This window comes from Candidatus Zixiibacteriota bacterium, from assembly GCA_017999435.1.
In the GTDB taxonomy this organism is placed as follows: domain Bacteria; phylum Zixibacteria; class MSB-5A5; order GN15; family FEB-12; genus JAGNLV01.
In genome coordinates, this window is the sequence record JAGNLV010000005.1 from 115344 (window position 1) to 156597 (window position 41254).

Sequence of the window (41254 nt, forward strand, 5' to 3'; positions counted from 1 at the left end):
GTTCGGCGACTTTCTTGCGGTCGAGGTCGAGGTCGACGGTGAGCACGTCGGCCCCGAAGGCTTCGGCCAGCCGGTGCCGCAGTGGGAGGGAGGCCTCCACCACCTCGCGCCCGATCTCATCGGCATCGAGTACCACGGCGCCGAACGATTCGAGAATGCGGGCGGCCGTCGACTTCCCCGCGCCGATCAATCCGGTTAAACCGATCAACATACCGGTAATAAAGGCTTATTCGGGAAAAGGGCAAGCCCCCGGCGGCGTCATTTGGCGTCCAGCCAGTTGGGACCGGACCCGAGCGACACCACGATCGGGACCTTGAGCGACACCGCCTGCTCCATGCCGTCGCGGACAATCTCCCGCACCTCGTCGAGCTCCTCCCGGGGCACATCCAGGACGAGCTCGTCGTGCACCTGGAGGATCATGCGGGAGCGTGTGGCGCGGAGCCGCCCGTGGATCCGGATCATGGCTTTCTTGATCATGTCGGCGGCGGTACCCTGAATGGGCGTGTTGATCGCCGCGCGCTCGGCAAACTGGCGGACGTTAACGTTGCGGTCGTTGATTTCGCGGATGGTGCGCCGCCGGTTGAACATGGTCGTCACGTAGCCGCGCGCACGGGCGAATTCCTTGGTGGCCTCGAGGTAGCGCCGGATGCCGGGGTAGCGCTCGAAGTAGGTGGCGATGAAGGCCTTGGCCTGCCCGACATCGAGGGCGGACTGGGCCGCGAGGCCGTAGGCGGTGACGCCGTAGATGACGGCGAAGTTGGCCGTCTTGGCGGCCCGCCGCTGCTCGGGGGTCACTTGGCCGATCTCCACACCGTAGACCTCCGCGGCCGTGCGGGCGTGGATGTCTTCGCCGCGTCGAAAGGCCTCAATGAGGGTGGAGTCCTCCGACATGTGGGCGAGAATGCGCAGTTCAATCTGGGAGTAATCGGCCACGAGCAGGGTGTGGCCCTCGTCGCGCGGGACAAAGGCTTTGCGGATCTCGCGCCCTTCGTCGGTGCGGACGGGGATATTCTGGAGATTCGGGTCGGTAGAGGAGAGGCGGCCGGTCGCGGCGATCGTCTGGTTGAAGGACGTGTGCACCCGCCCCGTACGCCCGTCGACCAGCTTCGGGAGAGCGTCAACGTAGGTGCTCTTGAGTTTGGTCAGTTGGCGGAAATCAAGGATGCGGGCGGGGAGTTCATGGAGGGCGGCCAGTTCCTCGAGCACCCGGACGTCGGTCGAAAAGCCCGTCTTCTTGGTGGTCTTCCCCTTCGTCGGGAGGCCGAGTTTCTCAAAGAGGATGTGCGCCAACTGCTGGGTGGAGTTGATGTTGAATTCGGTACCGGCGATGCGGTAGATCTCGCGGCGGATTTCCTCCAGCCGGCGCTCCATCTGCACCGACAACTCGCCGAGAAATGAGACGTCGATGCGCACTCCCTCCCGCTCCATGTCGGCGAGCACCTTGATGAGCGGCACCTCGATGTCGTAGTAGAGGCTGTTCATGCCGAGCTGGTCGATCACCGGCGCGAGTTTGCCGCGGAGGCGGTAGGTGTAGTCGGCGTCCTCGCACGAATAGTCGCACGCTTTGTCGACCGGAACCTGGGCGAACGATATCTGCTTCTTCCCCGCACCGATGAGGTCGGTGATGGGCGTCTTGCGGTGGTTGAAATGCTGGAGCGCGAGGGCATCGAGCGAGTGCTGCCGCGACGATGGGTCGATGACGTACGAAGCCAGCATGGTGTCGAAGCGGACCGGCTCGATTTCGATGCCGTACTTGCGCAGGACTGCCAGATCGTACTTGATGTTCTGGCCGAACTTCTGCACGTCCGGGTTTTCGAGGAGTTTCTTCACCTCGGCGAGGGCCTCCGGAAGCGGCAGGTTCACCGCCCCCTCCCCCGTGTGGCCAAGCGGCAGGTAGTAGGCCTCGTTGGCGCGGGCCGACAGGGAGATGCCCACGAGCTCGGCGGCGAGCGGGTTCAGCGAGGTGGTCTCGGTGTCAACGGCGACTTTCCGGCAGGTCGAGAGCTTCTTCAGAAGAGTCTTGAGATCCTTGAGGGCGGCGACGACATGGTAGCCCGGCTTGGTGGCGCCGGGCGCCTCGTCGGTGACGCCCGCGGCGGCCGCCGCCTCGGGGACAAGTTGTTTCAGAAGACGGTTGAACTCGAGACGCTGGAACAATTCGACGAGTTTGGCGTGATCGGGTTCGCGGAAGCGGAGCTGCTCCAGGTCACAGGCGATCGGGACATCAGTGCAGATGGTCACCAGCTCCTTGGAGAGACGGGCGAGGTCGGCGTGGGCCTCGACCCGGGCCCGGACGGCTTTGGCCTTGATCCGGTTGGCGCCGGCGAGGACCGCCTCGAGGCTGCCGAACTGCTCCAGGAGCGCATCGGCGGTCTTGGGACCGACGCCGGGGATGCCGGGAACATTGTCGGAACTGTCGCCCATGAGGGCGAGCTTGTCGATGACCGCTTCCGGATAGACGCCGAATTTCGCCTTTACTTCCTCGCGGCCCATCTTGACGGCCTGGTCGGCGCCCGGCTGGGGCGTGTAGATGCGGATGCGGTCGGTAACGAGCTGGAAGAAATCCTTGTCGCCGGTGACGCACCAGACGTCGAAGCCCGCCTTCGCGCAGCGGCTGGCGAGGGTCCCGATGATGTCGTCGGCCTCGAAACCCTCCATCTCAAAGTGCCGGATGCGAAACGCCTCGACCGCCTCGCGGATCGCCGGGAGCTGGGCCACGAGGTCCTCGGGCATCTTGGCGCGAGTGGATTTGTACTCCTCGTAGCGCTCGTGGCGGACAGTCGGGGCCTTGGAGTCCCAGGCAACGGCGAGGTAGTCGGGCTTCTCATCGCGAATGACCTTCAGCAGCGAATTGACAAAGCCGAAGACGGCCGAGGTGTTCTCCCCTTTCGAGTTGATCAGCGGGTTGCGGAGGAAAGCGAAGTAGGCGCGGTAGAAGATGGCCGAGCCATCGACCAGGTAGACAGTCTTGCGGTCGGGCGTCATCGGTACAACCCCTCTTTTTCTATGTAGTCGAGCACGGGCGCGGGAAGCCAGGCCAGCAGCCGGGGGCGCGGCGCGCCGCGGCCGATCAGGGCGCGCAGGTCGGTCGACGAAACCGCGGGCGTTTCGGCCGGCACAAGCTCGATGCGGTCGGCGGGCAGCCCCGGGCTGACCTTCAATTGGTAGCCGGGCCGGGCGCCGGCCAAAACCGGCGTCTCGCGAAGCAGCTCTTCAGGCGAATGCCATTGGTCAATCTGGTCCAGGAGGTCGGCGCCGACGAGGAAGCGGAAGGCCGCCTGGGGGTACGCCTTCTTCAGCGCCCGCAGGGTGTCGAGGGTGTAGCCGGAAAGCTCCTGCTCGGCTTCGATCTCGCAGACGCGCAAGCGGTCGTCCCCGGCCAGAGCGAGGCGGAGCATGGCGACCCGGTGGGGCCAGGAGGCGCGGGCCCGGTCACCCTTGAACGGGTGCCGGTAGGCGGGGACGAAGAGGACGCCGGCAAGGTTGCGGGCGCGGAGGATCTCGCGGGCCAGGGCGAGGTGCCCGCTGTGCACCGGATCGAAGGCGCCGCCGAGGACGCCCCACACGCCCCCCTGCTCAGGACTCCGCATGTCTGGTGGTGTCGGACCCGGCGGGGTGTTTGTCGAGCGCCTCGAGCATCTCATTGACGTCATCCTCGTACCCGTTGGCCGGGTAGCTCTCCCGGAACTGCCGGAGGCACTGGCGCGCCTCGGCGGTGTCGCCCTTGTCGTAGCTCAGGCGGCACTGGCGGTACGCGGATTCCACGGCCCTCTTGCGCGCTTTGCCCGCCAGGTCGCTTTCGGGGAAGGCAGCCAGGAAGCTTTCAAAACCGGTGCGGGCGGCGGCAAAGTCCTTGAGGCGGAGATCCATATCGGCGCGGTGAAAGGCCGCCCGGGCGGCCAGGTCGGTGTCGGTATACTCGTCGATGACTTTCTGGAAATACACTTTGGCCGCCTTGAAAGCGCCGAGGCGCTCATAGACGATGCCGGCGTTGAAATACTTCTTCGCGAACCGCGTGCGCGCCGCCGCGAGGTACTTCTGCACATCGGGAACGAGCGGGGATTCGGGGAAATCAATCAGGAAGTCCTCGAAGACGGCGATGGCTTTCTCAAGCTCCGTCTGATCGAGACCGGGGTTTTTCGGGGTGGAGTCGAAATAGGCGACGCCGCGCATGAAGATGGCGTTGGCGAAAAAGGCCGAGGCCGGGTAATTGCGCGCGAGGCGGTCGAACTCCAGCGCCGCCAGTTCGAAGTCCTCGTTGCCATAGTACGCGAGGCCGAGGTAGTACTGGGCGGTGTCAACCACCGCGTGCCCCGGGTAGTTAAAGACCACGGTCTGGAAGTACTCGATCGCCTGGCGGTACTTTCCATCCTCATAGAGCCGCTGTCCTTCGTCGAAAAGCTGGCGGGCGTCGAGCTGGGACAGGGAGCGGGAGCCCGCGCCGCACGAGGCCAGCAGCGCGGCGACCAGCAAGAGACCGGCGAGTGCGCCGGCGGCGGTGATCCGGTTCACACCCGGTAGGCCTCCTTCAACATTTTGTAGTTCTCCAGCACCTTGTTCAGGTACGTCTTCGGGACCGGCTGCTTGTCGCGGAGGATCCCCCGGAGGCGGGTCTCGCCCAAATTGTAGGCGACGAGCGCCTGCTTGACGTCGCCGAATTTCAGGATCTGCTCAAACAGGTGGAGGGCGCCGAGGCGGATGTTGATGTCGGGCTGGAAGAGCGTCGAGTCCCCCTGCCAGGCGACGCCGCTGCGGCCGGCGACGTCCCGCCCGACGAACGGCATGACTTGCATGAGCCCCTGGGCGCCGGCCGGCGAGGTCTGCCCTTTCTTGAACGACGACTCGGTGAGAATGATGGCGAGCATGAAGAGCGGGTCGTACTCGTACTTCTTGCTCTCCTCGTAGATGACGTCGGTGAGCCGGTTGATCTCCTCGTCGGAGAAGCCGATCTGGAAGTCGTCGATAGCCTTGAATATCTGGAGTTTCTCCTCAAGCGTGCCGATGCGGGTCTGCTGGAACGAGATCTGCCGTTCCAGGTCGTACTTGTTCTTCACGAGATAGACCAGGAGACCCGACTGGAGGAGGTAGATCACCACGAGCACGAAGGCGACCGGTTTGGAGAGGAATATCCCCAGCTTCTCAAACTGAATCATGCCACGACCCCGACTGTGCATCCGCGGAGATCGTACCCGTCGGCCGCCTCGACCCGGACGCGGCAGAAGGTACCGGCCGCGAGGCGCTCCCCGCAGACGCTGATTTCCTGGTCGATCTCGGGGCAGTCGCCCCGGGTTCGCCCGACCGCCGGACCATCGGCCGGCGCCGAGTCAATGATAACTTCGAGGATCCGCCCTATCAAGGAATTATTCTTGGCGAAGGCGATCTCCTGCTGGACCGTCATGAGGTCGTCGACGCGCCGCTGCCGGATCCGCTCGGGCACCTGTCCGGGATACTCCGCGGCGGGCGTGCCCTCCTCCGGAGAGTAGGCGAAAACGCCGAGGCGGTCGAACTCGAAGCGCTCCACAAACTCGCGCAGCTCGGCGAAGTGCCTTTCCGTCTCGCCGGGGAAACCAACGATGAGAGTGGTGCGGACGGTGCCGCCCGGCGCAATCTCGCGAATGGCGCGCAATTGGCTCTCGATCGCGCGGCGGTCGCCGCGGCGGCGCATGGCGCGAAGAATATCGTCACTGATGTGCTGGAGCGGCAGATCAAAGTAGTCGAGCGCCTTGGTGCCGTCGTCGGCAAGATACTCGATCAACTCTGTCGTCAGGGCCGCCGGGTAGAGGTACATGAGGCGAATCCAGCGAACCCCCGCAAGGCCGTCAAGGGCGCGCAGGAGGCTGAGGATGTCGGGCCGACCGGGAAGGTCGTACCCCCAGAGGGTCGCTTCCTGCGAGACGAGGATCAGTTCGCGTTTGCCGCGGTCGGCCAGAAACCGGGCCTCGCGCAGAATCGACTCGAGCGGCCGGCTGCGAAAGCGGCCGCGCATGCCGGGGATGGCACAAAAGGTGCAGCCCCGGTCGCAGCCGTCGGATATTTTCAGGTACGCCCAGGGGTACGGATCGGAGATGAAGCGGTCCCTCCAGTCCAGGTAGGCCAGGCGGCGCGGTTCGACGCGCACGGCGCGGTCAAACCGGGGGGCGCCGTCCACCGCGGCGGCGAGCGAATCCAAAGCGCCGTGCCCGAACGCGCCGTCCAGCTCCGGTATTTCTTTCAGCAGCTCGTCACCGTAGCGCTGCGACAGACAGCCGCTGGCGAACAGCGCGCGAAGCCGCCCCTCCTTCTTGAGCTGCCCGAGCCGCAGGATTTCCGTGATCGACTCCTCCTTGGCCGGGAGGATGAACCCGCAGGTGTTGACAATGATCGAGTCGGCGGCGAGGGGATCGCAGACCGGCTCGTGGCCGGCGTCGATGAGGCGGGCGGCGATGTAGTCGGCATCGACGTCGTTTTTCGGACAGCCGAGCTTGTGAATGTAGAACTTCATGGCGCGGCTACAACTTGATGCGCTCCGCGGACTCCGGAAAGGCGGGAATGAACGCGCTGTCGGCGCAGGCCTCGGACAGGTTCTGGCGCAACAAAACAACCCGGTTGAGATCGCCGTTGATGTCGCGATAGAGAAACGCTTCGATCGCGGAGGAATCGGGCCGGAGCAGAACCGTCAGCTCATCGGGCAGCTGCGTGCCGGTCGTGTCCGTCCGCGTCAGGCGATACTCCCGTCCGGCAGCGACCGGCGCCGTCCGGTAGTACCGGTCGAGCCGCGTGACGAGCGCGATTTCGTTGCCGACGAAAAGGTCGCCCGAGGGCTTCTCGATGATCACCTGGTCGGTCTGCGCGGAGTAGGTATAGAGGCGCTCGTTGTCATAGAGGTATTCCTCGGAGCCGACCGAGACCGCGAAGCGGCCGTCGGCGGCGATGATGGCCGTGCCGGGGACGGAGTCGACGACGTCGAAAACGTCCGACTCGAGCACGGAGAGGAACTGGACCTGCACGCAGGCAGCTCTCGCGAGGTCCTGCTTGGCGCCCTCGAAAGGATCATCGGAGGCGAACGCGGCCGCGGAGCAGGCGAGCACCGCGACAGAGATAAGCACTTTAGTCATTGCCATTTATACGACCGAGCGGGGGATTAGTTTGTTTCCTGTTCGGCGACCGGCGCCCCCTCGGTGGCGGCCAGAGTCTCCAGGTAACTCTTGTCGACCAGCACCTCGCGGGCCTTGGACCCGTCGAACGGCGAGACGACGCCGGCCTTTTCGAGCTTGTCGATGAGACGGGCGGCCCGCTGGTAACCGATGCCGAGGCGGCGCTGCAGCAGCGAGACCGACCCCTGCTTATGGCGGATGACCACTTCGCAGGCCTCGCGGAAAAGCGGATCGCCGGCATCCACTTCCTCGACATCGGCCGCCTCGCCCGTGGCCTGCGAAATGTTCTCCAGCTTGAGCATGGGAAGTTCCTGGGCCTTGATGAAAGTGACGATCGCCTCGGTCTCGTCGCCGGTGAGGTAGGCGCCGTGGATACGGATCGGTTCGGGCTGGCCGGGATACAGGAAGAGCATGTCGCCGTTGCCGAGGAGCTTCTCCGCCCCGTTGGCGTCGATGATGGTGCGGGAATCGACCTTGGACGATACCTGGAAAGCCAGGCGGGCCGGGAAGTTGGCCTTGATGAGGCCGGTGATGACGTCGACCGAGGGACGCTGAGTGGCCAGAACGAGGTGAATGCCGACTGCCCGCGCCATCTGGGCCAGGCGGGTGATCAGCAGTTCCATGCGCGAGGAAGTCGACGACATCAGGAGGTCGGCCAGTTCATCGACGAGAATCACGATGTACGGCAGGCGCTGGTCATCGGCCTCCTGTTTCCGGTTGAAATCTTCAATGTTGCGGACCGAAGCGGCGGCCAGCCGGCGGTAGCGCTGCTCCATCTCGACCACGGCATCGGAGAGCACTTTCTCGGCCCGCTTGGGGTTGGTTACGACCGGGCGGCCGAGGTGCGGAATGCCCGAGTAGGCGGTCAACTCGAGCATCTTCGGATCGATCATGATGAACCGGATCTGGTGCGGGTGGAGCTTGTAGATCAGCGAGGTGATCAGGACATTCGCGCACACCGACTTGCCCGAACCGGTGGCCCCGGCGATGAGGAGGTGGGGGAGCTTGGCCAGATCAACGGCGTAGGGCTTGCCGGCCGTGGTCTTGCCGAGCGCCAGCGGCAGCCGCATGGTCGTCCGGGCGAAAATGTCGTCTTCAAGAATGTCGCGCAGGTACACCAGTTGCGCTTTGCGATTGGGGATTTCGATCCCCACCGCCGCTTTGCCGGGGATGGGTGCGATGATACGGATGCGCTTGGCTTTCAGGGCAAGCGCCAAGTCATCGGACAGGTTGACGATCTGGTTGACCTTCACCCCGGCGGCCGGTTTGAGCTCGAACCTCGTAATCACCGGACCAGGATAGTATTCTATTTCCCCGGATACACTTACGCCAAATGTCTCAAGTGTTTCTTTCAGCATACGCGAGGTCGCCTTGAGCTCCTCTTCGGTGACCGACGCATTAGCCGGGTTGGGGTCCCGGGCCAAGCACGAAAGCGGCGGAAAACGGTAGTCGATGGAGCCGCGGGTCACCGGCTCATCGCTGGGCGACGCCGCCGGCTTCGCGCGCGGCTTTTTCGGACGCGGTTCACGGTCAGCAGCGGGATCAGCCCCGTCCGGGACGGCATCGGCCTCGATCTGCTCGTCGAGGAGGTCCTCGAACTCCGCGCTGTCAGGGGGACGCTCGCGGGAAGGCGCCGGAGCGGCAGGCTCGCTCTCCCCCGCTGCGGCCTCGTCCTCTTCATCCTCCGACTGGGACACGAGCCAGCGGAACGAGAAGATCGTCACGGCGGCGTTGCGCATGACGGTGTAGATTTTCCGCACCGTCTCCCCCCCCGGCAAGGGCAGAGCCTTGGCCAAAACGGGGGTGATCGAAGTGTACAGCACCAGGAGCAGCAGGATGGAGCCGCCCAAAAGGACATACGAGCCGAGTTCGCCGATGAGCTTGATCGCCAGGAGGGTCAGCTTCTCCCCCACGTAGCCGCCGACCGCATCGGGGTCGGCCTCGAGCGTGTGGGCGGCCAGGCGGTGAATGTTGACGAGCATGGTGCCGAGGACGGAGATGGCGAAGAGCAGCAGGACATTAAACCGCCAGCGCTTGGCCCGCTCGGGAGCGAACAGGCGCAGGGCGGCCACGCCCAGACCGACCGGGAGGAAAAAGGACAGCCACCCGGCCAGCAACATGAGCAAAAACGACAGGTAGGCGCCGATCAGCCCGGCCTGATTGCGGAACTGGATGTCGAAGACGGCCAGGTGGGTGTCGGCGTCGCCCGTCACCCGGAGATCATCGAGGCTGTCGTGCGAGACGAGCGAGATGAGCAGCAAGAGAGCCAGGAGAATGAACACGACTCCGAGCGCCTGCCGGGCGCGTTCGGAGAAGCCGCCGGATTTCCGGCTCCTGCGCGCGGATTTCTTCTTCGCCATAGGATTCCAAGGTGGGGCGCCGGCCCGGAGGTTTCAACTACAAATTCAATAAAAAAAAGGCAGAAGCGCAAACTCCTGCCTCCGAAAGCTCGGTCGCGGACGCTATTTCTTCTTGATCGCCTCTTTGAGATTCTTGCCGGCCTTGAACACGGGCACGCGGGTCGCCGGGATTTTGATCGCCTCGCCCGTCTGCGGGTTGCGGCCGGTGCGCGCCTTCCGCTGGGACACGGCGAACGTGCCGAACCCGGCGAAGCTGATCTTCTCGTTCTTCTTCAATTGCCTGGTCACACCGTCCATGAACGCATCCAGAGCCGAGGTCGCCTGGCGCTTGGTGATGCCCGAGGCCTCCGCGATGTGGGCAATCATCTCGTCCTTGGTCATTGCCTGACCCTCCTTGGGAGTTTGGTAGTTGCGGTATCCGACATTGCGCGCATAAAGATTGGAGGTCGACTCGGTTTGTCAACAAAAAACCCGCCGGCGGAGCGCGCCGCAGTGCTTTTCCGGGCCCCTAGCGGCGCAGCACGTCGGTGGATATGAAACTGTCGTGGTTGGAGTCGAGCTTGATGTCGGGGAGCTCGTTCACCCAGAGTTTGAAGCCGAACCCGGTGTTGGAGCCGACCGGCACCCAGAAGAGCGAGCCGGTCCAGCAGTGCAGGCTGCGGACAATGTTCACCTGGCTGGAGATGGTCCGGCCCTCGACCAGGTCGTAGCGCTGGTTGTAGTTGACCGAGGTCGAGGGGGTCAGGCCAAAACCGAGCGTGATGTTGACAAAGCTCGACTTGCTGTAGGAGCGGTGGCGCCCCGATTCGCTGAACGAGTAGGTGACGGCGAGGTTCCAGCCGGCGCGGGCCGCCGAGGGCATGGGCAGTTCGGGGCCGGCCAGCGCCGAGGCCGAATCGACGCCGAGCGGGACGCCCGGCTCCGCCTCATCGGTGAACAGAAACGTCCGCCCCATCACATCGAAGGACAGGTTGAGGTCGAAGTCGAGCAGCCACGGCGACAGAAGCTTCGGCGTGGTCGCGGAGTCATCGTACGGATTGTAGAAGGTGTGGCGCATGTCGCCGCTGATGTTGAGCCGCGGGATAGTGCTGGTCTGGAAGCTGGTCGTCATCTGCGACAGCGGCCGGAAATCGCGCTCGAGGTCGTAGGCGAACGACGACCGGACCGAGAGCAGGTCGATATTCTTCTCGGTCTCGCCGGTTCTCACCTTGGCCTGGAAGAGATGGCCGAGGCCGAAGCCGATCGACTGGCTCTTCGAACTGGCCGCGCCCCCGCCGGCGAAACTGCGCACCTCCGGGTAGCGCTGTATGTCGGGCGACCAGCGGTAGCCGACCGAGGGCTCCAGGACATGGCGCAGGCCGAGCAGACCGAACAGGCCCGGGTAAACCGTCCCGTAGAGCTTGGTGTTGGCGCTCACGCCCGCCGAGTAGGAGTAGGTGCGGTAGAATTCAGAGGCGTCGATCCCGGCCGCCTGCGACTGGTCGGTCTCGAAGATCTTGAACCAGGTTTCGCTGTACGAGAAGCTCGGGACGATCGGCACGTAGGGGATGATCCGAATGGTCGGAAGGGTGATGCTCGGATTGTGCTGCACTTTCAGGTAGTGCCGCCGCGAACGGGACATGAGGGAGTCGATCTCCACCGCCCGGTAGGTGGTGTCGATCGCCACTATCGTCGTATCGTCGACGAAGGTCGTGTCGATGAGGGTGTCGACGAGCGTGTGGATCGTGTCGGCCAGGATGGTGCTGCGGGTCGAGTAGTTCAGCAGGGTCGGGTTGTAGCGCAGGATGAACTGGTTGTACCACCGGGTGACGGTCTCCCCTTCGTCGTTCGTCGACGAACCGCCGAACGGGTAAATCGGGGGCAGCGACACCGACAGGCTCGGCAACTGGTCGGTGCGCTGTTCGAGGTCGAGGTTCTCAGTGTGCTGCACGCTGCCGGTGACCGAGGTCAGTCGGCCGAACTTCTTGGAGAAATTCACCTGCGAGACAAGGTTCCGGTTGAGCCGTTCGGCGAGCGAATTCGAGTAGTCGGTGTAGTAGCTGGCGGTCGAGACGTAGCTGCCGGAGGAGCGGACGTCGAATGACGGCGAGAGAGTGTGGTTGTAGGCCCCGCTGAAGGAATAGCTCGTCGGCGAGTTCTCCAGTGCGACGCGCCGGTTGTACTGGGTCTGGCGCCGATACTCCCCGCGCAGGTACCCGTCGAGCAAGTACCGTTTCCGGAACTGAACTTCGCTCTTGAAAGTGATCGTGCGCGAGAGGTCGTGGTAGTCGACCGCCCCCCGGTAATCCCAGTACTCGGAAGCGGCCCAGTAGTAGCCGAGGTTGTTGACGTACCGCTCCCCGCGCTCGAAGCGCCCGAACGTGAACGGGAGAAAACCGGAGTGGCGGCCCTTCTTGAGCGGGAAGACGTAGTAGGGAATGGCCATGAGGGGAATGCGGCCGAGGTAGAAAACCACCGGGCGGGCGATGAGCTTGTTGTCCTGCATTAACTTCATGCGCGACGAGTAGAAATGGAAGTGCGGCTCGTCCGCCCCGCACGTCGTGTAGTAGCCGTCCTCAATGTAGTACACATCCCTCTTCTGCCGGAACAGCTTCCCCCCGTAGTAATACCCCTGCTCGAACTCGGACTTGGTCTGCACGATCCGCCCCTTCTCGGTGTCGATGGAGTACTCGAGGTAGTCGCCGTGAAGTTCATCGGCGCCGTCCTTGAGAATCACCGGGATGGCGGCGGGCTGGAGCCGCTCGGCGAGGCTGTAATAGTCGCGGTCGGCCGCATCGGGAGTGATTTCGGCGCTGAAAGCCTCGACCACGCGGCGGCGGGTGTCGAAGTCCACGTCGTAGGCGCGCAGCTCCATCGCCCCCGATTTGACCTCGCTGCGCACATCCAGCGTGATCAGGGAGTCCACCAGGCTGTAAACGATGTGCTCGGCGCGGTAGTCGACGGTATCGAGGCGGGTGGCGGCGGTTGCCGCGGCGGTCGAATCGCGCACGGCGGCCGAGACCGCCGTTTCCGGTGCAGCGGCCGTGTCGGCGCCGGCGGCGGATGAATCGCTCACCGTGCCGGTGATGTAGGTGCCGGCGGCGCCGCCCACCACCGCGACCTTCTCCAGACGCTCCTCGCGCACAAAGAGGCGGATGGTGTCGCCGGAGACCGTGTTTTCGTGAAATTCGCGGGTGCCGCGCGGCGAGGGGTAGTACCAGGAGTAGGCCTGGCCGGAGGCCAACACCTGCCGCAAATCCCCCTCGTCGAAGAACATCTTGATGCGGGAGCCGGCGAGAATGGAGCGGTCGACGTCGGTCTCGGCGCTGTCGATCGGTTCGATGAATTCGCCCCGGGCGGAGTCGATGACGTCGATTTCGCGGAGCTGGTCCTCGCCGAAAGCGATGGACATGAAGCCGCCGGTCATGGTGGAGCGGCCGCGCTTGGCCGTAGGCCCGTCATAGAGATCGAGAGTGTTCCGATCCATAAGCATGACGGCGCACTCGGCGGCGGCCGCAATATCCTGCGAGGTGATGACGACCCGCCCGACCGCCTCGGCGCGGCGCGCGGGAGCGAAGTAGTTGACCGTGTTCGCCACCACCTCGACCATCGCCGCGGTGTCAGGGTAGCCGAGGTACACGGTGGGGCGCTCCTGCATCTCGAAATGCTGCGCCGGGCGATCGTAAAAGGCGTGGACGCCGGCCGCGTAGAGCGAGTCGGCATAGGACCACAACTGCACCTGCGAACCCAGAGCGAGCGCCGTCTCCCGGGTCAGATCGTAGTAGACCGAGTCGGCGCGGAGCATATACGCCTGGTCGTCGATGAGCACGCGGCCGCGGAGTTTCGCGTATTCACCGCGGACGAAGGTGGCGGAGTCGCAGTAGACGGCGCCGGTCTCGGTGCGGAACTTGACCTCGCCGTCGACATACGTGACATAGCGCTCATTTTCCCAGACCACCTCGAGCTGGTTGCTCCGTTCGAGGACAAAGCCCTGCCGGTTCTGGGCGGCCGCGCCGGCGGCGGCCAGCAGGAAGAGGATGGCGGTGACGATGGCCCGGTTACGCCTCACGCACGAGCTTCTCCGCAAGAGCACGATAGGTGGTGAGCTGGGCCGGGTCGGCGCCGCCGAGCTGCGCCTGGAGCGGCCCGCCGCCGCCGCGCAGACCGGTGGCGGCGCCCAGCGCTTTCACAATATTGCCCGCATGCAGGCCGCTGCCCGGCCCCACCGCAATGTAGAGCCGGCTTTCGACCAGGAGCACCGCCAGGCCGTTGATCCGCTCGGCCAGCAGGGCCGCCAGCTGCAGCGCCAGCTTGGGATCGTAGTGCGGCAGTTCGGCCACCAGGACGAGCCTCTCCCCCACCGCCGTGGCCTGCCCGGCGAGGCTGTCGGCCTGCGACGGCAGCAGTTCTCTCTGCAAACGAACCACCTCCTGGTGGAGGCCGCGCTTCTCCGCCTCGAGTTTCAGCACCTTGTCCCCGAGATCCCGGACATTGCAGGTAAAGTGCCGGGTCAGGCGGGCGGTCACCTCCAGCCGGGCCGCGTAGTCGTCGCGGGCCTGGTCGCCGGCGAGGAAGTTGACGAGGGCGTGGCCGCGCATTTTGTCCACCCCGATGATCTTCACCAGGCCGACCTGGCCCGTCCGGCGACAGTGCGTCCCGCCGCAGGCGGAATACTCGATGTCGCCGATGCGGATCACGCGGAGAATCCCCTCCTTCTTCGGCGGCCGGCGCAGCGGGATGGTCGCGATCTGCTCCGGCGGCACAAAGAGGATGTCCACGGGGAGGTCGGCGAAGATAATCTCCTCGGCGCGTTCCTCGACCGCGAGGAGCTGGTCATCGGACAGCGCGCCGGTGTCAAACTCAATGGCGCCGTACTCCTCGCCGAGGTGCACGGAGACCGTCTCGCAGCCGTGGAGCTGCAGAAAAGCGTGGCTCAGGATGTGCTGCGCGGTGTGCTGCCGGCGGTGGCGTTTGCGGCGGGCGGCGTCCACCGCTCCGCTCACGACCGCCCCGACCTCTCCGATCGCCTGCGGCGAATAGTGCCGAATCGTTCCGTCGGAGGATTCGGTGACATCGACGATGGAGACGCTGTTGAGAATGCCGGTATCGAAGAGCTGCCCGCCGGAAGTGGGGTAGAACGCGGTTCGGTCGAGGACGGCGAAGTACCGGCCGCCCTCGCGGCCGGCATCGAGAATGCGGGCCTCAAACCGCAGGAGGTCCGGATCGGTATAGTAGAGTCGCTCCGTCATGCGTGGCGTTCCTCCAACAGCCTCATCCTTTGTACCCGGCCGCGGCCTCCTCGCCTACTCGGCCATCTGGTTGACCAGCGAGCCGATGCCCTCCACACGCACCTCGATCCGGTCACCCGGCTTCATAGGAGCAATCCCGGCGGGCGTGCCGGTCGAAATGATGTCGCCGGGCAGCAGCGTCATGACCGAGGAGACGTAGCTGATGAGCTCCGGGATTTTGAAAATCATCCGGCTCGTCCGCCCCGACTGCATGATCTCGCCGTTCAGGATTCCCTCCACCAGGAGATCGGAGTAATCGAGGCCGCAGACGGCCCAGGGACCGACCGGGCAGAAGGTGTCGAACCCCTTGGCGCGCGACCACTGGCCGTCGGTCTTCTGCAGGTCGCGGGCGGTGACGTCGTTCACGCAGGTGAGCCCGAAGATGTAGTCGGCGGCGCGGTCGGCCGGCACGCGGCGGGCCTCCTTGCCGATAATGACCCCCAGCTCGGCCTCGTAGTCCACGCGCTGCGACTGAGGCGGATGGATGATCTTCTCCCCCGGCCCGATCACCGACGAGGGCGGCTTCAAAAAGATCAGGGGGTGGTCGGGCGCCTTGTCGGCTGAGAAACTGGCCTGGACGTGCGCGTGGTAATTCAGACCGATGCCGATGATCTTGGTCGGTTCGGTCGGAGCCAGCAGGGTCGCCTGGGCAAGCGGAACTGCCGGCCCCGCGGGGGCCTCCCCCCGCCAGGGGGCTTGCGCCAGCGGCGCGACCATATCGTCATCGGTCAGGCGGGCCCACACAACCCGCCGGTCTGGCAGGCGGACACGCGCATAGCGACGGGGCATACCGGTTCTCTCCAGTTTCGGGGACGGGCATTTGCTTTCCCGGAATAAAGGCGGCCGGTCGGGCAGGGTCAAATAGAATCAAACCTCTTTGCGCTTCCAGCGCCCCCGGCTGAACCAGTAAGCCAGGACCAGCGCCTTGACCGTGGTGGTGATGGTCAGGGTCCACCACACGCCGTTGATCCCCCAGCCGAGGGTGAACGCCAGCAGATAAGCCAGCGGAATCCGGGCCAGCGACCCCGGTACCGACACCAGCATGGGTGGGAGGGTGTCGCCCGACCCGCTGAAGGCTCCTTCGAGGACGATTTCGACGGCCATGGTGAACTGCGAGAGACCGAGGATGACCAAGTAATCGGCCGCCATCCGGAGCACTTCCGGGTCGTCGGTGAAGACGGAAGCGATGGCGCGGGGGAGGCTGACAAAGACCACCGCCACCGCGAGAGTCACGGCGACGGCGATGCCGGTGGCGCCCCAGGCACAGCGGGCGGCCCGGTCGGGTTTCCCGGCGCCCAGGTTCTGCCCCACCATCGTCGAGGCGGCCACCGCGAAACCGGAGCAGATGAGATACGAGAACGATTCCATGCGGTTGCCGATCCCCATGGCCGCGCCCGCGGTCGGGCCGAACGCGTGCACGTATTTGATGAGGAACCAGTACACGGCCACGAAAATGAACTGCTGGCTGGCGATGGGCAGGCCGATCCGGGCGATGCGGAGCATCTGGCGGAAGTCGGGGCGAAAAGCCCGCACGGGGCCGAGCCGGAAGCCGAGGTGCCCGCCGGCCAGGCGGGTGAGCGCCAGCGCCGCCGCGATCGTGACCGACAGGCCGGTGGCCAGCGCGGCCCCCGCCACACCCATGGCCGGGACCGGGCCCCAGCCGAATATGAGCAGCGGGTCCAGGCCGATGTTCAGCACGATGGTGATGGCGGCGATGATGGTCGGGGTCCTGGTGTCCCCGGCGGCCCGGAAGACGGCGTACGAGACCTCCAGCAGGAAGAAACAGAGGGCGAAGAGATAGACGGTGCGCATGTAGGTCTGAGCCATCGGGAGCGTCTGCGGACCGGCCTGCATGAAACGGAGAAACGGGGGAGTGAGCACCCAGGCCGCCAGAGCGGCGGCGATCGCGAACAGGACGCCCATCCCCATCCCCTGCCGGGCGAAGAACGCCGCCTGGCCGGGGTTGCCGGCGCCGATGTGCCGCGCGACCAAGGCGGCGACGCCTACCGAGATCACCGAAACCGCCGAGAACATGGTCCACACCGTGACCATGGACGTGGTGAGGGCATCCTGGGCAAACGGGCCGAGCCTGCCTACCCAGAAGTAGTCGGTGCTGGCCAGCGCGAATTCCATGAACTGCGCCAGCACGACCGGGGTCGCGAGCGAGATGATGGTGCCGCTGATCGGTCCGCTGGTGATTGTCTCGGTTCTTGTCACCGGGCTCTCCTGCAATGGTCAGAGCGGTAATGGTAGGGTGTTTCAGGACGGGGAACAAGCGCAATTCAGGGGGCCGCTCCCGGGACGGCCGCGCGCCGCCTAAAAGGCGGCGGCCGGAGGCTCGATGCAGAGTCGGCGGATCAGATAATTCTGGTCGAGGCGCTGACCGGTGCCGCGCTCGAGCAGGTCGCGCCAGTCATAGCGCGCACCGAAGCGGAAGTAGTTTTGATTGAGGAAGGAGCGGAGCGAGGGATTGTCGATGAGCGGACCGTAGACGGTGTGCAGCGACGCCAGCGTCTGCGACGCGATCATGTCCGCATACAGGTAGTTGTGCAGATAGACCGGGTGGGTCGTATACTGGATAATCGTGGCCCACGGTCGGATGTCGTCGTGGCGCGGCAGCAGGAGATACCGGGCGAAGAGATCCCAATAGAGCGTGTTGAAATCCTGATCCGGGTTGCGATAGGCCTCATATTCCCAGCGCAGACGCATGAGGGTGGTGCGCAGGTAAATGATCTCCTGTTCGGCCCGGGCGCGCAGAAACTCGGCGGCCGTCTCCGGCGTCATCCCCGCATACTGGACCAGCCACTGCGGATCGTCGAGCAGCGAGGCGAAAATCTGCGCCATCCCCTCAGTCCAGGCCTCGCTCACGCAGTCGACAAAAAGCTGCCGCTCCTGCCGGATGTGGGCAAAGTGAAGGGCATGCCCGATTTCGTGCATGAGCGTGCGCGCGCTCAGGTAGCCGTCGGTCACATTCGCCAGCACGCGGACGTCGTGGGGCGGCCGGAGCGGGACGGCGTAGGCGAGCTGCGTCTTGTCGCTGCGCGGCTGAAGGTCGAAATAGATCGGCAGTTTGTCGAGGTCGTAGCCCAGCGCCTCCAGGCTGCGCGCAATCTGGCTGAACTGCCGGTCGGCCGGAAAGTAGGCGTCGCCCCGCCGGTTGATATCGGCATACGCGTAGGAGAGGTCCCAGATCTCCACCGGCCCGGACCCCAGCTTCTCCCCCGCGTTCGCCAGTATCCGGCGGTAGGGCTCGAGACTCAGCGAGTCAAGCTGGTCCAGGGTGGCAAGGTAGCGGGCCTCGTCGAACCCCTGCTGCGAAAAGAGAAGGCTGAAATAGTTCTGCTGTCCGAACTTGGCCGCCTCGCGGTTGCGCAGCCGGATCAGCCGGGCCAGCCCGTCGGCCAGCAGATCGCCGATGCGGTGGTAGGCGCGAAAGGCCGCCTCGCGGCGGCTGCGGTCGGGGTCGGATCGATACGTACGGTACAGGTAATTTTGAGTCCGGTTCTGGCCGTCGAAGGGCGCTCGGAAAGTGACATCGATCTGCACGAGCGAGTCGTGGAGGGAGGCCACCGGCTCGGCCACCTCGACCTGGGCCCGCATGAGCGCCGCTTCCAGCAAGTCGAGGCGCCGGACGTCCTCGTTCTCCGTCACCCACAGGCGGCCCTGGCGGAAGGTGCGCAGCAGATTCGGATCGGCGACCGTGTAGCGGAGGAGTCCCTGGTAGAAATCCAGGGAGTCGGACTGCCCCGTGCTGTAGATCTCCCAGGTCTCCTGCTGGAGGCGGTAGCCGAGCCAGTCGAACTTGTGCTCGAGGGAGTCCATCACCAAGAACACGTCGTCTCGCGAGACAGGCTGTTCCCGGCAGGCCGCCGCAAGCAGGCTGAGGCCTATGAGCAGTAACACAAGCCGTTTCATGGTGCGCCAATCCGGGGATCGGTCATTTATCCGAAGTATCGGCAAAATACGACAAGGCCATAGCGTACCCGTACATGCCGAATCCGACCACCTGGCCGCGCGCGGCCGGCGCGATCACGGAGTGGCGCCGAAATTCCTCGCGGGCGTAGATGTTCGTGAGATGGACCTCGACGGTCTCGATTCCCACGGCCGTGATAGCGTCGCGCAGAGCGTGGCTGTAGTGCGCCAGGGCGCCCGGGTTGATTACCAGGCCGTCGGCGCCCGGGCCCTCCCGCTGGATGAACTCGATGATTTCGCCCTCGGCGTTGGACTGGAAGAACGCCAGCTCCATCTTCATCTCCGCGGCGAATTCGCGGAGCCGGGTGTGGAGATCCTCCAGGGTGGCGGTGCCGTAAATCTCCGGTTCGCGCCGACCGAGCAGATTGAGATTGGGCCCGTTAACGACGAGGACTCTGGACATGGCGGCCTCCTTCCGGCGCATAGTGCTCGAGCATTGCCCTCACCGCGTCGCGCACCGCCGCGGCCGGGACCTCGGTCCCAATTAACGGCCGGCCCGGGGCGTCGAGCAAGACAAATCGGGCCGTCGTTCCGGCGCGTTTCTTGTCCAGCGCGAGCGCTTCCATGACCGCCTCGGCCGATATGCGGCGACGCGGAAGCACCCCGAGCAGGCGGCGAACCAGCGCCCGGTAGCCGGCGAGCCCGGCCCGGCGCGACGGTTTCTGCGCGATGCTCAGCTCGACTGCGGCATCGAGCCCCAGCAGCACGGCCTCGCCATGGCGCAGCCGCCCGAACCCGGCCGCCTGTTCCACGGCGTGGCCGAATGTGTGTCCAAGATTCAGCGCCATGCGGGGGCCGGACTCGCGTTCGTCGCGGACGACCACGCCGGCCTTGTACGCCACCGACAGACGCACCAGGCGACTGAGGGAGCGCGCCTCCAGAAGATTCCCGCCATCCAGATACGACTCCAGGAGGCGCAGGAACGTCTCCCCCGCCAACCCCGCGTACTTTACAACCTCGCCGAGACCGGCGACCAGTTCGCGGTCGGGCAAGGTGGGCAGAAATCCCACGTCGCAGAGCACGAACCGGGGCTGCCAGAACGCGCCGATCAGATTCTTTCCCAGCGGGTGATTGACGCCGGTCTTGCCGCCGATGGCGGCGTCGACCATGCCCAGGAGCGTCGTCGGGACCGCTCCCCACGGGATCCCCCGCAGGATAGTGGCGGCCGTGTAACCCGCCAGGTCGGTCGTGACTCCGCCGCCGACCGCCAGCAGGAAATCGTCGCGGGCGACCCGACGGCGCAGGAGGAAGTCGTAAACGGCGGCCGCGACCGAGAGAGTCTTGAAACGTTCGCCGGAGGGAAGCACCATCTGGTGGATCGAACCGCCGCTGTCGGCGAGACGTGCAACAAGTTCCGGGCCGTAGAGAGCGCAGACCTGGGCATCGAAAATGACAAAGACCCGCCCGCCCCGCCGCGCCTGGCGGTGCACAAGGCGCGGCAAATCGCGCTCCCGGCCGCCTTCCCCGATGAGCACCGGGTAGCGGCGATCCCCCAAACAGACATCAACTCGGCTCATAGCGGTTCTCCAGCTTGCGCACGATCTCTTCGACCACGCTGACCGGCAGGCGGGCGGTGGACGACACGGTCATGTCGGCCAAAAGGTAGAACTCGCGGCGCTCCTCGAGCAGTTCGGCCACCCGTCGGCGGGTCGCCTCGGGGAGGGATTCGCCGGGGTTGGGGACGACCGTCAGCAGCGGGCGGTCGGCGTGGCGGCGCATGCGGCGGGCGAGCTCGCGAACGGAACACTGGATGTAGACGGCGATTCCGGCGCGGCGAACCAGGTCGCGGTTGACGGCGATGGTGAAAGCGCCCCCGCCCAGCACGACCACCTCGCGCACGCCCGCGCGGCCCGCGATCTCGCCGAGAACCTCGGTCTCGGCGGCCCGGAACGCCTCCTCCCCGTCGTCGGCGAATATCCCGGGGATGTCCTTGCCGAACTTCTCCGCGATCACCCGGTCGGTATCGACATAGAAACGCCCGAGGCGCGCGGCCAAAAGCGGGCCGATTGTCGATTTCCCGCTTCCGGAAAAACCGACCAGAAAAATCTTCTCGGGGTCCTTCGCCTTCTTCATCGCTCTCGGGGCTCGAATTCAGCGCGTCCGCCGCGGGAAGGCGGCGGCGAACACCGGATCGAACGGGACCGTTCGGCCGGTCCAGCGCCGGTATGATTCAATTGCCTGGGCGACCAGCATCGCGGCGCCATCGAGAGCCGCCACGCCGGCCTCGCGCGCGCAGCCGACCGCCTGATTGTCATCGTTATAGTTGAGGTCATAGTACACCGCCGCGCGCGTCCAGTCAAACGCTTTCGGCAGCGGCAGTTCGCGGGGATGGTTTCCGCCGCCCAGAGGAGTGGCGTTGACCACTACTCCCACGGGACGGTCGAGCGGCAGCAGGCGCGCCGCCGGCGCCGGCGTGATTTCCAGGCCCGCCATGCCCTTGCGGAGCCGCTCAACCGTCCTCTCCAGCGTCTCCGCGCGGCGCGAGGTGATCACGATGGACGGTACCCCGAAGTGGCGGTGGAGGGCGTACACCGCCGCCCGGGCCGCCCCCCCGCAGCCGAGCACGAGGGCCGGTCGTCCCGCAACCACCGCCCGGTAATTCTCCAAGGCAAATCTGAAACCGGCGACATCGGTGTTGAAACCGCGCAGACGGTCCGCGATGGCGATGGAATTGACGGCGCCAAGGGCCCGAGCAACCGGATCGAGGTCGTCAAGGAAAGGCGCGACCCGCTCCTTGTGCGGGATGGTGACGGCCAGACCGTGCACCCCGGACCGCAGGAGCCGCGGGAACTCCTCGGCGAACGCCGCGGCGGAGACCTCGTGCACCCGGAACGAGCCTTCGACTCCATCGGCCCGGAAGATGGCCTCGAATACGGCCGGCGAACGGGAGTACGCGATGTGCTCCCCGATCAGCGCAAACGAGAGCCGGCCGGTCATGCCCGTATCTGGTTGAGGAGGTCGAAGAACGTCGGGCAGGAGACGCCGACGCATTCATCGTCGTCGAGCGTGGACGGGCCGGTGAGGAAGAGCGAGGCGACGGCGAAGGCCATGGCAATACGGTGGTCGCCGTAGGTGCGGAAGTCGGCCCCTTCGAGCTGTCCGCCGCCCTCGATCGCCAGGCCGTCTTCGAGTAGTCCGCATTTGGCGCCCATGCGCTTGAGGTTGTCGGCGACCGCAGCCAGGCGGTCACTCTCCTTGACCCGCAGCTCGCCGGCGTCGCGGATCACGGTCGTCCCCTCCGCAAATGCGGCCATGACGGCGATGACTGGGATTTCGTCGACCAGTTCGACGGTGGTTTCGCCGGAGATGCGGCGCGCCCCGAGCGGGGCGCCGGTGACGGCAACCGTGCCGCGCGGCTCACCCGTGACCGTTTCGCGCTCGCTGATGTCGACCCGGCAGCCAAGGCCCCGGAGGTGCTCGAGGATCCCGGTGCGGGTCGGGTTAAGGCCGACGCGCTCGACGGTGATGGTCTTGCCGGATATGGCGGCGGCGGCGAAAAAGAAGGCGGCGGTCGAGATGTCGCCGGGAATGTCGACTGTGCCGCCGCGGACCACCGCCCGCGAGGCAAGCGTGATTTCCCGTTTGAACGGCTCCGGCATTTCCTGCCGGCGCTTGCGGGGATCGTGCGGGTCGGCAACCAGCACCGGTCTGACTTTCCGCACCGCGAGCCCCTCCCCTAGTTCGGCCAGCAAAATCTCGGTGTGGTCGCGGGTGATCGCGGTCTCGCGGATGGTGACGGCGCAGCGGGAGGCCAGCCCCGCCAAAAGGAGCGCCGACTTCACCTGCGCCGAGGCGACCGGGAGCGTATACTCGAAAGGCAGCAGTCTGCCGCCCCGGACACGCATGGGGAGATGACCGTCGGAGGCGGCGATCGTCGCCCCCATCGCCGCCAGCGGGTCGATAATCCGCGCCATCGGGCGGCGGCGCAGCGACTCATCGCCGCTGAGCGTCACTTCGACGCACGAGCCGGCGAGAAGCCCGGCCAGGAGGCGGGCAGTCGTGCCGGAGTTTCCGCAATTGATGACCGTGTCAGGATCCGCGCGCAGTTCCGGCGGCGGGGTCAAAACCAGCTCCAGGCCGTCATCGGCAACCGTCGCCCCCAGCGCCCGAACCGCCTCGAGGGAGGCGTGGCAGTCGGCGGAATGCGGGAAGTTGCGGATGGTGAGCGGACCCTCGGCCAGCAGTGCCAGCACCGCGGCCCGGTGGCCGATCGACTTGTCCCCCGGCACGCGGAGGACGGTGTCGGCGATCCGGCCCGGCAGCAACGTCCTCATGCCATCGTCCTGCCGAGTACCGGCGCCATGAGACGAAGTTCTTTCATCAGCTGCGCGAACAGGTCGGGCGTCAGCGCCTGCGGACCGTCCGAGAGGGCCTTGGCGGGATCGCAGTGCACCTCGATCAGCAGGCCGTCCGCCCCCACCGCCAGCGAGGCCCGCGAGAGCGGGAGAACCTTGTCCTTGCGGCCGGTTCCGTGGCTCGGGTCGGCGAGGATCGGCAGGTGGCTCGCCCGCTTGACATAGGGAATGGCCGACAGGTCGAGAGTGTTGCGGGTGTGGTCGGCGAACGTGCGCACGCCACGCTCGCAGAGAATCACCTGGCGGTTGCCCTCGGCCATGATGTACTCCGCGGACATGAGCAGTTCATCGACCGTCGCCGCAAGCCCCCGCTTGAGCAGGACGGGTTTGCGCTTCTGCCCGGCCCGCCGCAGGAGCGAGTAGTTCTGCATGTTGCGGGCGCCGATTTGGATGATGTCGGCGTAGTCGGCCACCAGGTCGATCGTATCGGTGTCCATGGCCTCGGTGACGATCTTCAGACCGTAGCGCTCGCGCGCCTCGGCGAGGATCTTGAGGCCGGGTTCCTTCAGCCCCTGGAACGAATAGGGCGAGGTGCGGGGTTTGTAGGCGCCGCCCCGCAGGATCCGGGCTCCCAGCCGGGAGACCGCCTCGGCCACCGCCAGCGTCTGCTCGCGGCTCTCGACCGAACAGGGTCCGGCCATGACGGCAAACTCCGGGCCGCCGACCGGCACGCCGCCGACGTCGACCACCGTATCTTCTGGGATAAACTCCCGGCTCACCAGCTTGTAGGGCTTGGTGACGTGGATGATCTCTTTGACGCCCGGCTGGGTGAGGATGCGGTCGGCGTCGATCTGCGACTTGTTGCCGGTCACGCCGATCGCCGTGCGCTGGGCGCCCGGCATCGCGTGGGCGGTCAGCCCCATCTCCCCGATCAGGCGGCAGACATTCTCCACGGCCTCGCGCGAGGCGGATATCTCCATCACGACAAGCATCGATAACTCCTGGCGGCCGCGGCGAAAACGTCGCGCAACGATTCGCCCCGGGCGATCCGGTCCATGACGGTGTTCAGGTTGTCCCGGTACAGGCGCAGCGCGGCGAGGATCGGAGCTCGGTTGGCCTCGATGATCTCCGCCCAGACAGCGTGCGGGGAACCGGCCAGCCGGAGCACGGAGGCCAGTCCGGGTCCCGCCAGTTCGACCGTGCGGGGATCGGTCTGGGCACCGAGAACGGTCGCCAGCAGCTGCGGCAAATGGGACAGCTCGGCCATCAGTTCATCGTGCAGGGCGCTGTCGATGAGCACCGGGGTCGCGCCAACGGCGGCCCGCAGCCAGTTCCAGCGGGCCCGGTGTGAGACGGACAGGCGGACGGTTTCGTCGATAAACCACGGGCGGCCCGCAAATAGACCGGGGGCCGCGGCCGCCGACCCCGATTTCTCCCGTCCGGCCATCGGGTGCGACGGCAAAAACTGCGTCCCCGGCGGAAACGTGAGCGAGCCGGCCAGGTCGGCGATCGGCTTCTTGACCGAGCCGGTGTCCAGGATGAGGGCGCCGGCCACCTCGGGCCGGGCCGCCAGGCGCCGGAGAAGCGTCCCGTTCGCAGTCGGGGGCGCGGCCAAAACAATGACGTCGGCGCCGGCGACAGCGTGGCGGAAACTGGCCTCGGGGCGAACGCGGAGACGGCGGTCGGCGGCGATGCGCCCGAGGACGCCCGGCCGATCCCAGACCGCGATCTCCACGCCGCGCCCCCGCGCCTGCACATCTAGTGCCAGGCTGCCGCCGATCAGGCCGCAGCCGCAAATGGCGAGTTTTCTCACCGGCCCCCGGGACGCCGCCACGGCTACATCTCCTCCGGGGCGCGGATCCCCAGCAGGCGGAGGCCTTCGTTTATGACAATCTGGACGGCCTTGACCAGCGCAATGCGGGCCTCGGTGAGGGCCGGGTCGTCGGAAATGATCTTGTCGATGCGGCCGTCCTCGTTCTTGCGCTGGTAGAGCTTGTTGAACGCCCCGGCCAGCCGGATCAAATGGGCGGCCACGTAAAACGGATCGTAGGCGCGCGCGGCGTCGGCGACCGCCTCCGGAAAATCGGCGAGCGCTTCAATCACCCGCTGCTCCTCGTTGCGCTCAAGCAGAACCGGGTCGAACGAGGGCGACACCTCGCGCCCGTAGTTGCGCAGCAACGAGCAGAGCCGGGCGTGCGTGTACTGGAGATACGGTCCGGTCTCCCCCTCGAAACTGAGCACTTCATCCCAGTCGAAGTTGACGTCTTTCTGACGCCGCACCGACATCTGGGAAAACATCACGGCGCCGATGCCGATCATTTCGGCGGTGTCTTCGATGGCCACGAGGCCGGGATTCTTCTCGGCGATTTTCTCGCGCGCCAGGGCGACCGCCTTGTCGATGACATCTTCGAGGAAGATGATGTTGCCGGCGCGGGTCGAGAGATTGGCGTCGCCGAACCGCACCCAGCCGAAATCGATGTGCTTGAGACGGCCGGCGAAACGGTCCTCGGGCGGGACATTCTCGGCCTCCTCGACCAGCGCGACCGTCCGGAAGACCTGCCGGAAGTGATCGGCCTGCTGGGTGGCCACGACATAGAGGCACTCGTGGAACCGGTAGCTTTCCCAGCGCCAGAAGGCGCCGGCCAGATCGCGGGTGGAGTAGAGCGTGGCGCCGTCGGCTTTGCGCAACAGAAGGGGCGGCAACTGCGGGTCGCCTAGATCGACAATCAACGCCCCCTGCGACTCGGACGCCAGCCCGGTGCGGACCAGCCGCTCGATCATCGGCCCCATCCGTTTGTTCAGGTACGCCTCGCCGGTGATCACGTCGAATTCGATCCCGAGGCGGCGGTAGACGCGCATGAACTCGGCGATGGAGAGGTCGCGGAACTGCTGCCAGAGAGCGACCGCGGACGGTTCACCGTCTTCGAGATCCTTGAACGCCTTGCGGGCCTGCTCGTTGAGCGCCTCGTCCCCCTCCGCCTCCTGGTGGAAGCGGACGTACAGCTTGACCAGTTTCTCGACCGCGTTGTCGCTGAGGTCGAGACCGCCGCCCCACTGCCGGTAGGCGACGATCATCTTGCCAAACTGCGTGCCCCAGTCGCCGAGGTAATTCATCCCCACCGTCCGGTAGCCGAGCTTGGCGAAGATCCGGCGGAGGGAGTTGCCCAGGATGGTGGTGCGGAGGTGGCCGATACCGAAGGGTTTGGCGATGTTGACCGAGGAATACTCGACGAGCTCGGTCTTCCCCTTGCCCGCCTGCGAACCGCCGTAGTGGTTCGCCTCGGTGAGGATGTCGTCGATGGTTTCGAAAGCGAGCGCCGTGGCGTCGATGCGGGCGTTAAGGAACCCGCCGGCGGCTTCCACCCGGACGAGCATGTCTTTGCCGCCGTTGGCGGGCGAGGCCGCGGCGACTTTGGCGGCGATGGCCGGCGGGGCGTCGCGGAGGAGTTTGCCGAAGCGGAAGACCGGGAGAGCAAAGCGCCCCATGGCCGGGTCTTTGGGCTTTTCGAGGTTGTCGTAGACGAAGTCGGCATCGAACACCTGCGCCGGCCCGGCCTCGCGGTAGACCTCGGGATAGACCTGCCGAAACGCCTTGGCGACGGCATGGGCGAACTGCGCCTTGTACTTGTCTCTGGCCATCACATCCGATATCGCTTTCCCTACGCTCCGCGCTGCCGCCGGGGGACGGTCCCGGCGCCTCAGAGGCTGCGGCCGACCGCCGAGGCAATGATGCCGATTTCTGTCACCAGTTGCGCATACTGCTCGAAAAAGAGCGTCTGCGCGCCGTCGGAGAGCGCCTGGTCGGGGTCATAGTGGACCTCGATCATGAGGCCGTCGGCGCCCGCCGCCACCGCGGCGCGCGCCATCGGCGCCACCTTGTCGCGCAACCCGGTGCCGTGCGACGGATCGACGATGACCGGAAGGTGGGTCAGCTTTTTCAGCACCGGGATCGCCGAAATGTCGAGCGTGTTGCGCGTGGCGCTCTCAAAGGTGCGGATACCGCGCTCGCACAAAACCACGTTATGGTTGCCGCCGGCCATAATGTACTCGGCGGCCATCAATAACTCCTTCAAGGTAGCCGACATGCCGCGCTTTAGCAAGATCGGTTTATCGATTTTCCCCAGCTCCTTCAGGAGCGCGAAATTCTGCATGTTGCGGGCACCGACCTGGATGATGTCGACATACTTGAGGGCCGGGATGATATCGAGGCGGTCCATCACCTCGGAAACCACGCGCAGCCCGTTCTCGTCGGCCGCCTCGCGCAGATACTTGAGCCCCTCCTCGCCGAGCCCCTGGAACGAGTATGGGGAACTGCGCGGCTTGTACGCCCCGCCCCGCAGCAGGAGCGTGCCGGTCGACCGCACAAAGGCGGCGATTTTCCTGATCTGCTCCCGGCTCTCGACCGAGCAGGGGCCGGCGATGAGAGCGACCCGCTCGCCGCCGATCGCCGCCTCCCCCGTCCGCACCACCGTGTTGTGCCGGCGGAAAGTGCGGCCGGTGAGCTTGTAGGGCTCGGTGATGCGGATGACCTCCTGCACGCCCTCGAGAATCTCGAAATTGCGGGCGTCGAGCGCCCGGGTGTTGCCGACCACCCCGAGCACCGTCTGGAGGGCGCCCGTGGAGCGATGGACGTCGAACCCCAGGTCGATGAGTTTCGCGATCACCTGCTGGATCTGTGCGTCGCTGGCCTGCTCCTGCATGATGACGATCATGGGGTCTCTTTCATTCCGACGGCGTGTCGTACACTTCGGTGCGTTCGAGGCGGCGGGATTCATCGATAATCCGTTCAAACAGCCGTGCGACTGCGTCGCCGGGCAGGGGGCCGCGGTTTTGACCGACGACCTGTTCGAGGATCTGTTTCTCTCGGGCCGGGTCAAACACCGGCAGCCTGTCGGCCCGCTTGAGCCGGGCCAAATCGAGCACCAGCCCGGCCCGCTCGTTGAGCAGGCTGAGAAGCCGCCGGTCGAGGGCGTCAATCTGATCGCGCAGTCTGTCGATACCTTTCGCCGTCATGGGAGAACGCGCCTCACGGTGTCCAGAAACCGGCCCACCTCGGTCGCCGCTTGCCGTTTCGTGGCGGCCGAGCGGATCACTTCGACCAGGGCCGAGCCGATGACGACGCCGTCGGCATAGCGCGCCATCCGCCGCGCGGCGGCCGGGCCGTTGACGCCGAACCCGGCGACGAACGGCCGGGTCAGAACCGCCGTCAGCCGCCGCAGATACGCGTCGGTCGCTTCGCCAAAGGTCTTCCCCGTGCCGGTGACCCCGGTCACGGTCACAGCATATACAAAATCGGTCGATGATTTGTCAATCAGTTTTACGCGTTCGGGAGTCGAGGTGGGGGCGACCAAAAAGACGGTCGACAGACCCTGCCGCCGCGCCGCTCGGCGGTAGGACACCGCTTCTTCGATTGGAAGATCGGGAATGATCAGGCCATCGACCCCGGCCGCGGCCGCATCCTCCAGAAACCGCTCCTCGCCGTACGCGAGGAGGGGATTGTAGTAGCCCATGAGGATGAACGGGAGATCCAGCCGCGCCCGCAGGTCGGCGATGCCGTCGAGCAAAACGGCGAGGCTGAGGCCGTTCCGGAGGGCGCAATGAGAGGAGAACTGGATCGCCGGGCCGTCGGCCAGCGGGTCGGAGAAGGGTATGCCGATCTCGATTATGTCCGCACCCGCCGCGGCGGCCGTGCCGACCAGCGCCCGCCACACCGCCGGGTCGGGAAAGCCGGCGGTGAAAAACGGCGCCAGCAGTTTGTGCCCGGGCCGTCGGGCCGACAACAGGCGGGACACGCGACTCATCGGAAGGTCTTCCCCGCTTTCCCCACAATCGCCATGTCCTTGTCGCCCCGGCCGGAGAGGTTGACCACGATCCGGTCGGATTTTCCGAACCGGCGGGCCGCTTTGACCATCCAGGCCAGCGCATGAGCCGTCTCCAGGGCCGGGATGATGCCTTCCAGACGGCTCACCAGGCGAAAGGCGGCGAGAGCCTCGCGATCGGTCACCGCAACATACTCCACCCGGCCCGCATCCTTGAGGAAGGCATGCTCCGGACCGACACCGGGGTAGTCCAGTCCGGCCGATACCGAATGCGGCAGAACGACCTGGCCGTCTCGGTCGTACAGGAGGTAACTGTAGGTCCCGTGCAGCACGCCGGGTTTTCCGCGGGTGAGGGTGGCGGCGTGGCGCCCGGAACGCAGCCCGAGGCCGGCCGCCTCCACACCGAAAAGGCGAACAGCGTCGTGGCGCAGAAACGGGGCGAAGAGGCCGATCGCGTTCGAGCCGCCGCCGACGCAGGCCACGAGGGCGTCGGGAAGGGCCCCAAATCTCCGGCGGCACTGGGCGAGGGTCTCGCGCCCGATGACCGACTGGAAATCGCGCACGATCATCGGGTACGGGTGCGGGCCGACGACTGAGCCGATGACATAAAACGTGTCGCGCACGTTGGTGACCCAGTCGCGCAGGGCCTCGCTCGTGGCGTCCTTCAGGGTCCGGGAGCCGCTCTCCACCGGGACGACGGCCGCCCCGAGGAGAGCCATTTTCTCGACGTTGGGTTTCTGGCGGACGATATCCTCGGCCCCCATGTAGACGATGCAGGTCAGGCCGAAACGAGCGCACGCGGCGGCGGTCGCCAGGCCGTGCTGGCCGGCGCCGGTTTCGGCGATCACTCGCCGCTTGCCCATGCGCCGGGCCAGGAGGATCTGCCCGAGCACGTTGTTGATCTTGTGGGCGCCCGTGTGATTGAGGTCTTCGCGCTTGAAATAAACCGCACGGCCGACCCGCTCGGAGAACCGTTCCGCAAAATACAGCGGGGTCGGCCGCCCGACAAAATCGCGGAGGTGCCCGCCCAGCTCGCGCCGAAACTCCGGCGTGCGCGCAATCCCCCGGTAGGCCCGCTCGAGGTCATCGAGCGCGGCCATGACGGTTTCGGGGACATAGCGGCCGCCGTAGGGGCCAAACCGCCCGCGCCGATCGGGCTGTCGCCTAGTCCGCCTTGGCATAGCGTAGCCGGTTGGCGACCTCAAAGAATCGTTTCATCTTCTCCGCCGATTTGACGCCGGGCGCCTCCTCGACCCCGGAGTTCACATCCACCACGAGCGGTTGGAACGTCCGCACTCCCTCGGCCAGGTTGTCGGCCGTGATGCCTCCGGCCAGCATGAGATTGACAATCGGCACGGGCGGGCGGATGCGCCAGTCGAAAGCGGTCCCGGTGCCGCCGGCAAGGGCGCCAGACGGGTGGTCGACCATGACGATGTCGGCCGGGTCGGTGTAGAAGGCCGCGTAGTCGGACGGGCGCCGGACCGTGCGCAGGCGGATCGTCCGGAAACCCACGCGCCGCGCCCTGCGAACGTCGTCATCGGTATACGGTCCGTGGAGCTGAAGGAAATCGAGATCGAGCCGCGCGGCGGTGGCGAGAACCCGGTCAAGAGGGTCATCGACAAACACGCCGACGCGGTGCACGACCGGCGGGAGCTTCGTGATAATGGCCGCGGCCGCATCGGGGCTGACCCGGCGCGGGGAGCGGGAGTAGAAAATCAGGCCGATCAGGTCGGCCCCGTTGGTGACCGCCACCGCGGCGTCCTCGGGGCGGGTTATACCGCACACTTTCACGCGAAACGGAATCATACGCCGCGCAACTCCTGCAGGAGGGCCGCCGGGTTGGAGGAAGTCACCAGCGCCTCGCCGATCAGGAACGCCCGGTAGCCCGCCCGCTCGAGCCGCCGGACGTCCTCCCGTGCGCGTATACCCGACTCGGCGATTTTGATTACCGCCGCCGGGATGAGAGGCGCCAGCTCCTCGGCCGTCTCCAGGCGGACCGTGAAATCGCTCAGGTCGCGGCTGTTGACACCCAGCAGTTCGGCCCCGCTGTCGAGTGCGGCCCGGACCTCCGCCCGGTTGTGCACCTCGACGAGCGCGGCCAGGCCGACCGCGCGGGCGCGGCTGATGAACTCGGCCAGCTGGTCCGGGGCCAGCAGCCGCGCGATCAGGAGGATCGCATCGGCGCCGATCCACCGAGCGTGGTAGATCTGGTACTGGTCGAAAATGAAGTCCTTGCACAAGACCGGCAGGCCGGCCCGCTTGCCGGCCAGGCGGACAAACTCGTAGTGGCCGAAGAAATGCCGGCGCTCGGTGAGAACCGACAGCGCGGCCGCTCCCCCCTGCTGATACTGGGCCGCCAGCACGACCGGGTTGAACACCCGCGACAGCATGCCCTTGGCGGGAGAGCCCCGTTTGATCTCGGCGATAATATTGGTCCGGCCGGCGGCCGAGACGGCGGCGCGGAAGTCCCGGACCGACCCGGGATCGAGGCTGTCCCGAAAACTCTCCAGCGGGTGCGCAACTTTGAGCGCCTCTACCTCGGCCCGCTTGTCGGCGACAATTCGCTGCAGAAGATCCGTCACGGCGTCTCTCCGCGCATAATCACCCAGCCGTTGACCCGATCCACCTTCTTCTCGGTCCTCCGGAAGAAGAAATAGAAGACCAGCGAGGAGATCACGTACAGGATGATCGTGATGTTCATGGCGACAGTGTACCCGAACGACTCGATCATCTGCCCCCCGAGCGCGGTCGAAACCATCCACGACCCGGTCCACGAGACGGTGAGGAGGGCGTTCACGAGCCCCTGCTCGGAGCGGTCGGACAGCTCCATCGCCAGATTTGTTACGATGGGAGAGCCGAGATTCATAAGTCCGCCCCGGATCACGAACGCCGCCACCGCGAGCCAGAGGATGAACCCGTAGGACAATACCAGCATGAAGGGAATCGAGGCCAACTGCGTGACCACCACCGTGCGCACCATCCCGTGGCGCTTGGCCAGCACCGGTCCGGCCAGCGAGCCGATCAGCATCGACAGGTTGACCAGGAAGAAGTAGTAGCCGATGGTGTCGGCGGGCTGCTGGAAGCGGTCGCTGAAATACAGGTTGAGGAAGGGGATGACCAGCCCGGCCCCGGTGCCGATCAGCAGGTTGACCAGGGTGATCTGGAAGTAGAACAGGCCGCGGCTGCGGAACCGCTCCCGCGTGAAAATCACGCGGTTCTCCTCCGCGGAGGGCGCAGCGGCCTGAATGAAGGCGAACGGAATGAGCGCCAGCAGCGACAGACCGATGCCGCCGACCAGCGTGAGGCGGTAGGCGAGGATGAGGTCGCCGGTGCGCGCGGTGAGGAGGGCGGCCGTCTTCCCGGCCAGGAGCGAGCCGGCCATGCCCGCGAGAATCATGACCCCGAACGACAGCGAGAACAAGTGCGTCCGCTCCCGGGCGGTGGAATTGCGCATGTAGAAGGGCCCCCCCGCCACCCGGTAGAACGCAAACGCCATCCCCGAGAGAACGGCCGAACCGACCAACAGCGGCAGGCGGTCCAGGGTCACGATAAACACCGAGAAGAAAGCGAAGATGGCGACGGTGGCCAGGAGAATCGGTTTGAGCCGGACCCGGCTGAGCACCACCGCCACCGGAATAGCCATGGCGGTCATGCCGATCGCCCGCCCGGAGGCCACCAGGCCGATATCCCCCTCGGCGTACCCAAGCTCCTTCAAGTACAGATTCAGCAGGAGGTTGAAGACCTGGAAATTGATCCCCATGAGAAACGACCCGATCAAAAAGAGCCAGGCGTTCCGCGAAAACAGGCGGATCACCTCCAGGTAGTCTCTCAGCCCGGAGACGAAGGGCGGACCTGAACGGGCCGAAGGCGGTGCAGGATCAAGCTGCGGTTCGGCGGACTTCATTGATTAAGAGTGCGTCGCCGCCCGCCAGCGGTCAAGCAGATCTTTTGCCCCCCCCGAATCGATCGCCCGCTGGGCGACCACGATGCCCTCGCGGATCGACTCGGCCCTGTCAGCAACGTAAATCATCGCCCCGGCGTTGAGCGCCACCGCATCGCGGTAGGCCGATTCCCGGCCCGCGAGCACGTCTTCGAGAATCGCCGCGTTCCGGGCGATATCCCCGCCCTCAAGCACACCGGGGTAGCGCTCGGGCAGACCGACATCCTCGGAATTGAGCGTCCCCTTCGCAATCCAGCCGTCCCGTACCTCGATGTAGTCGGTCGGGGCGGTAATCGAGAATTCATCGAGACCGTCGCGGGAATGAGCGACCAGAACGTGTCGGGAGCCGAGCAGGGCGAGCACCTCGGCCATGAGGTACATGACCTGGCGGCTGTAAACGCCGATGACCTGGCGTTTGACGCCGGCCGGGTTGGTCATAGGACCGAGCATGTTGAAGATCGTGCGGACCCCCAGCTCCCGGCGCGGGAGAGCGGCGTGTCTCATGGCCGGGTGGTAGCGCGGGGCAAACAAAAAGCCGAACCCGACCCGCTCGATGTTCTCCTTGACCACCTCCGGGCCGGGGTCGATGTCGGCGCCGAGACCGGCCAGCAGATCGGCCGAGCCGCATTTGGAGCTGACCGAGCGGTTGCCGTGTTTGGCGACCGGGATGTCGGCGGCCGCAACGACGAGCGAGGCGGCGGTGGAAATGTTGAAGGTGTTGGCGCCGTCGCCGCCCGTGCCGCAGCCGTCGACCGCCGTCTCGCGGGTGCGGTCCAGTTCGATGCGGAGCGACAGGCTGCGCATGGCCTCGACAAAGCCCGCAACCTCTTCCGGCGTCTCCCCTTTCTGGCGCAGGGCAATGACAAAACCGCCGATCTGGGCCGGCGTGACCTCGCCGCACATGATGAGGTTCATCGCCTGTTTGGCCTCGTCGGTCGTCAGGTGCTCGCCGCGGAGCAGCTTCTGGAGCAGTTCGGTAATCATCGTTTCGATTGTGGCGAAGCGGCCGGCGCCGGGCCCTGGTGCGTCTGCAGCCAATCTCGGAACGGCGGCCGCCTCAACCGGCAAACTTCATTTTCGGCCGCGCCCCTCGCCATTTTCGCCCTGGCCAAGGCAGAGTTTCAGGAAGTTCGCCAGGAGCCGGCGGCCGGCGGCGGTGAGAATCGACTCGGGGTGAAACTGCACCCCATAGAGCGGCCGGCGGCGGTGCTGCAGCGCCATGATGACACCATCGGCCGACCGGGCCGTGACCTTGAACACCCGCGGCAGACCGGCCGGGGCGACCATGAGCGAATGGTAGCGCGTGGCCGTGAAGGGCGAGTCAATCCCCGCAAAAAGCGCCGACCGGTCGTGGGTGATGGCGGAGGTCTTGCCGTGCATGAGCGTCGGGGCGGAGACAATCCGGGCGCCGTAGACCTGGGCGATCGCCTGGTGGCCCAGACAGACGCCGAGGACGGGAATGCTCCCGCCGACTTCGGCGATCAGTCGATTCATGATCCCGGCGTTCTCCGGCCGCCCCGGTCCCGGCGACAGCACAATCGCGGCCGGACGCCGCCGCCAGACCGCCCCCGGTTCCATCCGGTCGTTGCGGATAACCTCCACCTGCGCGCCCAGCTCCGCAAGGTACTGGAACAGGTTGTAGGTGAACGAATCGTAATTGTCCAGCAACAAAATCACCTGGCCGACTCCATGAAGGGGTTCATCGGTGATGGTACGCATATGATCGGGCAAATGGGGGAACACCGTTAGGCCGGTTCGTCGGTCAGAGCGGCCAACAGAGCGCGGGCCTTGGCCTGGGTCTCGCGGAATTCGCGCGCGGGCCGGGAATCGGCGACAATGCCCGCCCCCGCCTGCACCCAGTAGGTCCCGCCCGTGCGGACCATGGTCCGGATCGCGATGCAGCTGTCGAGGTTGCCCCAGAAGTCGATGTAGGCGACCGCCCCGGCGTAGACCCCGCGGCGGTGCTTCTCGAGTTCGTCAATGATCTCCATGGCCCGCACTTTGGGCGCCCCGGAGACGGTGCCGGCGGGAAAACAGGCGGCCAGACCGTCGACCGGGCTCACTCCGCGCCGGAGACGCCCCACCACCGAGCTCACAATGTGGATCACGTGGGAGTAGCGCTCGATGAGCATGTGCTGTGGGACACTGACCGAACCCGGGACGCTGACGCGGCCCAGATCGTTGCGGCCGAGATCGACCAGCATGGTATGCTCGGCCAGTTCTTTCGGGTCGGCCAGCAGGTCGGCGATCCGGCGGGCATCCTCGGCCTCGCTGCTCCCCCGCGGCCGGGTGCCGGCGATGGGGCGGGTCTCGATGGTGCCCTGCTCGATCCGCACGAGCATCTCCGGGGAGGCGCCGACCACAGCGGCATCGCCGAATGCCAGGAGGAACATGTAGGGGGAGGGATTGATGCGGCGCAGGCGGCGGTACACGGTCAGCGGATCGACCTCGGTCTCCACCCGCCAGCGCCGGGAGAGGACGACCTGGAAGATGTCCCCTTCCTTTATATAGCGCTTGGCGCGGGCGACCATGCGGCGGTACTCGGCCTCGGTGCACAGCGGCGTCACCCGGGCCCGTCCGGCGGGGCGGCCGGGGCGGCTCCGGGCCGGCGCACTCAGCCGCTGCTCCATCGAGCGGACCGTGGCCGCAGCTTCGTCGTACTTGGCCCTCAGCCCCCTCTTCCCCTGGTCGTGCAGGATGTTGGCGATCAAGAGGATCTCCTGCTTGAGGTGGTCGAAAACCACGAGGTGGCGGTACAGACCGAGGTGCATGACCGGCAGTCCGATCGGGTCAGAGTTGGCGTCAGGGATCTTCTCGATCCAGCGGGCTGTGTCGTAGGCAAAGTACCCCACCGCGCCGCCCGTGAAGCGCGGCAGGCCCGCCACGGGAACCGGACGATAGAACCGGAACAGCTCGCGCACGAATTTCAGCGGCCCGGCCTCCACGGTGTGGCGGCGGCGACCCCGGATCAGCCTCACCCGCCCGTCGTCTCCTTCGATTACGAGAAACGGGTCAAACCCGAGAAACGAGTAGCGCGCGACTTTCTCTCCCCCCTCGACCGATTCCAGCAGAAACGACTCCCGCTTGCCGAGCGCCAGTTTCCGGTAGGCCGCTACCGGTGTCACCAGGTCGGCGGGGATGCGTGCGAACACCGGGATCACGTTCCCGCGGGCATTGAGGCGGCGGACTTCACTGTAGGTGATCATCGCCCTTCGAAAACTCCCCCACCGACATAAGTGACGGGGCCGGTGAGCTCGATTATGTCGGTCTCCTCGTGCCAGTCGACAAAGAGCGAGCCGGAGTCGAAAACCACCTCGCACGCGCGGTCGGCGAACCCGGAAATCACGGCCGCCGCGACGGCGGCCGCCGCGCCGGTGCCGGAAGACCCGGTGGCGCCGGCGCCCCTCTCCCACTCCGCGACCCGGAGCTTCCTGCGGCTGACAATCTTCACGAACTCGACATTGGTGCGGCGCGGAAACGCCCGGTGCCGTTCCACGTCGGCGCCGAGCGTCCGCCAATCGAAATCAAAATCGTCCACGAACAGAACCGTGTGCGGGTTGCCCACCGACAGGCAGGTGACCGGGATGTCGACATCATCGAGCCGGAGCGGAACCTGAATCATGTACGGCAGGTCCGACCGGACCGGGACATGGGCGGCGGCGAAATCGGGCGCCCCCATATCGGCGGCAATCATTCGCGCGCCGCCGGGCGCCGACGGCCGAAGACGCACCTCGCTGACCGCGCCGCCCATCTCGAAAGTCCATCGGCGGCTCCCCTTCTTCCGCCGCAACTCGTGCAGGCCGGCAATCCGCAGACCGTTGCCCGATCGCTCCGCCCAGGATCCGTCGGCGTTGTAGACGTCGATGCGCCTCCCTCCCCGCTTGAGCGGGGTGAGCAGGAGGATGCCGTCCGCCCCGATGCCGCTCCGGCGATCGCAAATGCTTTTCGCCAGGCGGGAGGGATCGGAGGCGAAAGAACCGCGCAGCGGTCCCTCAATCACCAGGAAGTCGTTGCGCAGCGCGTGGTATTTTGCGAACGGTATTTGCATGGGCGGTAATTACGCCAATTGAGACCGACGGGCAAGATTTTACAGCGGGCCGCCCGGTAAAACCGCTCCCCCTCCCGTTCGACTCCGCCCGGGGCGCTGCGGCCTCAATCCGTCGCCGTGACCGCTGGCTCGGGGTCCGGCATTCGCCAAAGGCAAAAGGAGAAACCCGGCGCCCCCGACCGGCCTGTGTCTCACATATTGGCCTTCACCAACCCGGCCAGCCGGCCGATACCCTCGACAATCTCCTCGTGAGTCGCGGTCGCGAAATTGAGACGCAGGGTGTTCTCCCCGCCGCCGTTGGGGAAGAACGGCTCGCCGTAGACATAGGCGACTTTCGCCTCGATCGCTTTGGGGAGCAGATCCTTGGCCGAGATGCGCGGCGGCAGTTCGATCCACAGGAAGAGACCGCCCTCCGGTTCCGTCCACTTCGCTCCCTCAGGGAAGGTCTCCGCCAGCGTACGGATCATGAGATTGCGCTTCTCCGCGTAGTTGGCCTTGATCTTCTCGATGTGCGGTTCCAGCTTGCCGGCCTTGACATACTCGTAGATCATCGCCTGGCAGAGTGTGTTGGTGTGGAGGTCGGTGCACTGCTTGACCTTCTCGAAATGGACCATGATATCGGCCGGGCCGTTTATCCAGCCCACCCGCAGGCCGGGGGCGAGCACTTTGGAGAAGGTGCGCAGCGCCACCACCTCGTCGCCGCCGAGACTCTTGAGCGTGGGCACCGGGGCGCCGGTGAAGCGGATATCGCTGTACGGGTTGTCGTCGATGATCGGGATGTTGCGGCTCATGGCCAGGTCGAGCAGTTCCCGCCGGCGCTGCTCGGACATGGTGATGCCGGTCGGGTTCTGAAAATTGCTCACCGTGTAGATTAGTTTCGGGCGGTAGCGGTCGAGGCATTTCCGCACGCGGTCGATGATCATCCCCTCGCCGTCCATCTCCGCCGCACAGTAGCGGGCGCGGTAGTAGTTGAAGGCCTGCAGGGCGCCGACATAGGTGGGGTTCTCGGTGAGAATGTAGTCTCCCGGTTCGATAAACGCCCGCGCCACCAGCTCGATCCCCTGCTGGCCGCCCGCCGTGATCTGGATATTCTCCGCCGAGGTTTTGGTGCCGCGCGCGGTGGCCCGCTCGGCAATGAGTTTGCGCAGGGGCGTAATGCCGGCGGACAGGGAGTACTGCACGGCCTCCGGGCCGAACTCCTCGATCGCCTGCGCCATCGCCCACTTCATGTCCTCCAGCGGAAACAGCGCCGGGTCGGGCAGCCCGCCGGCGAAATTGATGACCCCCGGCCGGGAGGAAATCTTGAGGATTTCCCGGATAATCGAGGACTCGAGGGTCGTGACGTGGCGGGCAATCTGCCACGCGTCAGTATGGACCTTCTTCTGGTGATCGGCGCACATGCGGTTCTCCCTTTCTTCTTCGCCGCCCCCCCGCCGAGGCGGCGGCCGGACTCCTTGCGCCAAGATAGGATCGAGGGAACTCAAATCCAAGGAGGAATCATCGCCCACGGGGACGATTCACTCAGCGGGCCAACCGCGCGCCGGCCGCACCGCAGGGGAAGTCAACGCTCGCCGGCCCGCAAGCCCGGTTCGGCGGCCGATGACCTCGCGCGGGCCGCCCCCGGCACCGGACCGCTCGGCTCCGCAGGGGTGGCGGTGCCGAAGATGCGATCCCACCACGGCACCGTGATGGCGAAATTGCGCTCTTCATAGCGGGGATGGAAATGGTGCCGCAAGTGATGCCGCTGCAGGCGCACCAGCCATTCGCGCTCCGGTTTCCGATGATGATAGAAGTAGTGCGACAGATCGTACGCAAGGTAGCCGAGCGTGAAGCCGCCGTGGAACGCCCAGCCGGAACGGCCGAACACCGCCGTCCAGAGCGCGAGAAAGAGGAAAAACAGGACGAGGCTGACAGACGGGGGCATGACGAGGCGGTACGGATCTTTGGGCCACTCGTGGTGAATGCCGTGAATCCAGAAATGCATCCGGGCGCCCCACCCGTTGTTGGGCACCCAGTGCATGATCGCACGATGGAGCCAATACTCGGTGAGCGTCCAGGCCGCCGCACCGACCGCCGCCACGAGGACCGTCGTCGGGACCGGGACGCCGCCCCGTGCGACGCTGTACCACAGCAGCCCCAGCGCCGTCGGCAGGTAGATCGCCACGACGACGCCGGGACTGGTCCGCGAGAGCATCTCGACCAGATCGTTCTGAAACAGCCGGGGGGACTGCTCCGTGACTTTCGGTTTGGGCAAGGGCCATTTCACGATACCGACTCCGAAAACTCCGAGAAGTTGTCGCTGGCGCGATCGGCACCGAGAGCCGCGCGGCAAAATGTCGTGAAGTAAACCGGCGGACTTTCCGCCGGGTTCCCGTTCAGGAGACCCCGCCCGACAAGAGAAAAGCCACCGACCCGAATCGAACGGGTGACCTACTGATTACGAATCAGTTGCTCTACCAGCTGAGCTACGGTGGCTTGGCAATCTGGTGCAACGGAGGCGCACCGGCGCCCCTCCGTTCTGATCGGCAAATATAGGGGCGGGCCGGAGTTTATCAAGAGATTTTCTTGAGAATTTGGCGCACCCGAGGACCGCGCCGACTCCGGCCGGAAGCCGCCCGGGCGCGCGCAACCCGACCCCGCTTCGGCGCGTCACTCGGGAAAGCCGACGGGCATCATCAGGAGCGCGGCCTCCGCGCGGCCGTCGACCCCGAGGAACCGGTTGAGCGCATCGTCGTTGAACGAACCCACGGCGACCGTCCCCAGCCCGAGCGCCGCCGCCTGGAGATAGAGGTTCTCGCAAATGGCTCCGCACTCCATGTAGACATAGCGGTAGCCCCGGTCGGCGTACTTCTGGGTCGAGCGCTCAAAGCGGGCGGTGAACAGAAAGGTCACCGGCGACGAGCCGACCGCTTCTTGCTCATGGGCCGCCCCGTGCAGCGCCGCGCGGAAATCCCCCTCTTGGAGAAGGGCGAGCGAACTGTCCGCCGCCTGGAAGTGGTACAAACCGTCGGGCAGCGAATCCCCGCCGGTCACCACGACGTACGTCTCGATCGGATAGAGCGCGCCCCCGGAGGGCGCGGCCCTCCGCTCGGTGCGCCCGCCCGCCGTGAGACCGTCGGCCGACACCAGCAGCCCCGCGAGCGCGGGAAGCGGGATCGGGTCCGGGCGGAAACGACGCTCGGACCGACGGGTGCGGATCGCCTCATCCACGGTTAGCGCGCCTTGACGCGGTGCGGGAAGCCGGTAGCGGGGCGCCCCTTCATAGGACTTGTACAGAGGAATCAGCTTCCCCCACGCCGGCTCTTTCTGTCGGTAACCCTCATCGCCGAACCCGGTGAGGAAATGGAACCGCTCGCCGATCGACATGGAGTCGACGGGCGGCTCGGCCGGGCGGACCGCGGCCGCCGGCAAGAACGCCGCCAAAAACAACAACAGACAACTTCGCATGGGCACAAACCTCCCTGGCGGTTTTCGCCGAAACGCGAACTCTCCCGGAATCTACCTCCCCCCGCCCCGATTGACAAGCAGCCGCCCGGTCACCGGCAGGGAGGGGGTGGGGGTCCGCTCTTGAAAAGGTAGGCGACCAGATAAGCCAAATCGGAGATCGTCGTCAACGCGCCGTTCCCGGATTGACCGTCGACATCCCCTTCCTCCGGGCAGGGCGGCGGCGCCCCGTTCCGAAACAGGAGGGCGATCAGATATGTGAGATCCGCAATGGCGACACCGCCGCCGCCGTCCACGTCCCCCCGCACCAGGCAGCATCCCGCGCCGACCGCAGTCACCACCACCGGCCACTGGTCGTTGAGCGCAAAACAGGGCTGCGCCCCGGCCATGAAACCGGCGGCAATGACGGGGATCGCATAGGCGCCCGCCTGGGCCGCCCGGAGATACATCCGGACATGGAGGCTGTCCCCCGGCGCCAACGCCAGGTCGGGCGAACCGGCCGGATCATCGAAAACCACGTGCGCCGGCCGACAGCTGTCGACCAATCCGGCGGTGAGGCGCTCCCCAAAAACCGGGTTCTTCCCCAACTCGGCGGGCGCGCCGATCATGGACAGCCCGGCGGGAAGATGCACGGTGAAATAGAGACCGGTGGCCGGAACGGTTCCCCGATTGACGACCCACGCCTCGAGCACGAGCGTGTCCGTGACCTCAAACGGTAGCGGCGGCAGGCGGAAACCGGAGGAAAACGGGACCGCCGCCGGGTGCATCGTCAGCGGGGCGATGGCGGCCTGGGCGGAAGAAGCGAGGGCGATCGGCGTCCCCAGACCGAACAGAAGTGCGGTTATGGTGAGAACTGCGTGTTTTTTCATCGGTCGGACCTAAAGCGCGGGACCGGGTTGCAGGTTATCGTGTTAGTGCCGGAGGCCGGACTCGAACCGGCACGGTCCTTACGGGCCAAGGGATTTTAAGTCCCTGG

The 41254-nt window shown here is 66.0% G+C and carries 37 protein-coding genes and 1 tRNA gene (1 of these 38 running past the window's edge); all 38 read right to left on the minus strand.

The window, feature by feature from the left end; translation table 11 throughout:
• A protein-coding gene (locus KA261_13075; protein ID MBP7698734.1) for a dephospho-CoA kinase crosses the window boundary here: on the minus strand, positions 1–211 show its start. It extends 416 nt beyond the left edge of the window; the window shows 211 of its 627 coding nt (coding positions 1–211); the start codon lies at positions 209–211; the stop codon falls past the left edge of the window.
• A gap of 47 nt (positions 212–258) precedes the next feature.
• A complete protein-coding gene (polA, locus tag KA261_13080; protein MBP7698735.1) occupies positions 259–2985 on the minus strand; it encodes a DNA polymerase I in 2727 nt (908 codons plus the stop codon).
• A complete protein-coding gene (nadD, locus tag KA261_13085) occupies positions 2982–3590 on the minus strand; it encodes a nicotinate (nicotinamide) nucleotide adenylyltransferase (GenBank protein ID MBP7698736.1) in 609 nt (202 codons plus the stop codon). Before nadD ends, polA begins: the two co-directional genes overlap by 4 nt.
• On the minus strand, positions 3577–4512 hold the full coding sequence (gene bamD, locus KA261_13090) for an outer membrane protein assembly factor BamD (protein MBP7698737.1): 936 nt from the start codon (positions 4510–4512) through the stop codon (positions 3577–3579). Before bamD ends, nadD begins: the two co-directional genes overlap by 14 nt.
• Positions 4509–5153, minus strand: coding sequence for a lytic transglycosylase domain-containing protein (locus tag KA261_13095; protein ID MBP7698738.1), 645 nt, complete (start codon positions 5151–5153; stop codon positions 4509–4511). The genes bamD and KA261_13095 overlap by 4 nt, the downstream gene beginning before the upstream one ends.
• Complete coding sequence (gene rimO, locus KA261_13100; protein MBP7698739.1) at positions 5150–6481, minus strand: 30S ribosomal protein S12 methylthiotransferase RimO; 1332 nt, start codon at positions 6479–6481, stop codon at positions 5150–5152. Before rimO ends, KA261_13095 begins: the two co-directional genes overlap by 4 nt.
• A 7-nt stretch (positions 6482–6488) precedes the next feature.
• Positions 6489–7094: an outer membrane lipoprotein carrier protein LolA gene (locus KA261_13105; protein ID MBP7698740.1), complete on the minus strand. Its 606-nt coding sequence runs from the start codon at positions 7092–7094 to the stop codon at positions 6489–6491.
• A 26-nt stretch (positions 7095–7120) separates the two neighbouring features.
• Positions 7121–9493, minus strand: a complete 2373-nt coding sequence (locus KA261_13110) for a DNA translocase FtsK 4TM domain-containing protein (GenBank protein MBP7698741.1) — start codon at positions 9491–9493, stop codon at positions 7121–7123.
• Positions 9494–9595: 102 nt separating this feature from the next.
• Positions 9596–9874 (minus strand): HU family DNA-binding protein, encoded by a 279-nt coding sequence (locus KA261_13115; GenBank protein MBP7698742.1) that lies wholly within the window; start codon positions 9872–9874, stop codon positions 9596–9598.
• Between the two features lie 127 nt (positions 9875–10001).
• A complete protein-coding gene (locus tag KA261_13120; protein ID MBP7698743.1) occupies positions 10002–13541 on the minus strand; it encodes an LPS-assembly protein LptD in 3540 nt (1179 codons plus the stop codon).
• The gene (locus tag KA261_13125) at positions 13531–14721 is read right to left on the minus strand and encodes a hypothetical protein (protein MBP7698744.1); all 1191 of its coding nucleotides are present in this window, start codon (positions 14719–14721) and stop codon (positions 13531–13533) included. Before KA261_13125 ends, KA261_13120 begins: the two co-directional genes overlap by 11 nt.
• Before the next feature lie 54 nt (positions 14722–14775).
• Positions 14776–15549: a fumarylacetoacetate hydrolase family protein gene (locus KA261_13130; protein MBP7698745.1), complete on the minus strand. Its 774-nt coding sequence runs from the start codon at positions 15547–15549 to the stop codon at positions 14776–14778.
• A gap of 78 nt (positions 15550–15627) precedes the next feature.
• A complete protein-coding gene (locus tag KA261_13135; GenBank protein MBP7698746.1) occupies positions 15628–16977 on the minus strand; it encodes an MATE family efflux transporter in 1350 nt (449 codons plus the stop codon).
• A 99-nt stretch (positions 16978–17076) separates the two neighbouring features.
• Entirely contained in the window at positions 17077–18675 is a 1599-nt protein-coding gene (locus KA261_13140; GenBank protein MBP7698747.1) for a hypothetical protein, read from the minus strand.
• A gap of 22 nt (positions 18676–18697) precedes the next feature.
• Positions 18698–19135, minus strand: a complete 438-nt coding sequence (gene aroQ / locus KA261_13145) for a type II 3-dehydroquinate dehydratase (GenBank protein ID MBP7698748.1) — start codon at positions 19133–19135, stop codon at positions 18698–18700.
• Entirely contained in the window at positions 19113–20249 is a 1137-nt protein-coding gene (gene aroB, locus KA261_13150) for a 3-dehydroquinate synthase (protein ID MBP7698749.1), read from the minus strand. Before aroB ends, aroQ begins: the two co-directional genes overlap by 23 nt.
• Positions 20236–20805 (minus strand): shikimate kinase, encoded by a 570-nt coding sequence (locus tag KA261_13155; GenBank protein MBP7698750.1) that lies wholly within the window; start codon positions 20803–20805, stop codon positions 20236–20238. Before KA261_13155 ends, aroB begins: the two co-directional genes overlap by 14 nt.
• An 18-nt stretch (positions 20806–20823) precedes the next feature.
• A complete protein-coding gene (locus KA261_13160) occupies positions 20824–21669 on the minus strand; it encodes a shikimate dehydrogenase (protein MBP7698751.1) in 846 nt (281 codons plus the stop codon).
• Positions 21666–23006, minus strand: a complete 1341-nt coding sequence (locus tag KA261_13165; GenBank protein ID MBP7698752.1) for a 3-phosphoshikimate 1-carboxyvinyltransferase — start codon at positions 23004–23006, stop codon at positions 21666–21668. Before KA261_13165 ends, KA261_13160 begins: the two co-directional genes overlap by 4 nt.
• A complete protein-coding gene (gene aroF, locus KA261_13170; protein ID MBP7698753.1) occupies positions 23003–24019 on the minus strand; it encodes a 3-deoxy-7-phosphoheptulonate synthase in 1017 nt (338 codons plus the stop codon). The genes KA261_13165 and aroF (KA261_13170) overlap by 4 nt, the downstream gene beginning before the upstream one ends.
• Entirely contained in the window at positions 24007–24861 is an 855-nt protein-coding gene (locus tag KA261_13175) for a prephenate dehydrogenase/arogenate dehydrogenase family protein (GenBank protein MBP7698754.1), read from the minus strand. The genes aroF (KA261_13170) and KA261_13175 overlap by 13 nt, the downstream gene beginning before the upstream one ends.
• Positions 24862–24863: 2 nt before the next feature.
• Positions 24864–26666: an arginine--tRNA ligase gene (argS, locus tag KA261_13180; GenBank protein MBP7698755.1), complete on the minus strand. Its 1803-nt coding sequence runs from the start codon at positions 26664–26666 to the stop codon at positions 24864–24866.
• 59 nt (positions 26667–26725) lie between these two features.
• A complete protein-coding gene (gene aroF / locus KA261_13185; protein MBP7698756.1) occupies positions 26726–27739 on the minus strand; it encodes a 3-deoxy-7-phosphoheptulonate synthase in 1014 nt (337 codons plus the stop codon).
• 10 nt (positions 27740–27749) lie between these two features.
• On the minus strand, positions 27750–28040 hold the full coding sequence (locus tag KA261_13190; GenBank protein MBP7698757.1) for a chorismate mutase: 291 nt from the start codon (positions 28038–28040) through the stop codon (positions 27750–27752).
• Positions 28037–28828 (minus strand): tryptophan synthase subunit alpha, encoded by a 792-nt coding sequence (gene trpA / locus KA261_13195; GenBank protein ID MBP7698758.1) that lies wholly within the window; start codon positions 28826–28828, stop codon positions 28037–28039. The genes KA261_13190 and trpA overlap by 4 nt, the downstream gene beginning before the upstream one ends.
• Entirely contained in the window at positions 28825–30027 is a 1203-nt protein-coding gene (gene trpB / locus KA261_13200; protein MBP7698759.1) for a tryptophan synthase subunit beta, read from the minus strand. Before trpB ends, trpA begins: the two co-directional genes overlap by 4 nt.
• Positions 30011–30652, minus strand: coding sequence for a phosphoribosylanthranilate isomerase (locus tag KA261_13205; protein ID MBP7698760.1), 642 nt, complete (start codon positions 30650–30652; stop codon positions 30011–30013). The genes trpB and KA261_13205 overlap by 17 nt, the downstream gene beginning before the upstream one ends.
• Positions 30649–31428 (minus strand): indole-3-glycerol phosphate synthase TrpC, encoded by a 780-nt coding sequence (trpC, locus tag KA261_13210; GenBank protein ID MBP7698761.1) that lies wholly within the window; start codon positions 31426–31428, stop codon positions 30649–30651. Before trpC ends, KA261_13205 begins: the two co-directional genes overlap by 4 nt.
• Positions 31425–32750, minus strand: a complete 1326-nt coding sequence (locus KA261_13215) for an MFS transporter (GenBank protein MBP7698762.1) — start codon at positions 32748–32750, stop codon at positions 31425–31427. The genes trpC and KA261_13215 overlap by 4 nt, the downstream gene beginning before the upstream one ends.
• A 3-nt stretch (positions 32751–32753) precedes the next feature.
• Positions 32754–33770 (minus strand): anthranilate phosphoribosyltransferase, encoded by a 1017-nt coding sequence (trpD, locus tag KA261_13220; GenBank protein ID MBP7698763.1) that lies wholly within the window; start codon positions 33768–33770, stop codon positions 32754–32756.
• Positions 33771–33857: 87 nt separating this feature from the next.
• Complete coding sequence (locus tag KA261_13225; GenBank protein MBP7698764.1) at positions 33858–34463, minus strand: aminodeoxychorismate/anthranilate synthase component II; 606 nt, start codon at positions 34461–34463, stop codon at positions 33858–33860.
• 68 nt (positions 34464–34531) lie between these two features.
• Positions 34532–35992 carry an anthranilate synthase component I gene (gene trpE, locus KA261_13230; protein ID MBP7698765.1) on the minus strand — a complete coding sequence of 487 codons (1461 nt, stop codon included), beginning with the start codon at positions 35990–35992 and terminating at the stop codon, positions 34532–34534.
• Entirely contained in the window at positions 35989–36834 is an 846-nt protein-coding gene (dapF, locus tag KA261_13235) for a diaminopimelate epimerase (GenBank protein MBP7698766.1), read from the minus strand. The genes trpE and dapF overlap by 4 nt, the downstream gene beginning before the upstream one ends.
• 191 nt (positions 36835–37025) lie before the next feature.
• Positions 37026–38234, minus strand: coding sequence for a PLP-dependent aminotransferase family protein (locus KA261_13240; protein ID MBP7698767.1), 1209 nt, complete (start codon positions 38232–38234; stop codon positions 37026–37028).
• 161 nt (positions 38235–38395) lie between these two features.
• Positions 38396–39100, minus strand: a complete 705-nt coding sequence (locus tag KA261_13245) for a sterol desaturase family protein (protein MBP7698768.1) — start codon at positions 39098–39100, stop codon at positions 38396–38398.
• 136 nt (positions 39101–39236) lie between these two features.
• A tRNA-Thr gene (locus KA261_13250) sits at positions 39237–39309 on the minus strand.
• A 174-nt stretch (positions 39310–39483) separates the two neighbouring features.
• Positions 39484–40281, minus strand: coding sequence for a SagB/ThcOx family dehydrogenase (locus KA261_13255; GenBank protein ID MBP7698769.1), 798 nt, complete (start codon positions 40279–40281; stop codon positions 39484–39486).
• Between the two features lie 89 nt (positions 40282–40370).
• Positions 40371–41147 carry a hypothetical protein gene (locus KA261_13260; GenBank protein MBP7698770.1) on the minus strand — a complete coding sequence of 259 codons (777 nt, stop codon included), beginning with the start codon at positions 41145–41147 and terminating at the stop codon, positions 40371–40373.
• Between the last annotated feature and the right edge of the window lie 107 nt (positions 41148–41254).

Excerpts from the sequence above, each read along its gene's own strand:
- polA (MBP7698735.1), bottom strand. The coding sequence starts at position 2,985 with ATGACGCCCGACCGCAAGACTGTCTACCTGGTCGATGGCTCGGCCATC.
- nadD (MBP7698736.1), bottom strand. The coding sequence starts at position 3,590 with ATGCGGAGTCCTGAGCAGGGGGGCGTGTGGGGCGTCCTCGGCGGCGCC.
- KA261_13095 (MBP7698738.1), bottom strand. The coding sequence starts at position 5,153 with ATGATTCAGTTTGAGAAGCTGGGGATATTCCTCTCCAAACCGGTCGCC.
- rimO (MBP7698739.1), bottom strand. The coding sequence starts at position 6,481 with ATGAAGTTCTACATTCACAAGCTCGGCTGTCCGAAAAACGACGTCGAT.
- KA261_13105 (MBP7698740.1), bottom strand. The coding sequence starts at position 7,094 with ATGACTAAAGTGCTTATCTCTGTCGCGGTGCTCGCCTGCTCCGCGGCC.
- KA261_13110 (MBP7698741.1), bottom strand. The coding sequence starts at position 9,493 with ATGGCGAAGAAGAAATCCGCGCGCAGGAGCCGGAAATCCGGCGGCTTC.
- KA261_13115 (MBP7698742.1), bottom strand. The coding sequence starts at position 9,874 with ATGACCAAGGACGAGATGATTGCCCACATCGCGGAGGCCTCGGGCATC.
- KA261_13125 (MBP7698744.1), bottom strand. The coding sequence starts at position 14,721 with ATGACGGAGCGACTCTACTATACCGATCCGGACCTCCTGCGGTTTGAG.
- KA261_13130 (MBP7698745.1), bottom strand. The coding sequence starts at position 15,549 with ATGCCCCGTCGCTATGCGCGTGTCCGCCTGCCAGACCGGCGGGTTGTG.
- KA261_13140 (MBP7698747.1), bottom strand. The coding sequence starts at position 18,675 with ATGAAACGGCTTGTGTTACTGCTCATAGGCCTCAGCCTGCTTGCGGCG.
- aroQ (MBP7698748.1), bottom strand. The coding sequence starts at position 19,135 with ATGTCCAGAGTCCTCGTCGTTAACGGGCCCAATCTCAATCTGCTCGGT.
- aroB (MBP7698749.1), bottom strand. The coding sequence starts at position 20,249 with ATGAGCCGAGTTGATGTCTGTTTGGGGGATCGCCGCTACCCGGTGCTC.
- KA261_13155 (MBP7698750.1), bottom strand. The coding sequence starts at position 20,805 with ATGAAGAAGGCGAAGGACCCCGAGAAGATTTTTCTGGTCGGTTTTTCC.
- KA261_13160 (MBP7698751.1), bottom strand. The coding sequence starts at position 21,669 with ATGACCGGCCGGCTCTCGTTTGCGCTGATCGGGGAGCACATCGCGTAC.
- KA261_13165 (MBP7698752.1), bottom strand. The coding sequence starts at position 23,006 with ATGAGGACGTTGCTGCCGGGCCGGATCGCCGACACCGTCCTCCGCGTG.
- aroF (MBP7698753.1), bottom strand. The coding sequence starts at position 24,019 with ATGCTTGTCGTGATGGAGATATCCGCCTCGCGCGAGGCCGTGGAGAAT.
- argS (MBP7698755.1), bottom strand. The coding sequence starts at position 26,666 with ATGGCCAGAGACAAGTACAAGGCGCAGTTCGCCCATGCCGTCGCCAAG.
- aroF (MBP7698756.1), bottom strand. The coding sequence starts at position 27,739 with ATGATCGTCATCATGCAGGAGCAGGCCAGCGACGCACAGATCCAGCAG.
- KA261_13190 (MBP7698757.1), bottom strand. The coding sequence starts at position 28,040 with ATGACGGCGAAAGGTATCGACAGACTGCGCGATCAGATTGACGCCCTC.
- trpA (MBP7698758.1), bottom strand. The coding sequence starts at position 28,828 with ATGAGTCGCGTGTCCCGCCTGTTGTCGGCCCGACGGCCCGGGCACAAA.
- trpB (MBP7698759.1), bottom strand. The coding sequence starts at position 30,027 with ATGCCAAGGCGGACTAGGCGACAGCCCGATCGGCGCGGGCGGTTTGGC.
- KA261_13205 (MBP7698760.1), bottom strand. The coding sequence starts at position 30,652 with ATGATTCCGTTTCGCGTGAAAGTGTGCGGTATAACCCGCCCCGAGGAC.
- KA261_13215 (MBP7698762.1), bottom strand. The coding sequence starts at position 32,750 with ATGAAGTCCGCCGAACCGCAGCTTGATCCTGCACCGCCTTCGGCCCGT.
- trpD (MBP7698763.1), bottom strand. The coding sequence starts at position 33,770 with ATGATTACCGAACTGCTCCAGAAGCTGCTCCGCGGCGAGCACCTGACG.
- trpE (MBP7698765.1), bottom strand. The coding sequence starts at position 35,992 with ATGATCACCTACAGTGAAGTCCGCCGCCTCAATGCCCGCGGGAACGTG.
- dapF (MBP7698766.1), bottom strand. The coding sequence starts at position 36,834 with ATGCAAATACCGTTCGCAAAATACCACGCGCTGCGCAACGACTTCCTG.
- KA261_13240 (MBP7698767.1), bottom strand. The coding sequence starts at position 38,234 with ATGTGCGCCGATCACCAGAAGAAGGTCCATACTGACGCGTGGCAGATT.
- KA261_13255 (MBP7698769.1), bottom strand. The coding sequence starts at position 40,281 with ATGCGAAGTTGTCTGTTGTTGTTTTTGGCGGCGTTCTTGCCGGCGGCC.
- KA261_13260 (MBP7698770.1), bottom strand. The coding sequence starts at position 41,147 with ATGAAAAAACACGCAGTTCTCACCATAACCGCACTTCTGTTCGGTCTG.